Source organism: Haloarcula sp. H-hyl6 (genome assembly GCF_056934455.1).
Genome location: NZ_JBRIIK010000004.1, coordinates 346,030 through 402,215, shown reverse-complemented (window position 1 = coordinate 402,215; position 56,186 = coordinate 346,030). Strand labels below are relative to the sequence as shown.

58 protein-coding genes and 5 pseudogenes (1 of these 63 running past the window's edge) are annotated in these 56,186 nt (G+C 59.5%); 51 read left to right on the top strand and 12 right to left on the bottom strand.

What is annotated here, in order from left to right; genetic code table 11:
• From Hhyl6_RS22435 to Hhyl6_RS22375, 13 genes and pseudogenes are all read left to right on the top strand, one after another.
• A protein-coding gene (locus Hhyl6_RS22435; RefSeq protein WP_483741457.1) for a flippase-like domain-containing protein crosses the window boundary here: on the top strand, positions 1–1,148 show its 3' portion. It extends 667 nt beyond the left edge of the window; 1,148 of the gene's 1,815 nt are visible here — the last part of the coding sequence; the start codon falls outside the window, past its left edge; the stop codon is at positions 1,146–1,148.
• Positions 1,148–1,360, top strand: a pseudogene (locus Hhyl6_RS22430) (FAD-dependent oxidoreductase); the annotation flags it as partial. The gene Hhyl6_RS22435 and the pseudogene Hhyl6_RS22430, both read left to right, overlap by 1 nt.
• Positions 1,361–3,304: 1,944 nt before the next feature.
• The gene (locus Hhyl6_RS22425; RefSeq protein WP_483741456.1) at positions 3,305–3,721 is read left to right on the top strand and encodes a DUF7985 family protein; all 417 of its coding nucleotides are present in this window, start codon (positions 3,305–3,307) and stop codon (positions 3,719–3,721) included.
• 19 nt (positions 3,722–3,740) lie between these two features.
• Positions 3,741–5,465: a DUF8186 domain-containing protein gene (locus Hhyl6_RS22420; RefSeq protein ID WP_483741455.1), complete on the top strand. Its 1,725-nt coding sequence runs from the start codon at positions 3,741–3,743 to the stop codon at positions 5,463–5,465.
• A 5-nt stretch (positions 5,466–5,470) separates the two neighbouring features.
• Positions 5,471–6,307: a hypothetical protein gene (locus Hhyl6_RS22415; RefSeq protein ID WP_483741454.1), complete on the top strand. Its 837-nt coding sequence runs from the start codon at positions 5,471–5,473 to the stop codon at positions 6,305–6,307.
• A gap of 2 nt (positions 6,308–6,309) precedes the next feature.
• The gene (locus Hhyl6_RS22410; RefSeq protein ID WP_483741453.1) at positions 6,310–7,413 is read left to right on the top strand and encodes a TrbL/VirB6 family protein; all 1,104 of its coding nucleotides are present in this window, start codon (positions 6,310–6,312) and stop codon (positions 7,411–7,413) included.
• Between the two features lie 2 nt (positions 7,414–7,415).
• On the top strand, positions 7,416–8,537 hold the full coding sequence (locus Hhyl6_RS22405) for a TraC-like domain-containing protein (RefSeq protein WP_483741452.1): 1,122 nt from the start codon (positions 7,416–7,418) through the stop codon (positions 8,535–8,537).
• Positions 8,530–10,755 carry a VirB4 family type IV secretion system protein gene (locus tag Hhyl6_RS22400; protein WP_483741451.1) on the top strand — a complete coding sequence of 742 codons (2,226 nt, stop codon included), beginning with the start codon at positions 8,530–8,532 and terminating at the stop codon, positions 10,753–10,755. The genes Hhyl6_RS22405 and Hhyl6_RS22400 overlap by 8 nt, the downstream gene beginning before the upstream one ends.
• Positions 10,748–14,569, top strand: coding sequence for an ATP-binding protein (locus Hhyl6_RS22395; RefSeq protein WP_483741450.1), 3,822 nt, complete (start codon positions 10,748–10,750; stop codon positions 14,567–14,569). Before Hhyl6_RS22400 ends, Hhyl6_RS22395 begins: the two co-directional genes overlap by 8 nt.
• Before the next feature lie 189 nt (positions 14,570–14,758).
• Entirely contained in the window at positions 14,759–16,021 is a 1,263-nt protein-coding gene (locus tag Hhyl6_RS22390; RefSeq protein ID WP_483741449.1) for an RNA-guided endonuclease InsQ/TnpB family protein, read from the top strand.
• A 31-nt stretch (positions 16,022–16,052) separates the two neighbouring features.
• On the top strand, positions 16,053–16,988 hold the full coding sequence (locus Hhyl6_RS22385; RefSeq protein ID WP_483741448.1) for a bifunctional DNA primase/polymerase: 936 nt from the start codon (positions 16,053–16,055) through the stop codon (positions 16,986–16,988).
• Positions 16,985–18,508, top strand: a complete 1,524-nt coding sequence (locus Hhyl6_RS22380; RefSeq protein WP_483741447.1) for a primase-associated protein — start codon at positions 16,985–16,987, stop codon at positions 18,506–18,508. Before Hhyl6_RS22385 ends, Hhyl6_RS22380 begins: the two co-directional genes overlap by 4 nt.
• A gap of 98 nt (positions 18,509–18,606) precedes the next feature.
• On the top strand, positions 18,607–19,608 hold the full coding sequence (locus Hhyl6_RS22375) for a sensor histidine kinase (protein ID WP_483741446.1): 1,002 nt from the start codon (positions 18,607–18,609) through the stop codon (positions 19,606–19,608).
• Positions 19,609–19,611: 3 nt separating this feature from the next.
• On the opposite strand, the gene Hhyl6_RS22370 is transcribed toward Hhyl6_RS22375, so the two are convergent.
• Positions 19,612–21,108 (bottom strand): PAS domain-containing protein, encoded by a 1,497-nt coding sequence (locus tag Hhyl6_RS22370; RefSeq protein ID WP_483741445.1) that lies wholly within the window; start codon positions 21,106–21,108, stop codon positions 19,612–19,614.
• Positions 21,109–21,719: 611 nt separating this feature from the next.
• Here Hhyl6_RS22370 and Hhyl6_RS22365 point away from each other — a divergent pair.
• The 11 genes and pseudogenes from Hhyl6_RS22365 (at position 21,720) to Hhyl6_RS22315 (ending at position 26,519) form a co-directional block, all read left to right on the top strand.
• Positions 21,720–22,160 (top strand): DUF8030 family protein, encoded by a 441-nt coding sequence (locus tag Hhyl6_RS22365; RefSeq protein ID WP_483741444.1) that lies wholly within the window; start codon positions 21,720–21,722, stop codon positions 22,158–22,160.
• Positions 22,161–22,342: 182 nt separating this feature from the next.
• Entirely contained in the window at positions 22,343–22,888 is a 546-nt protein-coding gene (locus Hhyl6_RS22360) for a hypothetical protein (RefSeq protein WP_483741443.1), read from the top strand.
• Positions 22,889–22,961: 73 nt separating this feature from the next.
• Positions 22,962–23,252 (top strand): DUF8069 family protein, encoded by a 291-nt coding sequence (locus Hhyl6_RS22355; protein ID WP_483741442.1) that lies wholly within the window; start codon positions 22,962–22,964, stop codon positions 23,250–23,252.
• A complete protein-coding gene (locus Hhyl6_RS22350; protein ID WP_483741441.1) occupies positions 23,252–23,587 on the top strand; it encodes a DUF7558 family protein in 336 nt (111 codons plus the stop codon). Before Hhyl6_RS22355 ends, Hhyl6_RS22350 begins: the two co-directional genes overlap by 1 nt.
• Positions 23,588–23,676: 89 nt before the next feature.
• Positions 23,677–24,036, top strand: a complete 360-nt coding sequence (locus Hhyl6_RS22345) for a MarR family transcriptional regulator (RefSeq protein WP_483741440.1) — start codon at positions 23,677–23,679, stop codon at positions 24,034–24,036.
• The gene (locus Hhyl6_RS22340) at positions 24,033–24,374 is read left to right on the top strand and encodes a type II toxin-antitoxin system PemK/MazF family toxin (RefSeq protein WP_483741439.1); all 342 of its coding nucleotides are present in this window, start codon (positions 24,033–24,035) and stop codon (positions 24,372–24,374) included. Before Hhyl6_RS22345 ends, Hhyl6_RS22340 begins: the two co-directional genes overlap by 4 nt.
• Before the next feature lie 82 nt (positions 24,375–24,456).
• Complete coding sequence (locus Hhyl6_RS22335) at positions 24,457–24,759, top strand: hypothetical protein (RefSeq protein WP_483741438.1); 303 nt, start codon at positions 24,457–24,459, stop codon at positions 24,757–24,759.
• Positions 24,760–25,272 carry a PIN domain-containing protein gene (locus Hhyl6_RS22330; RefSeq protein WP_483741437.1) on the top strand — a complete coding sequence of 171 codons (513 nt, stop codon included), beginning with the start codon at positions 24,760–24,762 and terminating at the stop codon, positions 25,270–25,272. It begins immediately after the preceding gene.
• Between the two features lie 31 nt (positions 25,273–25,303).
• A pseudogene (locus Hhyl6_RS22325) lies at positions 25,304–25,643 on the top strand (DUF8158 family protein).
• Between the two features lie 142 nt (positions 25,644–25,785).
• Positions 25,786–26,094 carry an AbrB/MazE/SpoVT family DNA-binding domain-containing protein gene (locus Hhyl6_RS22320; RefSeq protein ID WP_483741436.1) on the top strand — a complete coding sequence of 103 codons (309 nt, stop codon included), beginning with the start codon at positions 25,786–25,788 and terminating at the stop codon, positions 26,092–26,094.
• Positions 26,091–26,519 carry a PIN domain-containing protein gene (locus tag Hhyl6_RS22315; protein ID WP_483741435.1) on the top strand — a complete coding sequence of 143 codons (429 nt, stop codon included), beginning with the start codon at positions 26,091–26,093 and terminating at the stop codon, positions 26,517–26,519. The genes Hhyl6_RS22320 and Hhyl6_RS22315 overlap by 4 nt, the downstream gene beginning before the upstream one ends.
• Positions 26,520–26,628: 109 nt before the next feature.
• Here Hhyl6_RS22315 and Hhyl6_RS22310 read toward each other — a convergent pair whose 3' ends face one another.
• Entirely contained in the window at positions 26,629–26,772 is a 144-nt protein-coding gene (locus Hhyl6_RS22310; protein ID WP_483741434.1) for a DUF8161 domain-containing protein, read from the bottom strand.
• A gap of 592 nt (positions 26,773–27,364) precedes the next feature.
• Here Hhyl6_RS22310 and Hhyl6_RS22305 point away from each other — a divergent pair.
• From Hhyl6_RS22305 to Hhyl6_RS22265, 9 genes and pseudogenes are all read left to right on the top strand, one after another.
• Entirely contained in the window at positions 27,365–27,892 is a 528-nt protein-coding gene (locus tag Hhyl6_RS22305) for a DUF7342 family protein (protein WP_483741433.1), read from the top strand.
• On the top strand, positions 27,893–28,336 hold the full coding sequence (locus tag Hhyl6_RS22300) for a toxin-antitoxin system TumE family protein (RefSeq protein ID WP_483741432.1): 444 nt from the start codon (positions 27,893–27,895) through the stop codon (positions 28,334–28,336).
• Between the two features lie 18 nt (positions 28,337–28,354).
• Positions 28,355–28,501, top strand: a pseudogene (locus tag Hhyl6_RS22295) (DUF8069 family protein); the annotation flags it as partial.
• Positions 28,501–28,836: a DUF7558 family protein gene (locus Hhyl6_RS22290; RefSeq protein WP_483741431.1), complete on the top strand. Its 336-nt coding sequence runs from the start codon at positions 28,501–28,503 to the stop codon at positions 28,834–28,836. The pseudogene Hhyl6_RS22295 and the gene Hhyl6_RS22290, both read left to right, overlap by 1 nt.
• A gap of 49 nt (positions 28,837–28,885) precedes the next feature.
• Positions 28,886–29,482: a DUF7437 domain-containing protein gene (locus tag Hhyl6_RS22285; protein ID WP_483741430.1), complete on the top strand. Its 597-nt coding sequence runs from the start codon at positions 28,886–28,888 to the stop codon at positions 29,480–29,482.
• Positions 29,479–29,988: a PIN domain-containing protein gene (locus Hhyl6_RS22280; protein ID WP_483741429.1), complete on the top strand. Its 510-nt coding sequence runs from the start codon at positions 29,479–29,481 to the stop codon at positions 29,986–29,988. Before Hhyl6_RS22285 ends, Hhyl6_RS22280 begins: the two co-directional genes overlap by 4 nt.
• 730 nt (positions 29,989–30,718) lie before the next feature.
• Positions 30,719–31,618: an OB-fold nucleic acid binding domain-containing protein gene (locus Hhyl6_RS22275; protein ID WP_483741428.1), complete on the top strand. Its 900-nt coding sequence runs from the start codon at positions 30,719–30,721 to the stop codon at positions 31,616–31,618.
• A 213-nt stretch (positions 31,619–31,831) separates the two neighbouring features.
• Positions 31,832–32,965: a homing endonuclease associated repeat-containing protein gene (locus Hhyl6_RS22270; RefSeq protein ID WP_483741427.1), complete on the top strand. Its 1,134-nt coding sequence runs from the start codon at positions 31,832–31,834 to the stop codon at positions 32,963–32,965.
• Positions 32,966–33,030: 65 nt separating this feature from the next.
• Complete coding sequence (locus tag Hhyl6_RS22265; protein ID WP_483741426.1) at positions 33,031–33,249, top strand: hypothetical protein; 219 nt, start codon at positions 33,031–33,033, stop codon at positions 33,247–33,249.
• A gap of 79 nt (positions 33,250–33,328) precedes the next feature.
• On the opposite strand, the gene Hhyl6_RS22260 is transcribed toward Hhyl6_RS22265, so the two are convergent.
• Positions 33,329–33,967: an ArsR/SmtB family transcription factor gene (locus Hhyl6_RS22260; protein ID WP_483741425.1), complete on the bottom strand. Its 639-nt coding sequence runs from the start codon at positions 33,965–33,967 to the stop codon at positions 33,329–33,331.
• Positions 33,968–34,199: 232 nt separating this feature from the next.
• On the opposite strand from Hhyl6_RS22260, the gene Hhyl6_RS22255 reads away from it, so the two are divergent.
• From Hhyl6_RS22255 to Hhyl6_RS22235, 5 genes are all read left to right on the top strand, one after another.
• Positions 34,200–34,667, top strand: coding sequence for a hypothetical protein (locus tag Hhyl6_RS22255; RefSeq protein ID WP_483741424.1), 468 nt, complete (start codon positions 34,200–34,202; stop codon positions 34,665–34,667).
• 302 nt (positions 34,668–34,969) lie between these two features.
• Positions 34,970–35,896, top strand: a complete 927-nt coding sequence (locus Hhyl6_RS22250) for a transcription initiation factor IIB (protein ID WP_483741423.1) — start codon at positions 34,970–34,972, stop codon at positions 35,894–35,896.
• A 79-nt stretch (positions 35,897–35,975) separates the two neighbouring features.
• Positions 35,976–36,488, top strand: a complete 513-nt coding sequence (locus Hhyl6_RS22245) for a winged helix-turn-helix domain-containing protein (RefSeq protein ID WP_483741422.1) — start codon at positions 35,976–35,978, stop codon at positions 36,486–36,488.
• Positions 36,485–36,937 (top strand): toxin-antitoxin system TumE family protein, encoded by a 453-nt coding sequence (locus Hhyl6_RS22240; protein ID WP_483741421.1) that lies wholly within the window; start codon positions 36,485–36,487, stop codon positions 36,935–36,937. Before Hhyl6_RS22245 ends, Hhyl6_RS22240 begins: the two co-directional genes overlap by 4 nt.
• A 2-nt stretch (positions 36,938–36,939) precedes the next feature.
• On the top strand, positions 36,940–37,761 hold the full coding sequence (locus Hhyl6_RS22235; protein ID WP_483741420.1) for an SWIM zinc finger family protein: 822 nt from the start codon (positions 36,940–36,942) through the stop codon (positions 37,759–37,761).
• Positions 37,762–37,806: 45 nt separating this feature from the next.
• On the opposite strand, the gene Hhyl6_RS22230 is transcribed toward Hhyl6_RS22235, so the two are convergent.
• From Hhyl6_RS22230 to Hhyl6_RS22220, 3 genes are read right to left on the bottom strand one after another with little or no spacing between them, the layout of a single operon-like run.
• Complete coding sequence (locus Hhyl6_RS22230; RefSeq protein WP_483741419.1) at positions 37,807–38,358, bottom strand: DUF7342 family protein; 552 nt, start codon at positions 38,356–38,358, stop codon at positions 37,807–37,809.
• An 11-nt stretch (positions 38,359–38,369) separates the two neighbouring features.
• A complete protein-coding gene (locus tag Hhyl6_RS22225; protein ID WP_483741418.1) occupies positions 38,370–38,867 on the bottom strand; it encodes a type II toxin-antitoxin system VapC family toxin in 498 nt (165 codons plus the stop codon).
• 6 nt (positions 38,868–38,873) lie between these two features.
• Complete coding sequence (locus Hhyl6_RS22220) at positions 38,874–39,185, bottom strand: hypothetical protein (RefSeq protein ID WP_483741417.1); 312 nt, start codon at positions 39,183–39,185, stop codon at positions 38,874–38,876.
• 151 nt (positions 39,186–39,336) lie between these two features.
• Here Hhyl6_RS22220 and Hhyl6_RS22215 point away from each other — a divergent pair, with 151 nt between their 5' ends.
• The 3 genes from Hhyl6_RS22215 to Hhyl6_RS22205 all read left to right on the top strand — a co-directional run bounded on the left by Hhyl6_RS22215 (position 39,337) and on the right by Hhyl6_RS22205 (position 41,952).
• Positions 39,337–40,233 (top strand): biosurfactant protein 1, encoded by an 897-nt coding sequence (locus Hhyl6_RS22215; protein WP_483741416.1) that lies wholly within the window; start codon positions 39,337–39,339, stop codon positions 40,231–40,233.
• A gap of 112 nt (positions 40,234–40,345) precedes the next feature.
• Positions 40,346–40,534, top strand: a complete 189-nt coding sequence (locus tag Hhyl6_RS22210; protein WP_483741415.1) for a DUF8012 family protein — start codon at positions 40,346–40,348, stop codon at positions 40,532–40,534.
• 179 nt (positions 40,535–40,713) lie between these two features.
• Positions 40,714–41,952 carry an RNA-guided endonuclease InsQ/TnpB family protein gene (locus Hhyl6_RS22205; RefSeq protein WP_483741414.1) on the top strand — a complete coding sequence of 413 codons (1,239 nt, stop codon included), beginning with the start codon at positions 40,714–40,716 and terminating at the stop codon, positions 41,950–41,952.
• 176 nt (positions 41,953–42,128) lie between these two features.
• Here the strand turns inward: Hhyl6_RS22205 and Hhyl6_RS22200 are convergent, their stop codons facing one another.
• Complete coding sequence (locus Hhyl6_RS22200; RefSeq protein ID WP_483738666.1) at positions 42,129–43,013, bottom strand: IS1595 family transposase; 885 nt, start codon at positions 43,011–43,013, stop codon at positions 42,129–42,131.
• Between the two features lie 452 nt (positions 43,014–43,465).
• On the opposite strand from Hhyl6_RS22200, the gene Hhyl6_RS22195 reads away from it, so the two are divergent.
• Positions 43,466–43,768, top strand: a complete 303-nt coding sequence (locus tag Hhyl6_RS22195; RefSeq protein ID WP_483741413.1) for a DUF8011 family protein — start codon at positions 43,466–43,468, stop codon at positions 43,766–43,768.
• Positions 43,769–43,957: 189 nt separating this feature from the next.
• Positions 43,958–44,461, top strand: coding sequence for a hypothetical protein (locus Hhyl6_RS22190; RefSeq protein WP_483741412.1), 504 nt, complete (start codon positions 43,958–43,960; stop codon positions 44,459–44,461).
• Positions 44,462–44,516: 55 nt separating this feature from the next.
• Here Hhyl6_RS22190 and Hhyl6_RS22185 read toward each other — a convergent pair whose 3' ends face one another.
• Genes Hhyl6_RS22185 through Hhyl6_RS22170 form a run of 4 tightly spaced genes read right to left on the bottom strand, consistent with a single transcriptional unit; the run spans position 44,517 to position 47,782 of the window.
• Positions 44,517–45,173: a hypothetical protein gene (locus tag Hhyl6_RS22185; protein ID WP_483741411.1), complete on the bottom strand. Its 657-nt coding sequence runs from the start codon at positions 45,171–45,173 to the stop codon at positions 44,517–44,519.
• A 50-nt stretch (positions 45,174–45,223) separates the two neighbouring features.
• Positions 45,224–45,973 (bottom strand): hypothetical protein, encoded by a 750-nt coding sequence (locus Hhyl6_RS22180; RefSeq protein WP_483741410.1) that lies wholly within the window; start codon positions 45,971–45,973, stop codon positions 45,224–45,226.
• Between the two features lie 9 nt (positions 45,974–45,982).
• Positions 45,983–46,780 (bottom strand): DUF7847 domain-containing protein, encoded by a 798-nt coding sequence (locus tag Hhyl6_RS22175; protein WP_483741409.1) that lies wholly within the window; start codon positions 46,778–46,780, stop codon positions 45,983–45,985.
• Positions 46,781–46,837: 57 nt separating this feature from the next.
• Entirely contained in the window at positions 46,838–47,782 is a 945-nt protein-coding gene (locus Hhyl6_RS22170; protein WP_483741408.1) for a hypothetical protein, read from the bottom strand.
• Positions 47,783–48,065: 283 nt separating this feature from the next.
• Between Hhyl6_RS22170 and Hhyl6_RS22165 the strand changes: the two genes are divergently transcribed.
• The 5 genes and pseudogenes from Hhyl6_RS22165 to Hhyl6_RS22145 form a co-directional block, all read left to right on the top strand.
• Positions 48,066–48,488: a DUF8025 family protein gene (locus tag Hhyl6_RS22165; protein WP_483741407.1), complete on the top strand. Its 423-nt coding sequence runs from the start codon at positions 48,066–48,068 to the stop codon at positions 48,486–48,488.
• Positions 48,489–48,593: 105 nt separating this feature from the next.
• Positions 48,594–48,989, top strand: a complete 396-nt coding sequence (locus Hhyl6_RS22160) for a DUF7995 family protein (protein ID WP_483741406.1) — start codon at positions 48,594–48,596, stop codon at positions 48,987–48,989.
• Positions 48,986–49,744 (top strand): annotated as a pseudogene (locus Hhyl6_RS22155) (transposase); the annotation flags it as partial. The gene Hhyl6_RS22160 and the pseudogene Hhyl6_RS22155, both read left to right, overlap by 4 nt.
• 31 nt (positions 49,745–49,775) lie before the next feature.
• Positions 49,776–50,660 (top strand): IS1595 family transposase, encoded by an 885-nt coding sequence (locus Hhyl6_RS22150; protein ID WP_483738666.1) that lies wholly within the window; start codon positions 49,776–49,778, stop codon positions 50,658–50,660.
• A 19-nt stretch (positions 50,661–50,679) separates the two neighbouring features.
• Positions 50,680–51,180 (top strand): annotated as a pseudogene (locus tag Hhyl6_RS22145) (zinc ribbon domain-containing protein); the annotation flags it as partial.
• A 238-nt stretch (positions 51,181–51,418) separates the two neighbouring features.
• Here the strand turns inward: Hhyl6_RS22145 and Hhyl6_RS22140 are convergent.
• A complete protein-coding gene (locus tag Hhyl6_RS22140; protein ID WP_483741405.1) occupies positions 51,419–52,381 on the bottom strand; it encodes a hypothetical protein in 963 nt (320 codons plus the stop codon).
• Between the two features lie 271 nt (positions 52,382–52,652).
• On the opposite strand from Hhyl6_RS22140, the gene Hhyl6_RS22135 reads away from it, so the two are divergent.
• The 3 genes from Hhyl6_RS22135 to Hhyl6_RS22125 all read left to right on the top strand — a co-directional run bounded on the left by Hhyl6_RS22135 (position 52,653) and on the right by Hhyl6_RS22125 (position 55,798).
• Entirely contained in the window at positions 52,653–53,939 is a 1,287-nt protein-coding gene (locus Hhyl6_RS22135; RefSeq protein WP_483741404.1) for a hypothetical protein, read from the top strand.
• Between the two features lie 270 nt (positions 53,940–54,209).
• Positions 54,210–54,539: a DUF7995 family protein gene (locus tag Hhyl6_RS22130; RefSeq protein ID WP_483741403.1), complete on the top strand. Its 330-nt coding sequence runs from the start codon at positions 54,210–54,212 to the stop codon at positions 54,537–54,539.
• Positions 54,536–55,798, top strand: coding sequence for an RNA-guided endonuclease InsQ/TnpB family protein (locus Hhyl6_RS22125; protein WP_483741402.1), 1,263 nt, complete (start codon positions 54,536–54,538; stop codon positions 55,796–55,798). Before Hhyl6_RS22130 ends, Hhyl6_RS22125 begins: the two co-directional genes overlap by 4 nt.
• The last annotated feature ends 388 nt before the right edge of the window (positions 55,799–56,186 follow it).

Here is a 56,186-nt window from a genome sequence, read left to right as displayed (position 1 = left end):
TGTTCGGGATGGGGAGCCAGATACTCCGGACGTTCTGGGAGCTGTCGGTTAGTCCGCGTATCACCCGGCGAGTGTCGTTGGGAGCTGGCACGATGTTGGTAGTCCTTGCGCTCCTGCTGATGACGCAGTACCTGAACCCACAGACGGTACTTAACGAGATGGCTGGCGCAACACCGGAGATTGTTGTTCTAAGCGCCGCCATCTACGCGGTTTCGTGGCCGATTCGTGGCCTGCGCTACCGCGACATCCTCGACTCGATGGGCTTTCACGAACGGTGGGAGTTCTTGACAGGTGCGGTTTTTATCAGTCAAACCGGGAACCTCGTTTTCCCGGCTCGACTCGGTGACGGGGTACGTGCCTATGTCGTGAAGGCCCGTCGCTCAATCCCGTATCCCTCTGGCTTTGCGTCGCTGGCTGTCGAGCGAGTTTTTGACTTGCTGACGATCACTATGCTCGCCGGCGGCGTGATGGTGGGGTTGGCTGTCACCGGCTCGGTCGGTGAGTTACTAGCCGCGCTGACCGGGGACGTGGTCGGCGGCGACACCGCTCAGAGCGGCCAGACCGCCGTTTATGTCGCCACGGCTGTCGGGCTCGCTGCAATCGGTGCCGTCGTTGCAATCATCGTCAGCGCCCGCACCGAGGCGAACTTCGTCCGAGCTGCTATCGGCCGGCTGAGCAATGACTCCTACGCCAATTACGTAGCTGGCATCGTTGAGGGGTTCGTCGCCGATATCCAAACCGTCACTGCCGATGGGTCAGCCTTCGCCCGCGTCGGGATCGGTAGCCTAGCTATCTGGTCGCTCGATGTCCTGACCGCGCTGGCCGTCTTCGCAGCCTTTGGCCACTCGTTGACACCGTCGCTTGTCGCGGTTGGCTTCTTCGCCGTCAGCGTCGGGAACCTCGCAAAAGTACTCCCACTAACCCCCGGCGGAGTCGGCCTCTACGAAGGCGCTTTCACCATCATTGTTGTACCGTTGACGCCGGTCGGCGTGACTACAGCGCTCAGCATCGCTATCGTTGACCACGCCGTCAAAAACTCCGTCACCATCCTCGGCGGCATCATTTCGATGGCGTGGCTCAACGTCTCACTGACGACCGCAGTAGAGCAGGCACAGACAGTAGACAAAACGACTGAGAAAGCAGACTAATAGATATAGCTGGCCTCGCAGCGGCGTATCGGTTCCAACAGCACGGACATAACGTGTGTGTGTCTTCGAGGCAAACGACGATCTCGGGGGACTAGCCGCGGTATTACGAGACTGCCGGCGACCCGATTGAGAAATTTTACCACCACCTCTCTAAGTCCGAAGAAACTATCATTGAACTCATTGAGGAACTCGGGCTCGGTGAGGACGTCGACGACGGGTCGGCTTGTTCATTCGGCTGCGTGACTACGATGCACGAGGATTCCTCGACAACGTGCGCCGTTCGAACACCCTGCCACAGTACGACCACAAGTTCCCGATCCCCGTCCCGGTGAGCAGTGAGGAGTAAGGGCCCGAACCTGCTCCGCCGGCCGGCGTGCAGCAGCGTCGACTGGAGCCCAGAGCCCAGCGAGATGGCGCTCGTGAGCTGACACCCACCCCCCCCCCTATTCGCACGTCGCTTGGGCCACCGCTGGCAAGCGACGACACAAGATGGTCCCCGATACGTCGACGGCGGCCCTGCCGGCACGATCGCTGACGGACGCGCCGAGGGTAGCTGGAAGCCATCGGCATGGGCGACGATAGCCGGCACGCGATTCGCAGAACTGCCCAGCCCAGGCCGACGCGTGGGACCCAGGCGCCGCTGTCCGACGGCGACCTGCCGGCGGTGGTCCCAGCCGCCTAGTGGTGGCTACCCTCGATGCTACCGGGAGGGACTGGCTGGAGTCGTTTCGCATCAGGGCGTCGCAGCCGTCTAATGGTGGCTGCCACCGAAGCTCCATACTGATACAGTACTAGGGCCGTATCAGGCTCGGACAACCCAGCAATCAACGGAGGCCATAGTGGATTCGGTGGACGACCAGCCGTGGCTGTGACCTGATACCCGGTCGACACGCAAATCTACAGATCGAGTATGGATATCTCAGAGAGTATTTGTACTGACTGCGTCTAAATAGGCAATTCTGTCAATAGCTATGACGAATTAGGTGAAAAAATCCATAGATAGGTGGAGATATGGGCTTCGATCGTACATTTGCACCGCACCGGCCCCGACAGCGTGCGTGAATGCGTCTCGAGTATCAAATTCGCTGTCACCCAGACCGAGCTGCAAGGTGCCACCTGCTCGTTGGCGTGCCCGCACAGAGCGCCACCAGCGCATGCGGACCCCGTGGTCGTCTCGGCGATAACTACTCTGTGTCCACATCGCCGACGGCTGCGAGACGCAAGCCGCGAGGTCGGCCGCCGGTAGTGGACACGACCCAGCAAGACGTGGCGGCGACGCCAGGCGGACCCGCGTCGTCCCAGCGATTCCGACTGCGACGCGGCACCACGCCTGACTCGAGTGGCCACGAACAGGATGACCGACGGCCCGACGACCCACCATGGAGCACGGCGACGGAGAGAGTGGACACAGCCAGCCGATCCAGCCCCCGCCGCCCGCCGAGACGACGGCGCCACCCAGCCCCACTCGGTGGAACCGACGGCGACGCGATGACGGGACACTCCACAAGGCAGCCAACGCGTGGCGACACGGCTTCGATGTCGGCCGTGGAACCTCTGTACGAGCGACGCCGGCACTGTCGCGCATACCTTAACCAACACGATCGACCTATACACCCGATTGTTGGTTACCTCACTCTGGCTGGCAAATCCACCGATTCAGCCATTGACTGTCTCGTTATCGGGGCGTTCCACAGTTCTACAGGCGGAGCAGGCCGAGTGCCTCGGGGTCAAGCCCCGAGGCGGTTCACATAAGCGCGACACACGACGCCGTGGATACCACCCAGATACGTACCATGTAATCACCAATTTTATGTCAGCTACCGGCCAGAAAGAATATGTCAATAGAACGTCTATATGGGCATACTGTCCCGGCCCGCGACCGGCACAGCCCCACCCGCACGTATGCCCAGACGCCCAGTCACCCCCGACGCGCCGTCCCTGCCCTGGCATGACCCGAGTACCGCCACCCACTATCGCCAGGCTCGAAACGCGACCGCCGCCCGGACGGTCGACGCCGGCAATCGCCAGACCCGCCGTGACCATCCCCGTGAACGGGGCGAGACACTCGGCAGGCACCCCGCTTGCTGTGTCCAGTACCAGCCACGAGTCACCGTCCAGCACCAGCCACCGACGACTGAGGTCGCCCGTACATAGCGATGGCACAGGACACTCCACCCGCCGACGCCGCGTGTCGCACCGACCGCGACCCGACGACCAGCCCTCGCTGGGCACGGGCCGCCCTCACGATTGGCATCCTGAGCCTGGTCGCGGTTGAACCCGCCGCCGCCCAGACCAACGCCATCTGTAGCGCCGACAATCTCCCCAGTATGATCGAGGGGTTCTTCCAGTTGACGACGGCGCTGGGGATCGTCGGCCTCGCGATCGTCTGGCAGGCCGATTCCCTCATCGGCATGTTCACGATCGAGCCGGAGCAGAAGAAGGGCCTCAAGCGCCACAAGCGCTCCGCGATGAAGTCCGCGATCGTCCTCGTGGTGCTGGGCCCACTGTATACGGTTGCCGGGTCGATGATGGGGCTCCCGCTGGCACAGTGTGTTGATCTCGTCCCCTGGTAACGCCCGCACTTTGCACCCGATGGCACACCGCCAACTCGCCGTCGCCATGGCCGCGCTGTGCGTGACGAGCGCCGTCACGGGGCTGGGAACGGCTGCGCCGCCACGGCCGGGCACAGCTGAGAACGGCCTCACAGTGAACGAGTCGGCGACGCTGTGGTCCCGCGATGCCGACGACTATCTCGGCCAGCAGGCCTACCGACAGCGATACGGCGAGTCGCGCACCGCAGTCCAGCAGCTCGCGAACGGGACGGACATTACGTTCACGCGGCCGCCAGCGACCGCCGCGACGTGGACGCGACACGATTTCGCGGATCTCGATCCCGGCGGGGCGGACACGGCCGTCCATCCACCCCACGCCAGCCTCGAGGACGGCGTCTATATCGCGGACGCCCATGCGACGATCTTTGCCGTCCACCCATCGACGCGCGGCCACATCGAGCCCGGGACGACCCCACGCTATGTCGCGCCGAACGGCACGCTGCGTGGCCTTGTGGATTACCGGGTGCGTGTCCCGAACGGGAGTTCGGCCGGCAATCGGACGGTCGCATGGTCGCTGACGAGTCACGAGGTCGAGGCGGTCCGCGTGCTGCAAAACGGGACCACTATCGCTACACAGGCCGGGACACAGACACCGGCGCTAGCCTACCGGCTCCGGGACGCCTACCACACGACGCTCACGCTTGAAGCCGAGATTCAGGTCCGACTGCAGCGGACCACGCGGATCGATCGGGGGAACGCGACGGCCGTCAACGTCACGTCTCACACCGAATCGCTCACTGTCAGGGATACGATCGCCGTCACGCGGTACGATCTCCCGGCGTCGGCCTACTACGCCAGGTATCCGGACGGCGAGACAGGGGTGGCGATCTTCCAGGCTCGGCCCTGGCAGGGGTACACGCTCACCGAGAGTGGGGGTGCGCGAGTGCGTGGTGTCTGGCGGTTCTACACGGCGCGAGACACGCGCTGGGACACGCTCGTGCGCGCAACCCGGACGGGCAGCACGACCGTCGCCACCGACGCCATCCCGGTGTACGTTCATGCGTATCCCTCGCGGATCGGGCCGCGTGCCGAGCCCGTCCGGGATGGCCCCACCATCATCGACACCTGGGGCGATACCCGGCCATCGCCGGCCGACACCCTCGGCGAGCAGATCCACATCGAGATCGTCAATCGGTCATACACGACGACGACGGGGATTGCGGTTCGGGCCGCGGATGTCGACCGCGAAACCCTCCGGGTTATGGGCATCGTCCGCGGGGTCAACGCGTCGATCGACACGCCTGCTGCGGTGTCGGAACGGCAGGTCCGACGCAGTAACCTCACGGTCGACGTCATCGACCAAACCCACTCGCAGGCGACGCTCCGGCTCGAACTCCGTGACAACCGGACGGGTGCGCCGATCGCACTTGGCCACAGTGGCCGGCCGTCGCCGGGCAGTGACACTACCAGAACCGGGTATATCACGATCGCGGCGCAGCGTGTGCGGACGAACGACTCCGGTGTAGCGATCGTCACGGTCGACCAGCCGGGGCTCTACACGGCCCGCTATCACCCTGTGTCGTGGCTCAGCCGCGACCCTGCCTATCTGAGCGACACCGCGACGGCGCGGTGGCATCCGCTGGGCACGATCGAGGGGTGGTTCGCCCTCCTCGTCGAGAGTGGCTGGCAGCTGCTCCCGTTCGTTGTGATGTTCTACGCAGGCCGTCGGCTCCTCCGCATGCTTGGTCCAGACGACGTCCACTGAAACCAATGACTCGAAAGCACTCACACATCAGTCGACGAACCGCCCTCCGATCAGTTGCCGGGTCTGCACTCGCGAGCGTGACTGGCTGTCTAACCAGCGATGGCGGCGTCGGCTCATCCGGAGATGGGTCACCCGCCGCAGAGAGTAACGGCCCGCTCACGCGTGTCGCCGTCGACGGCACAACGCTGGTCGTCGACCTCACAGCCGACGCCGCCGTCGACCGGGTGAACCTCATCCAGCCGAACGGCGAGCTGTTCGGCCAACGGGATGTGGCTACAGGTGCCCAACAGGTCTCCTTCGAGCTCGGGGCTGCCTATGCGCCCGGTGAGTACCGTGTGATCGCACTGCAGGGTGAGGAGACTGCCGCAGAGAGTTCCACGACGATTCGACCAGAGCTACAGATTGAAGATGTCGGACTCTACCGAAATAATCCCGATAAGCCCTGGGATGAGGTCTATGGCGACACTGAGACAGACCGATTGAAAAATGGTGAAGCATTCGTCACTGTAACAAATACCGGGACTGGTCCCGAGGCGATTGTTGAACTGGTGTTTTCTGGAGATGTCCCCAATCCGATTGAGAACCCAAGAGGTAGTGGCATACACGAAACTGAACAAGTGATTGTTGTCCCTGATGAGACAGTAGATCTCTTCAGCAACTCGTTCCCCTTTGGCTCAGAGTCTGAGACAGGAATGGGTTGTTCACCTGACGGTAACAGTGGACAATTCACAGTTTTTGTCAAGACAAGGGTTGGTGGAGACGAGGTCGCGAAAGCGTTCGAGGTCGAGTACTCTGGATCTAATGAGATGAGTGATTGTGAGGTTACGATCACGGTGGCCTGACGATGGTTGATCTAATAGATGTAGTCCTAGAAGGCGTCAAGGATGTCGTTGCATGGGTTATTGGTCTGTTCATGGACGGACTTCGGTCAGGGTATCAGACTCTGACCGAGGAAATGTTTGGAACACCAATACCCCAGACAGATGGAATATTCATCTTCGGTGAACCAAGCAATGCACCATGGCCGACGATTCAAAATGGCCTCGTTGGTGGCGAGATTATGCTTATTTCTCTCCTGCTCCTCGTAATGAGCGTACAGGGACGCCATGCTATTCGAATATTCAACGTAGGTAGCGCCTACGAAGCTCGAAAGACCAAGAAAACTGCATGGGCCGGTGCTTTTCTGATCATCATATGGTACTGGATTGGAGTTCTAACCCTATTCCTCGTGGACGGGTTCACAATTGCCCTGATGCCTGATCTCTCCTCGGTATTTTCGGCAATGCTACGGTTCTTAGGTGCGTCTATCATCAACCCTGGATTGGGACTATTATTCGCTTTCGTTGGTGGTATCTCGATGTGGGCTTTGGAAGCTCTATTCTACATTCGCCGTATTTTACTCTACGCTTACATATATGCGATGCCAATCGTATTCGCCCTTGCCTATGGCAATATCCCCGTCGTATCAGACATCGCATTGGGCTTTGCCAAGCGATTTGTGCCCTTAGCCGTCCTCCCACTCCCAGCGGCAATCGTGTTCAAAGGCTACGACTTAATCTACGGCAGTGGGACATTCACACCACGAACAGCCTTCCTCAAATATCTCGTTGCTGCGTCCCTCCCGCTGGTCGCACTGTATGTCACGTGGAAGACGTTCACGTATGCGACCCCGTTGACGGCCAAAGTCGTCGGCGGCGCGGCCAAGGGCACAGCCCTCATCGGTGGCGTCGCGGCTGGAGCGTACCTCGGCGGCGCCGGCGTCGCAACGACCGCCGCCCGCTGGGGGCCAAAAGCCGCTGCCGGCCACGCCGTCGCCCACAAAGCGGCCGCCCGCGGTGGCCAAGGCGGCGCGGACGGTGAGCCGCCGTCGTACCGCCGAACAGAGAACGACCCGACTGGCGCGACGGGCGACGACCGCGGAATGGATTTCGATCGAGGAAGCCACTAACCATGTCGACAGACCAAGACGCAGCCGCACGGCGCATCATGGACCAGTTTGGTGAGGCAAGTCGTATCCCCTACCTCAACATCGAGGAGGGCGACGTCGGCGTCCTCATTGCCTTCCCGATCGTCGGCCTGTTCATCGCCGGCCTCACCGGCATCGAATCACTCGCCCTGCCGTTCGTTGCCGGTGGCTTCGGGTTCGGCGTCGCGATCATCTACGTCTCTCCCAACCACCTGAACGCGTGGACGTGGACCAAGGACGTCTATCGATACGTCAAACGGCCGCAGGTCACGTTTAGCGCCCCGGCAGACGCCGACGGGAGCACCAACGAGACGGAGCGAAATGAAGGCGGGCTCGCGAACTACACACCGTTCACGCCAGACGAGCGAACGCAGGACCTCACGAACATCGAGCGGGCGTGGCCGGGGGCTGGGGCGATTCAGCGGGCCGACGGGGCTATGGAGGCGTTCATCGAGATCGACCCCGACAATATGGACTTCGCGATGTCCGCCGACTGGGCCCAGCTCCAGGACGCCGGCGAACAGTTCGCCAATACGGAACTGGACTCGAAACTCAAACTCCACGCGACAACCCGTTCATTTCCGGTGGAACAGCTCACGGACACCATCGAAGACCGGCTGAACGACGAGGACGTCACGGAGAACCCGATCTTCCGGGAGCTCCTCGAGGAGTACCGGGAGACCAGGCCGAAGGAGATGCGAGAGCGCGGCATCCAGCAGGTGCGATACTACATCGGCGTCGAGGTTACGCCGTTGGAGGTCTACGACCGCTTCCGGGATGAGGGGACGCCGGCCGAGAAGCTGACCCAGTTCCCCGTCATCGGGTTCCTCTTCAACCCGTTCGTCACCCGTCGCGAGGACCTCACCGACGTCGAGCGACGCGCCCGGATGGTCGAAAAGCTCGACAGCCGGGTCACCGATGTCCGTGCCGAGTTCATCCAGCAAGCCTCGGGCTGGTCCGCTCGGCGGCTGAGCACGGTCGAACTATTCATCCTGAATATGGACTTCTGGAACGGCCGCGAGCACGATCACGACGACGCCGAACGCGTCGTTCGCGACCAATCGATCATCGGCCACTCGCGCCGCGAGGATCCACACGATGCATAACGTGCTCCTCCAGACAGGTGGTGGCGCGCTTGCCCCCATCGCCGAGTGGCTCCGGCATCTGCCACCAGCGGAGGGTGCAGGACTTGCCCTCGTGGTGGGTCTCGTTCTCGGTATCGGCAGCAAACAGCTCTGGGACCGCTTCACTGCGGATGATGAACCAGATCTGGACTTCGCGGACGTCCTCGATGAGGAGACACTCAAAGAAGGCGAGGCCGAACGCCAACTCCTCGACGACATCGCCGAGTCGCACAAGACCGTCACCGCACCCGGAGCTGTGGAGTGGGACACGCGGGCTGCACGGGTCGGGGAGCAGTGGACGACGACCCTGTACATCGCCGACTACCCGGATTATCCCACCGACGGCTATCTCTCTGAGCTCTTCGAACTGACCGACGTGCAGTTCGATCTCACCGCCCACATCACGCCGAAGAACCAGGACCGGGCACGGAGCGAACTGCAGGAGATCGCTGACGACCTCCAGGTCGACGCCGATCTCGAACAGAGCGTTCGGAGTGCCTATTTGCAGGAGCGGGCCAACGAAGCCGCGGCGACGTACACGGCCGTCGAGAACGGTGCGAGTGTCTTCGACCAGGGGATGTTCATCACGGTGCGGGCCGACGAGAAAGACGACCTCAGAGACGCCGCCCAGACGGTCACGAGTGCACTCCGTGATGACCCGGCGAACCTCACGCCGAAGACGGCGATCTGCCGGCAGGACCTCGCCCTGCAGTCCGCCGCGCCTATCGGCGACAACGAATTCGGTCGGACGTCGATCGCCCTCGGCGGTGCCGTCGGCGCGTTGCTCGCCTCCCCGCACAACGCGACGATTCTCGAGGAGGGTGGCGTCGAGTTCGGGATCCACAAGGACACCCAGAGCCCGGTGGTCATCGACCCCTTCGCCCGGGACAACGGCTATGCGATGTTCACCGTCGGCGACACGGGCTCGGGGAAGTCGTTCAGTTCCAAGCAGAACTTCATCCGGTCGATCGAGCAGCGCACGGACCGGATCGGCATCATCCTCGAACCGCTGAACAACTGGGCCGGCGTCGCCGAAGCCCTCGATGCCAAGCGGATTACCGTCGGCGGGACGCTCGGGCTTAATCCCTTGGAGATTCGCGAGACGCCCGAGCACGTCCAGCGGGCGATGGGTGAGGATGCCAGCCCGTTCAACGAGAAGCTCGACGACGCGATGAGCTTCCTCACGAACTTCTTTGCGCTCCGCGGGATCTCGCTAGGCGACCGCCGGACGACGTTGGAGCTCGGGCTCAAGCGCGCCTACCAGCGCCAGGGTATCACCGACGACATCGCAACCCACAGCAATGCCAGTCCGACCATCCGGGATATGATGGACGTCTTCGAGGATATGGTCGACGAGCCCGAGGAGTTCGTCGTGCGGTCCGCGGAGGAGGCTGGGAAGATCGAGGAGGACGCAACGTGGTTGCTTGATCAGCTCCGCCCCTTCGAGGACGACGGTCGCCACGCGAATCTCGGCCAGGCGTCCGACTTCGACATCCGTGACGAGAAAGTCATCTATCTCGATCTCGCCCAGCAGGAGGGGAGCGTGGACAGCAGCACGGCGCTGACGATGCAGTTGCTCATCTCGCTGGTGTACGAACGGGCGAAAGTCTCGGACAAGGAAGTCGTGTTCTACATCGACGAGGCCCGCTACATCATGCAAGACGCCGCGAGCCTGGCGTTCCTCGAAACGGTGTTCCGGCATCACCGCCATCACGACCTCTCGATCCGGCTGGTCACCCAGACCGTCGACGAGTTCTTCGAGCATGCCGAGTCCGAAGCCATCCTCGATCAGTGTGCGGTCAAGCAGTTCCACCGCCTCGACGGGATGGACGAGGCGTGGGCTGGCGAGTTCGGGCTGAACTACGCGCAGATGCGATTCGTCCAGGACGCCGTCCCCGGCAACGAGGATGCGGGCTTCTCCGAGGCCTTGGTGGGCGTCGACGGCGAGTGGCGCGGCATCCAGGTCAAAGCGATGCCCAAGGAGAAGCAGGTCATCGACTTCGATCCGACTGCTCAGGTCCGGTCTTCGCTCCCCGGCGCCGGCGACAGCGCCGGCGATAGCGAGATGCAGGAGTTCCAGGCGGAGCTAGAGGAGCGAGTAAGGGACGGAACGAGCGACACGAACGAACCCGAGGATGAATCCGACGCCGTCGCTGCCGAACCAGACGGCGGATCAACGGAGGGGAGCGACGATGACTGACTACCTGCGCATCACCCCGACCTCCGAACAGCTCGATCCCGAGCGCATCCCCCGTGTCCTCGACAGCCTCCACAAACTGTCCACGCCTGGGTCGTCGGGTTTGAGCGCTAAGTTGAATCCGCTCAACAGTGAGACACCGCCTCGGTTCGAGTTCCTCGCGATGAGTGATGGGCCGGATGAGCCGGTGGAGTTCTTCTACGGCGCCGATGCCCACCTCGATACAGTGGAAAAGCGGCTCCGCTCGATCTACCCGTCCACGTTCGACATCGAACGCGTGAACACCGACGTCGCCGCCCGCCTCATTCAGCCGGTTGAGTTCGCCCCGGAGGAATTCATCGAGCACTACGAAGCTGGCCGGCTGCAGTACGAGTTCGACCCGAGGGAGCAGTACGACCACGTCGACGAAGAGTCAACCGACTCCGAGGTAGCCGACACGGACCCGGTCGTCGACGGCGGCACAGTATCCGCCGGAATTCCCGACCATCACGTTGTCGTCGGCGATACTGTCATGGAACTCGCCCCGCCCGAGACACTCCCGGAGGACGAGGGGCGAGCATCGATCGAGAAGCCGACGATGACGCCGAGGGGGACGATCCTGGCGCGGCCAGCCGAGGACGCCGTCTCCCCGCTCGGCGTCCAGTGGTGTGGCTCCACATCTCGAAAGCAAGACTGGATGACGTCGCTGACACCGTTCACTGCAGAGGAAACGAGCGGCGACGTCTCGTCCGTCGACCACCCCGGCGCCGCGATCGCGTCGCTGATCGACCACTTGATGGAGGCGACAGCGCCGACCGCGTTCCAAGTCGTCTTCCAACGGCGTGCCAGCTGGCAGTCCGACGCGGAGGTGCGGAAAGAGGACCTCGTCGACGGCCGAGACACGTTCTTCCAGGAGGTCGTCGGGTCGTTGCTCGAAGTCGAGGACCAGCGAAGCGACCAGGACGAACACCAGCTCAGCGAGGCTGTCGAGAAGCGGATCGAGTCCATCGACGCGAAGAACGCCAAACGGTCGTTCACGGCCAATATCCAGGCTATCGGCGTCCCCACCGACGACACCCGCGACGATCTCGATGCCCGGATGGATTCGCTCCTCCCCGTATTCGATCCGCTTGATGGGCCGTTCTACGAGGTGGAGGGACAACGGCTCCGGGAGAGTGGTTTTCGTGAGAAAACGAAGGAGAAGAACGCACGGGCCGCGCTCCAGCGTCTTCTCAATCGAGAGCTGACGACGGGACGGGGGAAGACCCGTCCAGAACTGGTCCTCAGTGGGACGGAGCTCGCGAACTTCGTCCTTGTCCCTTCCTCCGAACAGTTGACCGTTGAGGGAACACGGGGGACTCGGGCCGAACAGCAGAGCCGCAATCCGCTCCCGTGGCCGAATCCCGACCTGATCCAGCAGTTCCAGGACGGGATGGAGATCGGGTACGCCCTCGACGACAACGGGGAGCCGCGACCGAATCCGATCCAAATCCCGTCGGACCTGTTGCCGACGCACTACGGGCGGTTCGCGTCGACTGGTGGCGGGAAATCGAAGGCCATCATCAACGACGCGCTCTCCCTGCGCGAGTCGACTGGTGGCCCTGTCGTCCTCGTCGATCCGAAGGGTGACGGGATGTGCGAGAACTACCTGCGCTGCCACTACGAGCGGTTCGGTGGCCTGGACGACGTCTACCACTTCCGCGTCCCGGAGACGATCCCCGCGTTCTCGTTCTTCGACATCCGCCCCGCACTCGAGGCCGGTCGCAACCGGGAGGACGCGATTCAGGACAAGGTCGACCACTTCCACGACATCCTCCGGATGATCATGGGCCGCGAGCAGTACGGCCAGGCGTTCGTCGCGAACGAGATCCTCAGCTACCTCATCAAGGCGCTGTTCGACGAGGAGTACGGCAACGACGTGTTCGGGCTGGACGATCTCTTCGCCGCCTCCCTCCGGATGCAACGCGAGCAGACGATCCCTCCGGTCTCGGCGGACAACCAGAACATCGAGGAGTCGCTGACGCGCCACTTTGCGAAGGACAACCACCAGTTCCAGGTGTCAATGGACGCCGTCGGGAACCGCCTCGACAAGCTCAAAGAGGACGCGCATCTCCGGCGGATCTTCAGCCACGTCCCTGAGCAGAACGACGCCGGCGAGTACGTCGACAACCGCTTCGACTTCCGCGAATTCCTCGCTGAAGACGCGACCATCATCTTCGACCTCGGGGACCTCCGTCCGGAGGCCCAGCGTGCGATTACACTCCTCTTGCTGAGCAATCTCTGGGACGCCGTCCAGGTGCGCCGACGCGACGGCCAGACCGACTACGAGAAGCTCACCAACCTCATCATCGAGGAGGCGGCGCCGGTCGTGTCGACGAAGCTCGTCTCCGAACAGTTGCTGCCGCAGGGCCGGTCGTTCGGGCTGAGTATGGGCCTCGTGATGCAGTTCCCCGAGCAGGTGCGGAATCGGAACGAGCGCGCCTATGACGAGGTGTTGAACAACATCAAGACGAAGCTCATCGGCAACATCTCGATTGAACGCGATCTCGCGGAGTCGCTCGCCCACGAGGACCTCAGTCCGACCGAACTTCGCAACCGAATCAACACGCTCCCGAGCGGTGAGTGGATCGCCCAGCTCCCGAGCCCCTCGTTCGGGGAAACTGGCCCACCGCCGTTCTCGCTGAAGCCGCTCCCCATCGCGCCGGGGCATCCAGAAAGCGACCAGCCGCTCACAGAGCCGCAGGAAGACCATTTCGAGTCCGTGTCCCGGCCACGGATGGTCGAGCGGACACAGGCCCAGTACGGGCTGACAGCGACGACTGAAACGAGCCCTGCCCCAGAGGAGGCGGGCTGGGGAAGTTCAGGAGCCGACACGACGGGCTCATCGGTTGATGGAGAGACGGGGAGCGATCCGACCCAGTCCGCGTTCATCAGCCAAGCGACGACCGAGGACGGGTCGATGTCGACGACTCAACCCGAGACGGACAGCGAGTCAGGTGGAGACCACGGGGAGATCAGTTCGTTGTTCGGGGAACCCGCTGCTAGCGATGGTGACCCAGCTCCCGACCAAGCAGCGCAACCGGCGAACGGATCAACGCCCGTTCAGGACAGCGGTGTGCCCGTTCCCGATGACGAGCTTCGAGAACGCGGGATTAGTCGCGATGACGTACGATTCCTGAGCCGAGTCCTCGACGTGATGAACAGAGAGGACGACGAGTACACGCTCTTGAAGAGTATGCGCCAGCTGCGAGACGACTACGAGGATCTCCATCTGGAGCGGCTCACGGAACAGGAGCTATTGGACGAGGGATCCGCCGCTGGGCGCAAGTACTACACCGTGCTTCCGGCCGGGCGTGACCTCCTGGGCAGGGAACTGAACGCCGGTCCCGGCGAGGGTGACCTCGGCGAGAAAACCCCGCACAAGGTTGGCGTCCGACTCCTCGAATTGTGGCTCCAGCAGCAGGACGACGTCGTTCGCGTCGAACCGTACTACGAATACGACGATGGAACGGTGCTGGATGTAGCCGGGTTCGACGATGAGGGCAATCTGGTCTGGGCTGGTGAAGCGGAGCTCGCGAGTAACAACAGGCACGCTCCGGTCGAGGATTACGACAAGCTCAGCGCCGTGGACGGCGACGCAGTTTGGGCGTTCAACACTCGGGAGACAGCCATCGGCGTGCTCGACGCGTTGGCCGACGCCGACAGGATCGACGAGCCTGTCAGTGGGCGGTCGGCGCGGTCGTTCGCGAACATTAGAGACGCTGTCGACGAATTCGATGCTGACGGCCTGACCACCGTTCGAGGCTTCAAAAATCTCAAAGAGGAACTCAACGAATGACCCGTAACGAGCGGAAGCTACCTAGTTTGACGAATGGTCTGGGTGTCAATTGTTCCATAGTGATTCCCGACAGTATTCACTCTGGAGTCTGTTCCCGGATTCGGAACTCTCTTTCAAGAAACAGGCACTTCCGAGGGAGTCCATACCGGTGTTTCAGATTTATATGCCATTCCGGCCAAAGAATGCCTGATGGAGCGGACCAACACGCTCGTCGTACGCCCGCGTTCCGAGCAGGACCGGGAATTACTACACGAGCTGTTGGACGCTTCTGCGAGCCTCTGGAACGAACTCACCTACGAACGCCGCCAGAACTACTTCGACGGCGAATCTGTTTGGGACACCGCCGACTACCGAAAACGGTACGTCGACGTACTTGGGTCTGCAACCTCCCAACAAATCATTCGGAAGAACAACGAGGCGTGGCGGTCGTTCTTCGCCGCCCGAGAAGGTGGCGAAGAAACCGCGCCACCCGGCTACTGGGGCAACGAGGAGGATGGTCGAGAGTGGCGAACCTATATTCGAAACGACCAGTACACCCTCCAAACCGGCGACCGATCACGGTTAGAAATCCCCGTCGGAAAAGCTCTCAAAGACGAATACGGACTCGACTATCACGACCGGCTACGTCTCGTAGTAAGCGGTGTTCCGAAGTGGGAAGGCGAACAGGGCCGGTTAGAACTGTACTACGACGAGGTCAACGACACATTCAGAGCCATTCAACCTGTTACCGTCCCCGATTCTCAACAGGATTCACCACTGGCCGACGAAACGGCCGCTCTGGATATTGGTGCCAACAACCTCGTCGCCTGTACGACTACGACCGGCCAACAGTATCTCTACGAGGGGCGTGGGCTGTTCGAGCGATTTCGCAAAACCACGCGAGAAATCGCTCGTCTTCAGTCCAAACTCAACGATGGACGGTACTCCTCGCAGCGGATACGGTCACTGTACAGACGTCGGACACGCAGACGCAACCACGCCCAGAACGCGCTGGCCCGCGATCTCATCGAACGGTTGCACACCGAAGGCGTCTCCACGGTGTATGTTGGGGCGCTCACCGACATTCTCGAGACCCACTGGTCGGTAGAGGCAAACACCAAGACACACAACTTCTGGGCATTTCGGAAGTTCATCGACAGACTCGCGTGTACGGCGGAAGAGTACGGCATCTCGATAGAAGCCCGACCGGAGGCGTGGACATCTCAAGAGTGTCCACAATGCGGTTCGACCGATCGGACAACACGCCACCGCGACAAACTCACCTGTCAATGTGGGTTCGAAGGACACGCAGATCTTACGGCGTCCGCGACGTTCCTGAGGCGGCAGACAGACGTATCAAGGCCGATGGCGCGGCCCGTGCGATTCGAGTGGGACGACCACGAATGGTCGGAGTTACCACGCTCTCGCGAAAGTCCCAAAGAACAGCGCACAAACCAGAGTATCCACGGTTAGGAGAATCTCGCTCACGTCGGGGGTGGCGCTAATGGCGGACCCCGAACGCGAGGAACCGCACGGCGTTGGCCGTGAGGAGGATGTCAAGTGGCGACAGGCAACTCGTGAGGAGATCTACGCCTACTACGCCGAGGAGTTTCCACGCTATATCGGTGACTTGCCGGACTTCATCTCGGCGACGGGCCCGAAGCAGTACGCCGTCGCCTTCCGAGAGTCCCATCCGGTGCGCAACGACGAGGTGCCGGACAAGGACTTCATCCGGCGGGATACGTGGCAAACGAATCCATCGGGAGATCGAACGACACCGGAGTTCAGCAACTTCGAGGACGTCGCTGAGTTCATTCGCCACCCCGCACGGAACGACCCACTCGGCCGAAGCGAATTCGCACTCGCTGACCCAGAAGTCTTGGAGCAACCGGATCCACGCCCCGACGCCGTCTACTACGCACTCGATCACTGGGAGCGGCCGTGGGTCCTCCTCGTCGACATCGACGCCAAGGAGATCGCTCGAGAGCGAGCCGCGAATGCCGTCTCGGACGACGTCGACGATCGAGATGACGAGGCGCTTCTTGACGCCGCCGGCATCCTCGACGCCGAGCCAACCGGGTATCCGTACGCCTTCGAAGACGTCGACCAAGCCATCGAGTACGGGTTCGAGGTACGGGACATCTTCGAGGACGATTTTGATGCCGAGGAGACGATGGTCGTCTACAGCGGGCAGGGTACCCACGTCTACCTCCTCGATACCGACCCGGCGCACCGGTACGACGAGCAGAGTCGCGAGGTGTTGAACGACCTCCTTCTGGAGACGTACGACATCCCCATCGACCCCGTCGTGACAGCTGACCGTCGGCGTGTCGCGCGCCTCCCCTACTCGCTCCACGCCGACGTCTGCAGCATCGTCCAACCCATCGAAAGCCCGGCGTTCGACGTGCGGTCGGCGACACCCGAGGTGATCGACGAATGAGCCCCAGTACGCCAACCGACGACGAGGACGCAGCGTATCGGGTTGCGGCACTCCCGCTGGAGTACGGTGACACCCGCATCAACCAGCTGTTTACGCGTGGCTACAACCGATACGTCGTCGACGGCGAGGACCAGCCCGAGGACCTCGTGAACGATCTTGAGCGGTTCGGGACGGCGGCGTTCAAAGAGCCGGTCCGTGCCGACGCCGCCGAGGAGCCGTTCGTCGACGAGCCGGGGACGCTTGCCGTGCTTGCAACGCTGAGTGCGACCTGTGTGAAAGAGCACCCGAAGTTCGAGCACGCATCGCCCCGGAACATCCAGGTGCTCTACGACATCCGGGAGCTGTACGTCAACAATCTCGCCTCCCTCATCCGCGCCCACGGTGATGGATCGCTCCAGCAGGACATCGCCGACGTGCTGTACAGCAAGGAGCCCGGCGAGGATGGCCCACACCCTGGTCGAGTCTGTACGGGCATCACAGAGATGCCGGAGTTCGGGGATGGCCTGTACCTCGAAATCCCGATGGCGGCGGCGTCACGCAAATGTCTGGTTCGGGAGGACGAGACGGCGACGGGGAGTGACGATGGCGGGGAAATACTGACGCGAGTGAAAGACAACCACCTGTACGTCCCGGTCGGCGATTTCGACAGCAAGTATCACGACTACGCCGAGCGGGCGTTCAAGAAGCTCTTGCGAGTTCAGGAGGACGGTCTTTCGGACGACCAGCTGACGTGGCTGACCACGAACGAGTCGGCGATTACGGAGCGGATTGACCGCTTCCTCGAGACCGGGCATCACGAGCGCATCTGGCGGAACTGGGACCGTGGCGAACGGACGATCCGCGTCCTCCGGCGGGCCCTGAGTGACGTCCCCGATGACGTCGCCCAGAAAGGGGAGTTCCTTACAGCGAAAGAGCTCTATCGAGCGGTCGAGGCGTACGACGCTGAAGATGACTGGGAATCCTCTGTAACGGACTGGATCTCAAGTCCGAGCAGTCTCGCGAAGACGCTAGCCGACCACGAGTCCCACTCGGCGGTCACGATCGACCGCGACGGGCGCGTCAACACCTATCGAATCGGGCGAGCCGGGACTGGCGCCGAACAGATCGAGGTGCGGGAAATCGAGGATCTCTTCGAACTCCCCTGTATGGCGAATATGGAAGAACGGCTACACGAGAAGAAGCCCGTCCGGAAGGACCTCTACAACTTCGCACGGATGGTGATGTGGCTCCCACAGTACCGGGACAGTAGCCTCGACGAGATCGTCGCGGACCTCAAGGACGTCTTCTCTCGGTGGCCGTGGTACGACGAGCAAGAGACCGAATACCAAGTCCGCTACGAGTTCTCGAACACGATCGACGGCGACACGCCGTTGCCGATGAACTGCGATAACGATGATCTGCAGCGCTACTGCATCGGCCAGGACCAGTGTCCCTACTCGGTCTGGGGGAGTCTCCCGTTCCCGGATGAAATGTATGAGCAAGTCGACGAGGAGTCCGCCGGCCCCACTGAGCAGTTCTAAAAAGGATTTTGACGAATGCTCAATGCCCCGAGATAGCCTATCACAAGCCACTCACGGAAGGTTATTCAGATCGGCACGCGAAGTATCCAACTATCCAAATGCGTGACTCCACATCACAAACATCCCCCAGTCAGAGTGCCATAGAAGCGCTTGTACAGAACTTCCCGAATGGCGTTCTTGTTCTCTTCGATGATGACCTCCGATATCGGGCTGTGGGTCCCGATGTATTGCCATTCTCTAATACGAACGCTACCGAGCTTATTGGACGCTCAATTCACGAGCTATTCCCCGAACAGACAGCCCGTCGTCTCGAACCAGAATTACGTGCGACGCTTCAGGGAAGCGCACGCTCCTTCGATATCGAGTATGACGACCGCATCCATCACATCGAGACCAAACCCACGAAGGTCGATGGCGAGGCATATGGTGTCCTCGCTACACAGGACGTGACGCAGGAGCGCGAGATTGCCGATTCACTACAGGAGCAGAACGAGCGTCTGGATCAGTTTGCGAGCATGGTCTCACACGATCTTCAGAACCCACTTTCAATCGCCACCGGCCATTTGCAGTTGTATCAAGAAACCGGTGATCCCGACCACCTTACGAAAGTCGAAGAGACACTCACCCGCCTTGACGAACTCACTCAGGATCTCCTGACACTTGTTCAGTCAAACGAGATGACTGACACCATTGAGAACATCTCGCTGAATGCGGTCGCCCACGACGCGTGGGAGATGATCGGGACCCGCAGCGCAACCCTGACTGTCTCTGATCACTCGATAAAAGCAGACCACGGTCAGTTGCAGGCACTCTTCGAGAATCTATTCCGAAACGCAATCGGGCACGGTGGGAACGAGGTGACGGTGCGGGTTGGGCCGCTCGAGGACGGCTTCTACATCGAAGACACGGGAACGGGAATCCCCGAAGAGAAGCGCGAAACCGTCTTCGAACACGGCTTTTCAACGGGGTACGGGGGGAACGGCGTTGGACTGACCATCGTCAGTCGAATCGCCAATCACCACAGTTGGTCGGTCGAACTGACCGAGGAAGAATCCGGGGGGGCACGCTTCGAATTCACCGGTGTCGACCTCGCTGATTGATTGCTACGCAGGCAGCGAACCCGCTTCCGCTGGAGTGAGCATTACTCCAAAGCCCCGGATCGTCCCTTCTGAAGTGTAACTGGCAATGATCGTCGCGGGCGCTGTGAACGTACTCCCGTCGCGCTGGCGCCATTCTACATCTGCCGTTACGTCGCCATCAATCCGAGCAGATTCGATTATATCATCGGCTCGCCGTCTATCAGGCCCGTCCGACGAGAGCAGTGTTCCGAGATGTATCCCGAGGCCGTCCCCGATCGAATAGCCCAGGACATCCCTAGCGTCGTCGTTCCACCGGGTCACGTAGCCCTCGTGGTCGAGTGTGAAGAAGGCCTTCTCGTCTGCGTTCTCGAAAAGGTGATAGAACTCTCCGGGGTGGGTCGACGTTGACCGCTCTCCGCTGAGGTCTCGAGCCGTACAGACAATACTCCCATTTTCCGTTTTCGCCAATCGATGGTCCGTAACGAGCCGGTCCCCCTGCTTCGTGAGACGGACGGTCTCACCGCTCCAGTATCCAAGCTTCGACACCTCTGGGAGGATGCTGTGTTCGAGTCGGTCCGCTTCCTCGTTGTGATAGAGGATTTTCCACGACCGTCCGACGAGTTCGGACCGTTCATAGCCGAAGAGCGTAGCAAATGCAGGGTTCACGTACGAGAACGCTCCATCTGGTTCGACCAGACTGATCCCCTCAGTCGCCGTTTCGATGACGCGAAGTCCGTGGTCCTCCTTGTACGCCGTGATATCTTGGACATAGCCCACGATTCTGACGACGGATCCCTCGTCGTCGAAGATCGGTTTGCTCTGTCCGCGCACCCACCGGACGCCCTGTTCGGGATGCACTACGCGATACTCGATCTCATCAGGCGTTCCGTTCGATAGCTTCTCCATCGACGAGAGTGCTTTCTCACGATCTTGCTCGTGTACGTGGGTGAGAAATGCATCCGGCGTGTCCTCAAGTGTCTCAACAGGGATACCCCAGATCTCCTCGAATGCAGAATTGATGAAAAGCAATTCGTCCCAATCCGCAGTAACGCTAAACAGGATGTCGTCTGAGTTCTCCGCAAGTTCCGAGAATCGCTGTTCGGTCTCCCGGATGGCTTCCTGTGCGTGGTAGCTAGCGACGGCGTTCTTGATCCGATTCGCGAGAAGTGTGTACTGGCTGGACCCCGTTTCCTTTTGGAGGTACTCAGTAACACCCGCAGAGATCGCATCACTTGCGACGTCTTCGCTACCCTTCCCTGTGTATAGAATGAAGGGTATTCGGGGATGGGTTTCTCGAACCGCTGTGAGAAAGTCGAGACCAGTCTGCCCGGGCATCTCAAAATCCGAGACGATGCAATGAAACTCCCCAGCTGAAAAGGCTTCCAACCCGTCACTCACATTCGTTTCAGATTCGACAACAAAGCGATCATCCTCTCGGCTGAGAAACATCGCAGTAAGCTCAGCGAGATCCGGCTCGTCGTCGACATGGAGAACCCGGATATTGGGTGGAAGTGTGTTCATTACCTAACTACAAGTAAATGAGTCTCCATAGTTTAGTGGGATTTGTAGACAGCTACCCAATGAATGACTGTCAGAGATGTCTATCTATCAAAGGTTTCACTTAATTTGTAGAGCGTGCCAAAAGGACCTCCTATTTGGCCGTCGAGCAATTTTAGCACTTAATACGGACAGAATCCCTTGTTTTGAGGGGTTTCGCGACTCAGGGTACTAAGATGGAGTTCCTCGAAGGAACAGAATAGATGGAGCAGTAATTCAGAAAAATTCAGATACCACCGAAATCACGTTCATAGCCCCCTCGTCGAGCAAATTCTGTACTTCAAGAACTATTCTTGAATCCGTCGAGGTGTTTTCTACGGCCTCAAATCTGCCCGACGGACTTCTTCTTTAATTTGAGGCCGTCATAGCGTCTTGCATATCGCGGTTTTCGTCCAAAGAAAGAGGCGATATGCAGTGTGCGAAGGCCGCCGGCTCTCTCAGGCCGAGGGGCCGATACCCAGCGATTGGATTCTGGAACTTATCAGATATAGCGCATAGGTTGGACGGCTGTATATCGGTGGTGTCTGTCGCCCCCGCGAGGGGTGGCGGGGCGCATCACGTGCCCCCGATAGACGATGGCTTCGGAACGACGCAGCGAAACACGAGCAGCGCACCAAGCGGCAAGTACCCCGGACGGCCCGGCACCGTGGGCAGACCTCGAGGTGCCGGTCCCGACCGACCGTGATCACGCGTCGGTCGTCGCCCTCGTGGAGTGTGCTCTCGTCGAACTCACGCACGAGGCCGTGGGCGCCGTCTTCGTCTCACGGCAGGTCGGGCAGTCGACGCGGACGCAGTACGTCGCAGCCGACGACGTCGGCGAGCGGTTCCAGAAGCGGCACTTCGATGACTGGCTGGACTGGCACGAGACCACCGTCCCTCGAGGAACCGTTCGCGACGAGCTCATTACCCAGCTCACACGGTCGCCCTCGACGACGGCGGAACGATCAGGTGGGGGAGCAGCCAGCGAGCCAGATACCTTCGTCGTGAAGCCAGTTCGAGATCTCCGAACCCCGTAGCGGCTAGACTTAACCAACATTCCCGACCGATGCCGGCACGATGTTGGTTAATAGTGGGACTGGAACTACTCCCCCGCCCCCGTCCGCCGCCCTACTCCTCAAGTGAGTGAAACCTGACAGCCGGTCGACTCGAATGGCCGCCGCGACGGGTTTTATCGGGCCGCTGTTCGTCGAGAGCGAGTATGGTCGTCGTCGAGGAGGTTACCAAGCTAAGCGAGCGCCGCACCCAAACCTCGTCCGAGGCGTTTCCGGATGAGTCGCTGGCGTCGATTCAGGCGGCCGTCGAAGCCGTCCCAGCAAGCATCTTCGACGGCTCGACGAAGCACACGGAGGTCGGGGCGTTCGATGCCGCAATCGCTGACGGGCTCTCGCAGTACGAGTACGAAGGGGACGCCGCCGGCGGCTACAACCCGAACTGCAAGCTCTGGTCGCATCAGGGGTTTAACTACAGCGTCGACCTCTACGACGCCGACGCTCGCATCGCCATCGAGGTCGAGAAGAGTGAACGGAAGAACGTCAGCGACGATCTCCTTAAGTTCCAGAAAGGGTACCGCACCCAGAAGGACGGCCGATCGAAGATCGAGTTCGGCTGTCTGGTGGTGCCGGTGAACTATCTCGGCCGGCATAACCTCTACCAGCACAGCCTGACCAAGCTCGACTTCATGAAGGGCGTCCTGTTCATCGACGACGTCGCCGTCATCGGCTATCGCGACCCCCGACCGGACTGACGCTGTCACTCCTGATTGTGTATCTGCGCCAAGAGGCGTGCAGCGCGCGACAGCGTGTGCAGCGTGATTCACCATGCCTGATCCCGATCCGCACGACGACACGAGTGCCGACTACGAACAGTTCGAGAAGGAACAGCTCGCCCAGGACCGAGACGCCGACGGCGTCGACACGGCGGACGTCGACGACACGATGGCCCGCAGCTTGGTCGACGACCTAATCGACGCGGACGTCGTCACACCCGTACCCGAGGATCGCGTCCTCGTTCACCAACCGAGTGGCACTACCTTCGACTCGGCGACGCAGTTGGCCGTCTTCCATCGTGGCTGGACGGCCGGTCGTGACGCCGACGGGGAGGGCGAGTGATGCAGCAGATGCTCACAGGGTGTGCGTTCTGCGACGCACCGCCCGGCACCGAGACTGGCGAGGCCCACACCTGGGGCGAAGACGAGCGGGTCACGCACCCGATCTGCGTCGACTGTGCGATTCAGACGGAGCCAGATTCCGAGGAACGCGATCACGTCGCCTGTGACGGCTGTGGGCTGGTCGTCGATACGCTCGCTGCGCTCACACGCTTCCGCGTCGAACTCGGGCACCTCGAAGGCCCGTTGCAACTGTGTGAGGGCTGTAGCCCTGGTGGGCCCGCCACGTACTGGACGCGCGACCTCAAGGAGCATCTCGTCTCGACGCCAGCGGGGTGACTCCCTCCCGAATTTATAGGCACGAAAACACACAACCACGGTGGCAAACACACCAAACAGCTATGTTCAAACAGCCCCAACACTAGGTTATGTCGAGCGGTACCATCGATATCGACGAATTCGAAAACGCTGACGCCGACGAATTCGAGGAACGGAATGATACCGAACGAATCGTGCTGTTCCTCGACAAGAATGACGATAGGGCGTGGAAGGCGGCAACGATCGCCGAGCAACTCGGGCTGGATACAGACGCCGTCAGTGCGATTCTTTCGCGATTGAAGGAACGCGGCCTCGTCCGGCACAAGCGTCCGTACTGGGCGATCACGGACGACGAGGAACGACTCGAATCTGCCTACCGGCTCCACCGACACCACGAAACTGCAGACGAACAGTACGGTGAGGAGCGTCTTGAGAACCTCCAAACCGACGAGATGGAAGACGTACAGTGACTGCGTTCGAAGAACTGGAACGCGGTGACATCGTGTGGGCGAGTGACCCGCTCTCGGAGAAAGGTCGCCCGATGCTCATTCTGGGAGCGCCGCACCTCCCGAACCATGGTCCCCAACTCATCACGGTCCTGCTCTCCACGAAGCCCTACCACGAGCAAGCACTTACACTCCGGGACGACGACTACGAGGGCGACCCACTCGGAGAACGAAGTCACGTGCTTCCGTGGTCGCTCGTGACCCTCAACAGTGCTGCAGACGTCGAACACTACCTGACCTCTCTCGTCGACGAACGAACTGAAGATGTAGCGAGCCAGTTGATTGGCTACATCTCCGACTGATACCTGCCTAGCCCCAGCCCGAGTGAGGCTCACATCGTACACACGAAAACGGCTAAGTGCGTTGGCTCACAATGTACACATCATGAGTACCGATAAGAAGCGCGTGCAGTTTCGGGCCCCCGATCGGCTCATCGACCGGGCCGACGCACTGGCCGCCGTCCTCGGGGAAGACCGAACAGACGTCCTCGTGACCGCGCTTCGGGAGTACCTCCAAGACGCCGCTCACGACGACGCACTCACCCAAGAGATCGCCGCCGCCTATTACGACGACGAGATCAGCTTCGAGCAGCTCAAAGCGCTCGTCGGCGCCGAGGAGGCGGCAAACCTCCGCGTGTTGAAACAGCAGTTGGACGAGGACTTCATCGACGAGGTCGCCGACGCATAGATGTCGCGGTGTATCGCAGACGCCTCCGCCCTCGTGAGTCTCGGGATCGTTACTGACGACGACCCCGATCCGCTCGCACTCTGTCTCTCCCGGCACGAGGTCGTCGTCCCAACGGCGGTCATCGATGAACTCCAGGAAATTGCCTCGTACGATGACGTCCATGGACACGCCGCGTCCGCCGTCCTCGACCGAACAGAGTCATTCACGACACAGTCAGTCGACCTCGATGCCGAGTTTCCGCTCGATGACGGTGAAAACGCGGCGGTCACACTCGCAAACGATCTCGAGGCTGCGCTCTTCCTCTGTGACGAGTTCAACCAACTTGGCTTGATCCACGCCTCACTCGCGGATACCCGGCTCGTCACGACCCCGACGCTGCTCTCGGTTCTCGTTCGAACTGAACAACTATCTGCTGCTGATGCGCGGCTGCTCCTCGATGCGATCAGCGACGCCCGTAGCTGGGGAGCAAACAGCTACGTGCAACGAGCCCGCTCGTTGCTCGAGGAGCCCTGACACCGAGGAGGATACTTCGGAGTGATTAGGAATGCCCGATACCGACGCGCTCTACGACGTTCGTGAACGAACGAAGAATCCCGAGCACGCATCAGTTGCCGACGTGGTCGAACTCGTCCTTGAACGCGCACAGCATCCCCGGACGGAGCACCGGGACGCGCATCTCGACGAGATGATGGCTACTGGTCGATAGGTACGGGACCGACCCTGTCCGAACCGTCATCCACCGCATCCTCGTCGACGGGATCCCCTTTCGGACTGCCACGCACGACCTCGAGGTGCGCAACGTCGACGGTGTTCGTATCGGGACAGCAGCCGGCCAGTTCCTTACAGAAGTGAACGATTCTGATGGGCGCAGGCTGGGCATGTGAACGGTTGTATGACTCCCTCGGACTTGTTGGTTAAGGCGGTACTCCGTCTGGTGGTGACTGCAATAACTGATATGATTCGCTACCTACCCAAACCAGGGCTAGTCTTTTGTATGACTAAACCAAAGTAATGATAGAGAATAGTATGAGCAAGACAGAGTCTGAAAAAGTAGTGTCTGTATCGTCGCGCGGGCAAGCCACCATCCCGAAGGAGTTCCGCGAGGAGTTGGGTATCGACACGCCCGGCCGTGTGAAGTTCATTCGGACCAACGAGGGTGAAATCGTTGTTCGACCCATCCACTCGGTTACAGATCTGCGTGGGGTTCTGGCAGGGAAAACCGACGAGCAGGGCCGCTCGGCAACCGAGCGCCTCCAGGAGGACCGTGCAGCGGACAAAGCCAGCGAAGAGGAGTTGCGGCAGCGCTATGCCGGTGACGACGAGGCTGACGCATGACGGACGGGGCTGAGATTCCCGAAACGATCGTCTTCGACACCGAACCACTCATCGCCTATTTCTGCAACGAACCAGGGAGTGACACCGTCGAAACGTACGTCGACGCCGTTGAAGGCGCGGCAGACGGCTACATTTCGGCGATCAATCTCGCCGAGGTCCACTATCTCGTCCGTGCAATTGATGACGAGGAACGCGCTGATGCTGTCGTCGACGTCCTCGAGGAAAGTGGCATCCGTCGCGTCGACACCGAACTGACCTGGGCGTCAGCAGCCGACTTCAAATTCCGTTACTCTCCGGCGCTTGGTGATGCCTTCGCGCTCGGGACCGCAGCACACGTCGGCGGGATGCTCCTCGTCGGGGCCGATGATGATTACGAGGACGTCACTGACGTCCCGATCACTCGGTTCCGGACCGAACCAGCGTAGTAGCGCTTCAGCGAGTTCTGGAGACCCATGTCTCCGACCTGAACCCTATCCTCACGCCACTGAAAATGAGTTCGTCGATGTCGTATACCCCTGTTCCAGCCGGTTCACACTACACGTGGTCGGTGAACCACTCGGGGGCGCCGTAGGCGTCGGCCCAGCAGCGCCGGAGGCAGGGTTCACCTTGGCCGGTCGGAATCGCACGTTCGAGATCGACCATCTCGCCACAGAGGTCACACTCTGTGCGGTGTCCCATTAACCAGCACTCTTCCCAATTATCCCTGCTACTGTTGGTTAAGAGTGCTGTGGAAGGGGACACGACCAGCTGATACAGTAGCCGGAGCGACGTCGACGCCATAATCCCAGATGATCGGTATCCAGACGGGCTGAGCGCCTCCGACCGTCGGTTACGATCTCACTCTCCGAATGCCACCCGGAGACGCCCCGCCTCCCCACCCTCCGCTCCCGGCCTCCCGCCGGTCGGCCGGCAGCCACAACCTCGGGGACAGTTTTCTGGCGCCGCAATAGGTGCCGGCGCAAGCAGACCGGCGAGTGACACAGAAATGTGCGAATGCGATTACTGTGATACAGACCGGTAGCGCATACCTCGGTCTTCAGGCGCGGGAGGAGGTCAACTAACCCGGCCTGAGGAATTTGCTAACAAGGTCGTGGAAGAAGCTCAGGTGTGGGACGAAAAATTGACCAATCCTAAGCCACGGGTTTCTTTGTACTCAGTACACCTTCCCAGTCGCCTCTGACGGTTTCAGCCCAGTACCCCAACACAGCACTCATTTGCACATATTTGAACAATCCGAAGATATATTGAGAGTGGCCACCTACAGAGAGGTATGACTGAATTCGATCCGGCTCCCACGTCCGACGATACGCAGCGCCGGTGGCAGACGGGGACAGACACGTTTGGTCGTGTCTACGACGTCGTCCTCGGCGTTACATCTCCGACTGCCTACACCGAGATCGCTGAGCTTGCGGACTGCTCTCCGAATGCCGCGAAAAAGCACCTCGATCGCCTGGCAGAGATGGGCATCGCTCGAGCCGATAGCGACAGCCGCCCGGCGACATACGAACGTAACGAGGGGTATCTCGAATGGCAGGACGCCAGTCGAATCGCAACCGAGCTCTCAATCGACGCGATCATCGATCGCGTGGAGGCGCTTGAAGCCCAGCGAACGGAATACGAAGCACAGTTCGAGACGACAGACCCAATGGCTGTCAACGTGTTTGCTCACGATAGTCACGAAACCATCCACGAGCGGATGACCGCCGTCAGCGAGTGGCAGGGCGTGATTCGAGATATCCGGCTGTACGAACTTGCTCGCCAGCTCTCCCAGAATGACGGGCATCTGATTCCGGCGTAAATGAGCCAGCCACCGGAGGATCCAGACCCACACTCGACAGGGCCAGCGGACAGACAGACGCTGCGCCTGCTGGAGCGACACCTGTCGTCGGATTCACTCATCGCCGAGACTGCATTCGACCCGGATTCATACGAACCTCGACTGCTTCGTGGACTGCTTGACGCTGGACAATATCCTGACACAGTAACAGCGGCCCGTCTTGACATCCGATGGTTCACGACTGGCGATTTCTCGGTCCACTACGTCGAAGAGCACGAGGACGGGGAACGCTGGGAGTGTCGCTGGGACCGGCACCCGAACGCGCACAACACCCGGTTGCACTTCCACAAGCCACCGTCTGCCACCGAAATCACCGACCTCGAACTCCCGTCGTTCCATCCACTCGAAGTATACTCCACCGTCCTCACGGCCATAGAGCAACGTATAGAGACACTGTGGTCGTGAGCGGACAGGCCAGAGAGAGTCGACACAGATGTTTCCACACCCGTTCCCGAGGACCGCGTCCGCGTTCACGAACCGAGCGGTACCGCATTCGACTCGACGACGCAGTTGGCCGTCTTCCACCGTGGTTGGGCGGCCGGCCGCGACGCCGACGCGGAGGGCGAGTGATGCAGCAAACGCTCACTGGCTGTGCGTTCTGCGACGCACCGCCCGGCACCGAGACTGGCGAGGCCCACACCGGGGGACCGGACGAACGGGTCACCCACCCGATTTGCGTCGGCTGTGCGATTCAGACGGAGTCAGATCCCGACGAGCGCGATCACGTCACCTGTGGCGGCTGTGGGCTGGTCGTCGACACGCTTGCGGCGCTCACCCGGTTCCGGGTGGAACTCGGGCACCTCGAAGGCCCGGTGCAGTTGTGCGCCCGCTGTAGTCCGGGCGGGCTCGCGACGTACTGGACGCGCGACCTCGAAGAACACCTCGTCGCGACGCCGGCGGAGTGACCCAAACACTCTTTACTGTTTCGCTGTAAACTGTAATCAAGAACGGATCGTGTCACGTACTTCAAACCGCGCCGACGGCGACATCGTCCAAGACTTCCTGTCGGTCGCTGACCTTCTCGAGGAGCCACAGCTCGCCCAGCTGTACGCGTACCTCGCTCGGGAGGGGGAGGCAACCGTCCATGACGTGATGGAGGACCTCGAGCTCGCACAGGGAACGGCCTACAGCTACGTCAACCGCCTCGTCGACGCCGGCGTCGTCGACGTCACCGACGACGAGCAGCCACGCCTGTACGCAGCCCAGGAGATCGACCTGACTGTAACGACCGCCGGTGACCGCGAGTACACGATCACGCCGGCGCTCATCGACGCCGTCGGCCGCCGGGAGACGAATGCGGACATCGATACCTACATCGACCGCCACGGCGTCGCCGGGCTCGCGACGGCGCTCACCTACGCGGTTGCTCGTGAGCGCGGCGAGGTGACCCACCGGCTGATGGCCGAGGACCTCGATATTTCGCCGCTGGCCGCGGAGATGATTCTGCAGGCGCTCAGGCCCGTCGTCCACGAGCACTACGACATCGAGGAGGCAGGGGCATCTCTGGATGAGGTGAACGTCGGCGACGGCGACACGGTCGATGACGCGTGAGCCGGCTCCACATCGCCGACACCGGCCTGTTCGTCGCGATGGGGCAACCGTCGAACAGTCGCTATCAGGCCGTTCGGCGGTTCGCTCGCCGGAACGGCGTCACCTTCGTCCTTCCCGAACGGGTGTACGAGGAGCTAACCATCGACGACCCCGATGTCGAGGAAGTGCCGATTGACACCGCGATCGACGAGGGGTGGGCGACGGTTGCGGCGCCGCTGGAGTTCTCCGAGCCGAGCGTCTCGTGGGTGATGGACGGCGTCCAGCGATACATCGCGAACGCCGACGACCGGCCGGCAGACGAGGTTGAACGTGCCGACGCCGCCCTCGCCGCCCTGGCTGCCCAGCACCTCAGTGCAGGGACGGCAACCGAGGTCTACATCTACACGACCGATATTGCGGCCGGCGAAGGGGCCGAAACTGTGCTCGCGAGCGAGGGCTACGGGGATTCAGTGACGTTCGTCAACGGCTTCCGGTTCATCGAAGACCTGGTCGCCGGCGACAGCTGACGGGATTCAGGCCTGATTCGCAGGGAGAAGACACTCTTGAAAGCCCTCGGCCGCTCGACGTCCCGCGACCGCCGCTGCGCGCCTCGTGCCTGCGGTGCTTGCGGGGTCGGGGGACGACCGAGGCGGCCTCGCCCTTTCTGAGTCCGCCAGGACGGTAGCTGGGTCGCCGAGTGTCGCGGCCGGCTGGACAGGTGTGTACGTACCGGCCCGCCCCGCTCGCCGCTGCCGCCTTCCGGTGAGCAAAGCTCACCGACGTCCCGCTCACTCCGTTCGCGGGACCTCCGCGTCGCTCGCGACCGACCATTCCGGGCGGTCTGCCTGCAGTAGCGGGCGGACTGCCGGGCTAAAGTGAATCTGGTCTCGACGCCAGCATTAAGCGCGTTTTCGGTTGCGCCCCTCGCGGGCTTTCGCGTTCCAGCGCTTTGGGCCGTTCCGCGCGGCGAGCCACCCCGCGGCTCGCCGTGCTCACGACCGTCGCCCTGGACACGAACCCGCAGTCCGGGCCGGACGCGAGAAACGGCTTAAAGCTGGCCGCTCGCTCCGGGCGGGTCGGCGCGCGGTGCTGGATGATCGTCCGCCTCGGGCGCGCTCTCGCTCGCGCCCCAAGGGGCGCTCGCGAAGGCGCGAGCGAGAGCGCGCAGATGGGTCTGTCGGTCGGTGTCGTCGGAAAACCGCGATGTTGAGGCATCGCGGTGTCGGGCGCGTGAGCGCCTTCAGGAGCTGAACTCCAATGTCGAGTAAGAACGTCTTTGGTAATGAGGTTTCGGTCGATGAACAGGCATTCGAGAAACACGAGGACGGAGCGGTCGACGAAGACGGCTTCGAGGTCGTCGATGAGACGCCGGCGTTCCAGGCGACGGTGCAGATGGAGGTGCAGGCAAAGGTCGATGCGAACCACCCGGACGGGATGGTCGACACCAGTGACGAGCGGATCTACGGTGCGACCCTCGAACAGGAAGAGCGCATTCGGGCGCGGGAGGCTGAGCTGGAACGCATCAGTGCCCAGGCCGAGCTGGGGACGCAAGACGGTCGGGAGAAGCGGACGCGAGACATCGCGGCGAAGCGGAGCGCTGCGCGGCGTGCTGAGTTCCAGAAGCGGGCAGCGAGCGTGAACCCAATGGCTGACCCGGAACGAGGCGATCCCCGGGCAGAACTCGCGCAAGAGCAGTTGGCGGCGGTGAATAAGCAGTCGATGCGGCTGGCGAAGAAACTGGATGGCTGGTCGCGAGCGGCGATTGGTCGGCGGCTGGGTGAAGCCGTCGTCGGTGGGAAAGACCTGATGAGCGCGGTCGTCGGGGTGTTCGAGGAGTTGCAGACGGCACCCGGGACGGTAGTTCCCATCGGGAAGCTTGAGGATGTCAATCGCAAAGAAGTGAGCATCGAGGGTCGTGTGACGCAGCTGTGGGATAGTGACTCATCAGCCATTCAGCAAGTTGGCCTCATCGAGGACGAGAGCGGGCGAACGAAGGTGACTGTCTGGGAGAAATCGAATCAACCCTGGATCGAGGAGGGCGAGCGCGTGCGAGTTCACGGAGCGGCGAAGAACTGGTACAATGGGCGCGTCTCCGTGGCTCTGACCGGGTGGAGCACCGTGATGTTCCCAGAGCGCGGTCGGTGGTGGGAAGCGTAGGCGGTCGTCGCGGCTCTCTTTTTTGCTACGTGCCGGACCGACCCTGACCCCGCCTCCCCACCCTCCGCTCCGTGCTCGCTACGCTGCGCGCGCAGCCACAACCTCGGGTGTCGGTCTGACATTTATAACAGAAAACGGGAGAAGATGGGCGCAGCCGGGCCTGTTTGTCCGACCCCACGAGGGGTGCGGGCGCACCAGCACTCAGAGTTACGCATGAAAATCGAAGGAAACTACACGTGCGACATCTGTGGCGAATCGTTCGAAACGAACGTCGAGATTGCGAGCCATATGGCAGCCCACAAGCAGTCAATCTCACCAGACTACATCATCGAGGAACTCAGACGCGTTGCCGATGAAAAAGGCCGAACCCCGATGCAACCCGAAGTTGAGGAGGAGACGGAGTTCACAGCTGGTGCCGTACAATCAACGTTCGGGAGTTGGAGAGAGGGACTGCGCGAAGCGGGACTTGAACCACTCGATCGTTCGTACTCAGGAGGGGAGCTAATCGACGAGTTGCGGCGCGTGGCCAAGATGCTCGGTCACTCTCCGTCAGTAACGGAAATGAAGAAATATGGAGAGATATCTCCAGCGGCGGTAACATGGCAATTCGGATCGTGGAATACCGGACTCAACGAGGCGGGACTTTCGACGACGAAATCGACCAAAGTCACACCGCAAGGAGTGATCACAGCAATTCAGGCCCTCGCTGACGACCTGGGGCGGCCACCGACCGCCTATGAAATGGATGAACAAGGGGAGTATGCAACGAAAGTCGCACAGTGGCGCTTCGGTAGTTGGAACGCTGCACTGCAGGAAGCGGGTTTTAACCCACATACGCGGCGGAATATCTCAGAAGAGAAGTTACTGCGGGAGCTGACTCAGCTCCGCGATGAATTGGGTCATGTGCCCTCATCTGTTGAAATGCGAAAACACGGAGGGATCACGACCTACCCCTACATCCGTCGGTATGGGTCGTGGAAACAGGCCGTGGAGGCAGCCGGGTTTGAGTACCGTGGACAACCGAGCGGACCAGATCATCCGCACTGGAAGGGCGGCTACGGAGACATTTCGTACGGACCGAACTGGTACAAGCAGCGCAAACGCGCCTTGGAACGGGACGGCTTCGAGTGCCAGATGCCGGGCTGTACAATTGACCGAGAGGCACACCACGAACGCTGGGACCGCGACCTGAACGTCCACCACATTACGCCACTTGGTACATTCATCGATGCCGACGGCGTCCTCGACTACGAACGCTCGAACCGGCTTGAGAACCTGGTCACACTCTGTCAGCGCCACCACATGATGTGGGAACAGTTCGCCCCGCTCCAGCCCGATATTCGCTAATCGCTTTCGGTGGTGTCTCTCGCCCCCGGCGATGGGCGGCGGGGACACCAGCTCCCCATCCTACAATGACCGAAGATACAACCCTCACGGCCCGTGAACGGCTTCGCATCCACCTCCGCGAAGCCCGCCGGACGACCGAATCGCCAATCGTGGAAGCACAGCTAGCCGCCGCGCTGGATGCCTGGGAGGACTTACCGCCGACGCCCCTGCAAGAGTGTCCCGTCTGTGGGAAAGTTGGGCTTCCAGAACGGATTCGGCAACACCGGTGTGACGAGTACAGATAGCGGTCTATGGTGTGTGAGATACTGGATTGAGTATCTCAGAGTCGATATTTGCAGGTGACGACACCTGAGGAATCAGAAATTACTGTCGCCAATACCACCAGAGAATGCCAGCTGCGAGTGCGAATAGGCCGCCAAAAAAAAACACCATTCCTGGGGAGATAATCATATCCATGAACTCAAACCCAATAGGATTCGTCGGTGGAGAGCTACCACCCGGGCCGTCGGCTGTTGGTGGTGACCCAGACCCAACAATGAATCGAACGAGATAATCAACGGCAAGACTGGCGAACCCGAGCAGCGCGACAGCCCCAAGCACTTGCGATAGACCGTCACGCATGGATGTGTTGTCGAGGTTCTTCCCGGTGTAGAGAACGAGCCCGTTGTCTGAGGGGCCATAGACTTTCATTTCTGTCCCCCGCGAGGAATACCACTGATCAACGACTTCAACGAGTTCCGCGTCCTCGAATTTCTGCAGATGGTATTTGACGTTCTGGACGGACGTATCGACTGATTCCGCGAGATCAGACGCGGTTTGCGGTTCGGTGTGGAGGCGACTCAGTAGCTCCCGAGCGGTCTCTGAAGTCAGCGTGTCAAACACCGCTGTCGCCCCGTCAGCGCTAATTTCAATGAGACGGGTATCTCGATCCGTTCGAACGGAGATTGGCCAGCGAAGTGGGAATGCGCTCTTTGTTTCCTCCTGTTGAGTGTTCTCAGACATCGTGTGGTCCTTTCTCCACTAGTTGTAACCCGTAGTTTTGGCCCTTCCCCTCGCTAAAGTGGCCACTTGAGTCTGGCCAGTGGTCATTTAACAGGGGGTCCAACGGGTAGATATGAATCGTCGCAAGTTCCTCGTCGGTGTCGGTGGTACTGGCATCGGTGCCCTGAGTGGCTGCATTAACGCCCTCACCGGCGCGAGTGGCCCTAATACGAATGGCTCAGGAGAGTCACCAATGCGTCTTTCACTAACCAGTGTAGATGACGCTCCCGAACCGTTGTCCTTCGAGGTCACCGTATCGAACGATCAGCTGAGTACGACAGACGTGCCGACCGTAGAAATTTCCGTCAAAAACACCAGTGATGAGACTGTGAGTTGGTCCTACGGGGGAGGCGTCAGTAATCTACCCTTCCCCCAGGGTGTTCACGATTCAGAGACCGGCGGACTCGTAATCGGAATAGAAGAGGAAGTGCGAGCGCAATTAATAGATGCCTCTAGTGGGTGTGCGCGGGTTGATCAGTTCACTCAAGCGGATGCCATCAAGAATACGACTCTCGAACCAGATAAACAGGTCAAGAACTCATACGCCATCGCTGGTGTCGGTGGGGAGCTAAGCGGTAACTGTCCACCCCCCGGCGACTATCGGATGGAGGAAGAGATAGGCGAGTATGGAACGTTGGGATTCAATTTCACATTAGAGTGAATGTCTGTCAATTGAACACCAACTAAGCCGCCTTCTCCTTCCAAAGATTAACGAATTTCCCTGAGCGCGGCCGCTGGTGGGAATAGCCGGAGCAACGCACCCATTTTTTTGCTGGTGTGAAGCGGTCACCGCCACCTCCCACCACCTCCACGGTCCGGGCTGCTCACGGCGCTGGGAGCGCCGTTGCGCTGCCGGGCTTTCGCCACAGAGTGAACCCCTTGCTTGCGGTCCTACTGGAGGTTTGTTTGCCCCAGAGTGGCTGAGGGGCGTCCCGAAGAACGCATCGTCCCCTCGTGAACATCATGGCTACCAGAGAGATCTACGTAACTAGCTTCGACGAAGACGTCCAGACAGAGTCAAGCGCCAACCAGTGTCCCGAGTGTGACGGCTGGGTCACTACAAACTCGGTCGAAACGGTCTGTGAGGACTGTGGACTCGTGATCGATGAGAATCGAATCGACCACGGTCCGGAGTGGCGATCCTTCGACGAGGACGAACGAGAACGGACGGGCGCGCCGCTCACCGCAGCACGGCACGACCAAGGATTGTCAACGGAGATAGGTCGGAGTACCGATGCGAACGGCAACGAGCTCTCCGGCCAGAAGCGACGTCGAGTGGCTCGAATGCGCCGCGAGCAATCTCGCGGGCGATTCCAGTCGAAGGCCGAGCGAAACCTTGCACACGGCCTGGGTGAAGTTCGGCGAATCGCGAGCGTTCTCGGGTTCGCAGAATCGGTTCGTGACCAGGCGTGTCAGCTGTTCCGGAGCGCTCAGAACGAAGACCTTCTTCGGGGGCGATCAATCGAATCGATCGCGGCAGCAAGCGTCTACGGGGCCTGTCGCTGTAACGGCCACTCGCGGTTACTCGTCGACGTCGTCGACGCGGCACGCGTTGAACAATCGAGAGTCGCGAATGCGTACAAGACGTTGAATACAGAACTCGGACTACCGGCCCAGCCTGTTCGACCGAGCGATTTCATTCCCCGCCTCGCGTCAGAGCTCGATGTTCCAGCGGACATCCGACAGCGAGCCCGGAGATTGGCTGAACAGTCGGAATCGACGGGAGCAGCGTCGGGCGTCAAACCGTCGGCGTTCGCAGCCGCCTGTCTGTACAAGGCGGGTCGCGAAGAGGGACGATGGTTGACGCAGGCGGACGTCGCGGAGGTGGCGAGCGTCACTGCAACGACCATCCGGTCGCATCGAGATACCTTAGAGGAGCAAGTAGCCTGACAACGTTCCTGTACAAGCACTGTGGGATTGAATAGTTTTCTCAGGAAATTATTTGTTCTTGGAGGGCGTAGCACCCAGTATGCCCGAGACGTGGGATGACATCAACGAGCAGGTCAAAGCCGACTGGAAAGACGAGACCACGCCGTTCGAACGAGTGTACGAAATCGTCGAACAAACCCACGACGGCCAGTCGGCCGCCGAAATCGCCGACCGCGCTCTCGTGAGCGAGCCGACGGCGCGTCGGCACTGCAAGACCCTCGTGAACACCGGGTTCGCCGAGACGGACCAGGACGGCCAAACGACGCTGTACAAGCGCAACAGCGACCGGGTGTTGATGTCCCGGATCCGTGAGTTGCGTGAGGAAGTCGATCGGCCGGAGTTGCTCGACAGCATCCAAGACATGAAGGCCGAAATCCGGCGCTACGAGGATCGCTACGACGTGGTGTCACCGGAGGAACTCGCCCAGCAACTCGACGCCGACGAGACAGAGGGCTGGGACGACCTCTCAGCGTGGCGAACGACGCGGCAGAATCTCGCCGTCGCCCAAGCTGCTCTCGCGTACGACGAGGCCAGTCACCAGCTCGCTGTATGAGCGATACCGATCGAGCCGGTGAATTCGGGCCGATCTATCTCCCGGCGCTTCAGCGGATTCGTGACCTCTGGCTCGAACTCGAACCGCTCGTCGACGCAACGTCGTACGATGACGTCGTCGCTCCTACAGAACTACAGATCAGTCTCAGCGATGGGCTCGGCGACGCCGAGAGCGCTCGGCTCGATATCCAGTGGAGCGAACTGGGGATGTATTCGTTTCATTACGTCGATAGCGACGACGTCAACTGGCGATTCGATCGTCACCCGAATACACACTCTCCCGAGATCCACTTTCATCCCCCGCCCGACGCCGCCACGACGGACGCCGAGCCGTCCTGTATCGACGTGACCGAAGTCTCACTCGTGACGCGTGCAGTCCACGCGATGTGGCGGGCAGCGTACGACGACAATGACGTCGACCAACTGAATAGCGCATCAAATCCACCGTAAGCATGGATGTGACCAAGGACACGGTTCGAGGCGTCTGTACGGACGCGGTCTTCGAACGTGGCGAACGATATCTCGCTGAGGGTCGTATCTGCGAGATCCACCGTGTCGACACCACCGTCACCGCCGTCGTGAGCGGTAGCCGTCAGTACGATGTCCGTGTTGACCTCGCCGCCGACGGGGTTGCCCCGTGGTGCGACTGCCCGTACGACGGGCCGGGTACGTGCAAGCACGTCGTCGCCGTGTTGCTTCGGTGTGTCGACGACCCTCCCCCAGACGAAGGTGATCGGCTCGATGTCGCACTCAACGGTGCCGAAGCCGACGAGCTCCGCGCGTTCCTGCGAGAAGAACTCGCGACCAACGCTGACCTCCGCGACCAGTTTCTCGCCCGAGTCGGTGAGTCGACGACGCGGTCGGTCGACGAGCTTCGCACCACGATCGACCGGCGGTTCGAGGAGACGAACCCTGAGTACTACGTCATCTTCGAGCCGATCGACTTCACTCGGTGGTTCGATCTCGCGACCGAGTACCGCGAGCAGGGGCGGTACGCGTCGGCGGCGACCGTCTACCGGGCGCTTGTTGAGTCGCTCGACGAGAACATGGAGCGCGCTGACGGCGCGTACGACCACTTCTCGCGTGCATTTAGTCGGGCACTCGACGGATATGTTGACTGTGTCTCAGCTACGGAACGCGACGCTGATGTGGTCACTGACGCCGTCGAATTCCTCACCGAGCGGGCGACATCGGGAACGCCGTTCCTCGTGGAACACTTCGAGAAGGCTGTGGTCGAACTTCAGGAAAAGGCGGATGATCAGTCTTGCAAGTAGCTGTGTCGCCCTCGGTGACGCCCGCAAGTTCGAAGATCACAAGAATTAGTTTGTGGCGCGGTCAGCCACGTTGATCCGCTGTTCGCGAGCGGCTTCGACGTCCGAGTAGAGCGCCAACGCGTGCTTGATGAGGCGACGGTCTTCCAGATTCTCCTCCCACCGCGTGATCACGTCACGACGTTCGCGAAGCTCGGCACTTGATAGATCACCATCAGCAAGCGACTGTTCGAGGTCCTCCCACGTCTCGACGTCGTAGGTCGCCTGCCATTCCTCGATCTCTCCTGTGATCGCCGCCAATTCGTTCCGCAACTCCTCGCGCGTGTTCTCCTCGATGAGGGTGCGGATCTCCTCGAAGAGCAGTCGCGTGTAGTCCGGCTGGTAGCGCGTCGTCTGGCCGGCCTCGACGCGGCGCAGCTGGCCCTGGTCGACGAGATCTTGGAGCTCCTCGTTGGTCGTGCTCCAGGCGGCGTCGGCCTGCTCGCTGATCCAGTTAACCGACCGGAGTTCACGAAGCGTCTCAGCGACGGCTCGAATACGGTCGCGGGCACTCATCGACTCGGTCCACGACTGCACGCCATTCCGTGGGGATTCGGACATGCTGGGCACCTCTAGATCTGACTGCGATACGGGAGCGTCGTCACATCGAACGCATCGTAATGCCGGTCGTAGGTGAGGATGTGATCGACCTCCAATTCGTCCATGTGTGCGGCGACGACGAAGTCGGTGAATGAGGCATCCAGGTCGGTCCACTCGACGAACATCGTTTTGGCGGCCTCGAAGACGTCTGCGGAGACGCCTTCGAACTGATAGAGCGTGCTCTCGTCGAGCGTCGTCAGGAACGACGCTGCGTTCCGCATCGAGGCCTGCTTTTTCAGCCGCGTGGCCGCCTCGTCGACGATGTGATCGTTGACGATGACTCGACGATAGGGGAGGTCGCCGTCGCGAACGAACGCCAAGAAGGCTCGTGAAACCGCATGCATCTGATCGCGAGGATTGAACAGTGCGTAGAGGAACTTCGGGCCGACGACGACCTGATGTCGAACGTGGCCCGGACGGAAATGCTCGGCCGTGACCGTCCCGATCGGTGTTTCAACTGGCTCTGCCATCCGTGGTCAGGATTGCGCGGACGGATCGTCGGCGAGAGTGAACGACTCGTCGCTGCCGTGCCACTCGTCGACGAGATCGGGTTCCTCGCGAGCGTCCGTCTCCGCCGACGCTGGAAGCGACTCATCTTCGAGGTCGTCAAGGACAGTAAACGCGGGGTCATTTGGATCCGCCCGCTGCTGTCGTTCGACCCACTCGAGGAGCGCCTCGTGTCCGGCTTCCTTGAGCGACAGCCCGTGTTCCCTCGCAAACTCGCGGAACCGTTCGTATTCGTCCTCGCTTAGCTCGGTTTGGACGTGCTTGGTGTCGTTGCTGCTCATGCGAATCTTCTCTTGCTACGCTCTACGGTCTCATGAAGTATAAGATGTTCCCATAGCTGAGTTCATGAGATCTCCTATAGACGGAAGACGGCAGGGACCACGATCCACCTGAAGTTGAAATACGAAGCCGGGACAATCTATGAGTCAATCGATGAGTGATCTGTATCTGGATTTTGAAGAACTGCGGCCGACCGGCGAGCCGTCCCACATTCCGGACACGAGGCTGGACGACGGGTATGAGGGTGCCCCCCGACGGCAACGCCTCGCGACGAGCGCTGGTGGCTACCCCGATGCGCCGACGGTAACCGACGGCGAGTGCCAGTCGTGTGGGGCATCAGTCCCCGACGGCCAGACGAAATGCCGGTTCTGTCTCACCAACCATCTCGGAAGTGACGCCACTAGCACGAACGAGGCAGCGTCGACGACGTTCCTCGGCATCATCCACCTGGTCGTCGAGTCGACCACGTTCTACGGCGCCGTGGCGAAGGGCGGCGCCGCGGCGAAGATCCTCACTGCCAATGACGCGGAGTCGGCCGTCGACGACTACACGCTTATCTACGATCTCGACGAGGCGCCGGCGCGCCAGCTAGCCGAGCAATGGCCCTCACTCCCCGACGCGGTACAGGTGGCCTCAGAGGAGGGAGAGCGGCTTCTCAGTGCCGCTCGTGACCGGCCTGGGTGGCACGGGCAGGGAGCGTCGGAGCGTCAGAAGCAGGCCCCGACGCGGCTCTACGACCAGCGGGGGGACGGCATCCGCGACGCGTCGCGTCTCGACGCGGCCCTCGACGACGCCGACGACGCGGTGTGGCTGGTTCCAGCGATGGCGCTGACCGAATCCGCCGGCGAAGCTGGGGCTTATCGGCAGGAGTCGTCGGTACCGACGACGCAGGAACTCGACTGTCAGAGCTGTGGACGGGCAACCGACCATCGGTTCAAGACCCACGAGTCGGTCCCGGATGCGGCGTGGACGGGGCAACCGATCTGGGAGTGCCGGGTGTGTGGCTCGGCTCGCTACGGCCCCAGCAAAGCGGGTCAGGACTCGACTTAACCAACATAGCGACACAGAAACATGCCTATGTTGGTTAATCGGCAGGCTCAGCCCGACAGCTACCCGCAGCCGGAGAGGTTTCTCTGCGCCGTGAATCGGCGAGGCGCTTCAAATGGACCCACGCAACACACCCGGATACCGACTGCATCGTTCACTCACCAATCTCAAGCGCATCGAGACGGCCGGACTCGACGACGCAGATCAAGAGCGAATCGAGGCAGCGAGGACACTTCTCCAGAACGTGAGCCTGCTCACCCAACCGCAACACAGCGGAGACGCCGAGACACAGATCGAGTCCTGAGCGGCGTCACAACGAGGAATTTGGCTGGGTCGCTTCGGAGAGCGTTTATTGCCCCCGAGAAGGGTGCGGGGCGAACCAGTCGTGGACGGCCAGCCGTGGGACAAACCAGAGCGGGCGAGCTCGACAGCGCGCTCGTGGCCCCTCCAAGACGACCAGTCAGTATCAGAGGATGATGAATCGTGACTGAACTCACAAAAACGCTAGAACTGAAACTGGTAGACCCGAACGCACACAAGCGGGAGAAGCTCCGTGAGACGCGGGCAGCCTACCAGCAAGCGCTCCAAGAGGCCTTCGACGCCAACTGTACCACTCTGGGGGAAGCGAACGAGATCGTGGGTGACTACGAGCTGAGCGGTTACGCGAAGAATGCCCTGAAGCGGTATGTCCCGCAGCTAACGACGACCTATGGGGCAAATGAACTCAGCGACGATCACCCTGTCCGCTTCACGAACGAAGGGGTGAAGATCGACCACAAGCCCGAAAACACGATCGGGTGGTACGTCAAAATCCCACACCACGAGGACTACAACCTCTGGGTACCAGCACAGCCGAACCCTGAGCAACGGGACTGGCTTGAAGCAGTGATTGCTGGCGACGCAGACGTGGGGGAAGGTCGCTTGCTCAAGCGGGAGGGAACGTGGTATTTCCATCTCATTGCGACCCGTGATATCCCGCTCAACTCCGAGGATCCTCCCGAAGAACGTACCCCAATTGGCGTCGATATCGGGGAAGCAAGTCTCGTCACGGTGTGTCACCGCGACGAGCATGGGTCCCCGACAAACCCTGAGCTCTGGACAGATGAGGGGAAGACTGTTCGTCGACTCCGCAAGCGCTACTTCACTACGATGCGGCGACTCCAGCGTCGCAAGAGCGAACGGATTGCAGACGCCTTTGGCGACGAGTTGTGGGCGCAAATCGACGATATCCTCCACACCGTCACCAGGGAAGTGGTGGAGTACGCTGAGTCAGTCGAGACGCCGGTTCTCGTGCTCGAGGATCTCACCTACATCCAGGAGTCGATGGACTACGGGGACTACATGAATCGCCGGCTTCACGGCTGGGGATTCGCCAAACTCCACGCACAGATCACGTATAAAGCCGTAGAAAGGGGGATCCCCGTTGCAACAGTCGATCCGCGGAATACCTCCCAAGAGTGCCATGCGTGCGGTGAGGGAGGAACCCGACCCCAACAGGCGACGTTCAAATGCTCCAACGACGCCTGTTGGATCGAAGAGTACCAGGCAGACATCAACGCCGCACTCAACATCGCAGATCGCTACCTCAGCGGAGAGAGTCGTTCCAGAGAACACGAGAACGACGATGACTCGGCTGAGGATGGGGCCTCGTTGACCGGGCCACAAGACAGCCAAGCCGATGCTGAAACCCAGCAGGCGACGCTTGGAACGTATGCGTCTTGAAACCGTAGAGCTGAGCAACCGCTCAGCGTGAAATCCCGTGGCGGGCTTTCCACATCAAACTGATGTGGGCGGAGGTCAAGGGACATTGCGCACTCTCTCCGAACGATATACCGATCAGTGCTTTCCAGTGGACGTCGAAGTTTCGTGAAACGCTCTTGTGAAGCACGTTGTTGATTTCAGAGAACGGCGTCGAGAGCATGTTTGAGTGCTTCGTCACCTGGTTTTCTGTAGAGTTCGCGACGGAGCTGAAGCGTTCTGAGATACGGCGTTAGCTTGTCTTTTGAGACTCCTCGGTGGGGCGAGAGCCACCGTCGCGTCAGCGACGCGTGGCTCTCGCAGGTGTTGACGTGGATATCGCCGTCAGCGTATTCTCCGTCGCCGTGGACGACGTATTTGCGGTTGAACCCGTCGTCGTCCTCTAACGGATCATAGGCCCGAAATCCATCGGTATAGACGGTCAGCGACTCCTGCTCGTGGTCGGCGAGCAGGAGTCGGATGGTCGATTCGTCGGCGGATTTCGCTGGCACGACGTACCGATCGTCCGAGCCACGGTCGACCAGCGTGAACACCGGCGGTTTGTCACCGTCGTACGATCCTCGTCCACGCGTGGACAGGCCACGCGAGCGCGACTCCTGGTCGCGCTCGCGGCCTTTGAGGCCAGCAGAGACGTACACCTCGTCGATTTCGACCGGTCCAGACAGCGTGATCGAAGGCGCGTCGAGCGCTCTGGCGAAGCGCTCGACGCGCCGTCTCACCGTTCTGTACGAACGATTGAGTTCCGCCTCAATCTGTCGAATGCTCGTGTTAAACCGTAAGAACACGTAGATCGTGAAGTACCACTCTTTGAGCTTCATCTTCGAGTGAGCGAAGATCGTGTCGGTTTTGTCGTTGAACGTCCGACCGCAATTCTTACACAAATACCGCTGATACACCCGATAGCTGCCGTTTCTGACCGTCAGGTCAGAACGGCAGCGGGGGCATTCGACGCCATCACGCCAGCGAACCTGTTCCAGCAGGTCCGCTGCAGCCGATTCCGACACGAATCGGCTCATTGGGAACATATCGGGCACCGCTGGCGCGGTGCCCTTGCCCTCTTCGACTTTTAGCCGCAGCTCTCGCTATCAACAATCTACTTCCCAAGAGCGTTCGTGAAATACTACACCGGTGAAACAGCTGCTCGAGACTTTGTGCTTATCTCTCAGATTCATATCTCTTGAGAACCTTGACAAGAGTCAGACCGCTAAGTAAACTACCGAATAGAAGAACGAACCAGAGTAGTGAAAATGGTTTTTGCAGGTCAGCGGCTCTAAATGCACCTCCTGCTAGTAGAGCGAGTACAATTAGTTTCGTTTTCTCAGAGACCATACGCTGAGTCAAACGAGATCCTGAGGGGCTAAATAGAACCACCTATACCTCCCAGTTCCTGCAGTGGAATCGCGTAGCACGAGAGAAGACGTTCCAATGGAACCATATTAAGTCATCATTTTGTATGTTTAGCAGGAATACATCGACTATGGTCCCCTATATTAGCGACGTTCTGTTCAACGAGCCACAAGGCCGCCCCAACTCACTCATCCAGTTTGGCGCGTCGCTTTCTTTCTTGTGTATATTCGTGTATGATTGGAGTGTCGGCGAGGCTGGAGCAGTAGTCCCGTGGGTACTGTTCTTTATCGTCGGAACTGCGCTGTCCGGAATTGCTGAATCTCTTCCGAAAAACCGACGGCGGGCAGCTGGTCTACTGCGTCTCACAGCCATCCTCGTATTGGTCTGTTTTCTCGCCATTATGTTCCTCGCTCCGGAGTACATCATTGGGTGATTGAAAGTCGGTCTTTGACTTCACAGTAGTAAGACTGATTATTAGATGACTACTGATGCTGTGAGCCACGCGGGGTTATCCTACTGAATTCACCCTCTATATTCATCAGACGACCCGTGTCAACTCCTAAGAACTCATTCAATCCAATATATCACAACACACACCACGGTTCGGCATCGATAGTCTCTCGTGCCCTCCATCGAGTCGTTCAGAACGAAGCGCGGAGTCGCACGTCTCACAGACGATGCCGTCCACTTCGATGAGTCTGCCGTCGGGTATGCCCGCTCGCTCTATCGGGGGTACTGGCAGAGCGAGGAGCGATGGCGCAAGGCGATTTTCCTCGGGTACGTATCTGGACTGCTGTTTGCCATCAGTTGGCTCGTGAGCGCGATTCGCGCTGGAGACAGACTGCTTCTCGCAGGACTGCTCGGCATTCTCACTATCCTCGTTGGAGTGAACTACGCTCGAGGATTCCGGTCTCCTGATCGCATTCCGCTCGACGATATCGAGGATGTCTCGACGACACGCGGTGAGAAGGGACTGACACGACCACGACTCGTTATCACGTACCTGGACGATGGGTCGACCTACAAGCGCCGGGTGAATCTGCCGTCACTCTATACGGCCGACGGGGAGGCGGCGTACGAACGTGCACTTGACGCCTTCGGCGAGCGGGGATTCGACACGGGGTGACAGGAACTCTCGATGTCGGGGCACCACGACCAACCGCCGATCGATCTTCAACACGTCAGAACAGGAGTGAGGTCTCACGTTCGGCAACCGTATAGCCCTGTGCAGCGAGTGCGTCAGCCCGGTATCGTTCGGCGACGAACTGCTGTGGGAGCCGTCGAAGGCCGAACCGACGATCCGAGGTCCAGTCGACGTCGACGACTGTGTGGTCGTCGTCCTGTCTGATCGAGGCCGTGTACGTCCCCCACGGCCGACCGCCGGCGGTCACGAGCAGTTCGATATCACCATCTGGATCCCCATCGGGAGCGTTCGAGCGCGTCTCGACAGTCATCTCGGTAGAACGTAGGCCGAGTAGGTACGAGAACTCGTAGGTCGCGCCGTCATCGGTCGTGTGTACAGCGTCGGCGATCCCCCACTGAAAAGCGAGTGGGGGCGGGGTTGCCCCCGCAAAGTCGGCCCGGACTGTTTCGGGGTCGGCGTCTGTAATCAGTCGAGCGGTGCCGCTGGTCCGAAACACCGGAATACGGACCAGCGCGCCGAGAGCCAGCCCGACGAGAACTGCCTGTAGCAGTGAGAACAGGAGGAATGCAGTGCCGACGACGAGCCCCACAAGAAGCGCAACCACATAGCTGAGCGGCCGTTCGAGTCGCTGGTATCGCTGAGCGACATCGACCGCCTCTGAAGGTCGATCGACAGGATTCGTGGTGGAGGGCATCGATAGCATGTGGACGAACCGTCGGTGTAGATGTTCTGTTATCGAGTCGTTCAGAGTAAAACGAGCACGCGGCCGAGTGCGACGACGAACACACCGAGACAGACCCCGACGAGTGACGTCTTGGCCATCCGGACGAGCGTCTGGCTGGGCGGACGATCGGAGACGACGAGTGGGTCAATGCCGTCGCCAGTCTCGGTGACACGGCCAACGACAGTGACCTCATCGCCGGGCATCGCACGCTGTTCGCTGTAGCGGCGAGTCCCGAGCGAGAGACGCCTCGTGAGCGGTCGGACGAGCGATGGAGGGGATCGCCAGTACGTCGTCACTGGGACGGCGTCAGTGGTCCGCTCGAACCGTGCGATGCGCTCGGGGGGATCGTCGCTCGGCGGGACGGTCGCGACGATTTCGCGTTCGAGTGTCACGGTGCGTGCCGGCTCGACGATATCGACATCGGCTTCGGCTGTGCGCACACGGAACGCATCCGAACTCGCCAACTCGTGGATCGTCACGAACCAGGGGAGCAAGAACGGACTCAAGCGGCGTTCTTCGACGGCGTATCGGAGGGCAAGACAGTCGTTCCCGCTGAAGGGCGCGCTCAGGAGGTCGGCGTCGCCCTGCTGGGCCGTCCCGGAGACACGAACGAGCGCCCCAGGAGTCGTCTCACCGAGCATCGAGACGACCTCAGCCCGGTAGATGCTGGTAGCACGCCAGACGTACCGCCCACTGAACGCGAGGACGATCGTCCCGACGACGGCGAGGCCGACGCCGAACAGTTGACTTCCGGAGAGTCCGAAGACCATGCTGACTGATTACGTTGTGAGCTCTCGATAGAACGACACGGAGTACACTCCGAAGAAGCCACCGAACAGCGTCCCGACCACGAGGACGAGGAGGCCGACGACGGCCACGAGCGGGAGTGACAGCTCCGGGAGATGAAGCGCCGCTGCCGATTGCGGTGACAGCAACAGCGAGAGCACGCCGAACACACCACCGAACACCCCACCGAGGACTCCGACGAGGATCGAGTAGCCGAGCGTACTCACCAGGTGCTCACGAACGACCGACACGCTGCGTTTGAGCCCGTCGACCGCGCCCATATCTTCGAGCACGATCGCCTGGCCGTAGAATTGGACGAAAAAGAGCGCTAGGAGATACAGAAGGACGACGATGGCGACAACGATTCCGACGACGGCGAGAACAGCGATGCTGGCTGATTCGAGACCACCGCTTCCGATGACGAAGATGCCGCCGAATAGCGCGACGAAGAACGCGACCATCCCGAGCGCAAAGTTGACCGCCACCAGGGCGAGATACGCGACGAGGATGGAGACGTAGTTGGCTTTCCCGTCGTCGACGAATGTCTGCAGTGCTGTTCGTCCATCGAGGGCTTCGTCGGCCATCGCGATCAATCCACCTTGGAAGAATGGCATCACGACGAGGAATACGAGCGACACTCCGAGCGAGACGACGCTGCTGAGCAGTGGGTTGACAGCCTGCAAGGCTAACTGTGGGATTTGGAACAGCGATATCACGAGTATCGGGACGAGCACGACCGGATTTCGGCGGAGAGCACTCGGCGTCCGGCGGAGGGCATTCAGGACAGCCATATCGAAATTTCCATCGGGCGACGTGAAAAGCTGTTCCCTATCAGACAGCTCGCCACGCTACGACGTGGGGGGATTGACGTACAGCGCGTAGCGATAGAACTTCTCGTCGTACCAGAGTAGCTTCCCGTTCACCGCCGTGTCGACGGCACCGAGACCGAGGGCTTCGAGCACCGTATCGAACGATTCCGAGAGCGGGGCCGTCTCCGTGTACGTCTCCCGTGCGATTGCCTGGTCGAGCATTTCCTGTGCCCCTGTCGGAAGCGTCGCTGGCGTGAGTTCGGTGTGGATCCGCGAGCCGAAAACGACCTCGCGGAACTGGGCACGCGAGTCAGCGACCTCGATGGCCAGTGCGGTGTACGCCGTCTCGACGATCTGCTCACGGCTCACATGGACGCGGTACGCCCACGTCCCGCTCTCGGTCATCGTCACGACTCGGTCGTCGAGGTCACCGGTTGCGAGTCGACTCTCAAGCTCTGCGAGACGGCGCAGGACGTAAGCATCACCACGGAGCAACTCAGCACTACCCGTCTGCCCGTCTGTCTGATTGTAGCTGTGGAGGATTTTGAGCGGCCGCGCACTCGGCTGTTCGAGCGTGTCGATCAACACAGCGTCGTCGGGCACTTGCTCTTTGGGGACTGGGTCGATACGGACCAGCTGGCGTTCCATCTGTGTGCGTCCGGTGACGACGTGTTTCGTCTGGTAGTACGAGTCCTCGTGTGTCACGTAGGCGTCGCTCGGGAGCGGTTTGTACCCATACGTCGTGTGTCGTCCATCCGGGAGAATGCTGTCGAGTGCAGTCCGTGCGGGCGTCCCGAACAGCGCCTCGTCATCGGGCTTGTAGAGGGCGTGTTCAACTGGAGAGACGTCGATTGAATCGACGTGTAGACTGTACTCGGAGGGCGTCTCATTCGAACCGAGGAGATTGCCCGTTGTGCAGCCGGAGAGCGCTGTCAGCGTCGCTGCCCCGCCAATTTGGAGGATACGTCGGCGAGTAGGGACCATGCCGGTTGGTGAATCCGCACTCATTTGGAGGTGTTGACTGGTGTCCCTTCAACGGTGGTCTCCGCTGTCGGCCGCATGGGATCGAGCCCTTGCAATCAGCATCGCCGTCGACATTCATCTGGTACGGCGCTGTCATCGTGTTTGGCGTCGTCCTCTGGTAGTTCAAACACCGGCGAAAGAGTCCAGAATACCAGTAAGTGAGAGGTGGATTACGTTCCGAACTGCAGTAGCTGTTTTTCGGGGGCAGAAAGGACTGCGCCCCCTCGCGGGGCGTCGTGAAACCATGACCGAGCAACCTACTGACAACCCATTCGACGATTGTGAACGAGGTCCCGAGGCGATCCTCGGAACACACACCTTCGAAAACGCCCTGTTCACCAACGAAACCGAAACCCCGGTGAACGTGCTCACCGGCAAGACACCGGCACATTCGCAAGCAACCGTCGAGGAAGCGAAGGAGTTCGCTGCGAGTATCGACACGGGGACGCCTCAGATCGCCCTTCCGGCTTCTGTCGAGTCGCAGGTCGAAACACAGAGCAAGCCCTACACGGCAGCCGCATTCTTCCACTTCAAGGCGACAGGCTCGCTCGAACGGCACCGCGCCTACCACGCAGCCCACAACTCGGACGCGTTCGCCGTCGATTTCGAGGCCGACTACGAATCGGGCGACCTGACCCTCACTGTCGAACGAGCGGACGACGCCTGAGAATCCGCCGTCACGAGGAGCGTTTTTTCGAGCGCCGGCGATGGGTGCCGGCGCAGCTGGAGCGAGCAACGATTCCCGGTGCGTCGGCGTTTCGAGGTGTTCGAGATGCATATGGTGATTTACGCACTGGTAGAGGCATCGACGCACGACGACGCGCTGGCCACCGGAAAGGCGGTGTTCGACCGCCTGGTCGGCGCGGACCCACACGCCGGCGCCGTCTTCGATCGAAGTCACCGTAACTCTCAGAGCCGGACGGCGTCGCCAACATCAAATACGAAACCGGGGATACCCGGGAGCGCATCGATGGGCGATAACGATCTCAAAGCCGCCGAGGACGCCCGTGAGGGACTTCAGAGTCTGCTGGTCGAACAAGCACAGGCAGGCGTTCCAGAGCAAGTCCTCGTCGGGCTTCTCCGTGAACAGGCCGCCGAGATCGAACGGTTCGGCTACATCCCGCGCCGGTGGGAGCAACCCGACCAGCAGGAAGTAAGCAAGCGATGAAACGGACCAATACTTTCGAGGTACGTCCCCTCTCCGAGTCGGATGAGGCCCTGTTACAGGAGGTTATGGACGCGACGGCGAGCTTCTGGAACGAGCTGACCTATGCCCGCCGCCAGCGGTTCTTCGATGACGAGAACATCTGGGAGACCGATGAGTTTCGCGGACAGTACAAAGGCCAACTCGGCGCTGCCGGTGTCCAGACGGTGACACGAAAGAACAACGCCGCCTGGAAGTCGTTTTTCGCGCTGTTGGAAAACGGTGAAGACGCGTCCCCACCGGGCTACTGGGGGAATCAAGAGGACGGGCGAGATCTCCGGCTGTTCGTTCGGAACGATTCATACGAGATCGAGTGGGGCGACTACTCCCGGGTCGAAATTCCGGTCGGCCAGGATCTTAAAGAGAAGTATGGACTGGGGTACTACGAACGGCTCCGGCTGGAGGTTCGTGGCGATCCGAAGTGGTCCGGCGAACAGGGCCGACTGGAAATTCAATACGACGAGGTTGAAGACACCTATCGGGCATATCAACCAGTCTCAGTCGACGACTCAGAACTGGATTCACCACTGGCTTCGGAAGAAGCCGCCCTCGATCTGGGTGCCAACAACCTCGTTGCCTGTATGACCACGACAGGGGAACAGTACCTCTACGACGGTGAGGAGCTGTTCGAACAGTTCCGATCAACAACCGAAGAGATTGCACGTTCGCTCTTGGGAAGTAGATTGTTGATAGCGAGAGCTGCGGCTAAAAGTCGAAGAGGGCAAGGGCACCGCGCCAGCGGTGCCCGATATGTTCCCAATGAGCCGATTCGTGTCGGAATCGGCTGCAGCGGACCTGCTGGAACAGGTTCGCTGGCGTGATGGCGTCGAATGCCCCCGCTGCCGTTCTGACCTGACGGTCAGAAACGGCAGCTATCGGGTGTATCAGCGGTATTTGTGTAAGAATTGCGGTCGGACGTTCAACGACAAAACCGACACGATCTTCGCTCACTCGAAGATGAAGCTCAAAGAGTGGTACTTCACGATCTACGTGTTCTTACGGTTTAACACGAGCATTCGACAGATTGAGGCGGAACTCAATCGTTCGTACAGAACGGTGAGACGGCGCGTCGAGCGCTTCGCCAGAGCGCTCGACGCGCCTTCGATCACGCTGTCTGGACCGGTCGAAATCGACGAGGTGTACGTCTCTGCTGGCCTCAAAGGCCGCGAGCGCGACCAGGAGTCGCGCTCGCGTGGCCTGTCCACGCGTGGACGAGGATCGTACGACGGTGACAAACCGCCGGTGTTCACGCTGGTCGACCGTGGCTCGGACGATCGGTACGTCGTGCCAGCGAAATCCGCCGACGAATCGACCATCCGACTCCTGCTCGCCGACCACGAGCAGGAGTCGCTGACCGTCTATACCGATGGATTTCGGGCCTATGATCCGTTAGAGGACGACGACGGGTTCAACCGCAAATACGTCGTCCACGGCGACGGAGAATACGCTGACGGCGATATCCACGTCAACACCTGCGAGAGCCACGCGTCGCTGACGCGACGGTGGCTCTCGCCCCACCGAGGAGTCTCAAAAGACAAGCTAACGCCGTATCTCAGAACGCTTCAGCTCCGTCGCGAACTCTACAGAAAACCAGGTGACGAAGCACTCAAACATGCTCTCGACGCCGTTCTCTGAAATCAACAACGTGCTTCACAAGAGCGTTGCACGTTTATCGTCCAAGCTGCCACCAGAGCGAGACACGAGCCAGCGAATCCGCCGGCTCTACCGCAAACGCTCCCGCCGGCGGACCCATGCCCAGAAGGCCCTCATCCGTGACCTCGTTGAACGATTGCACGACGAGGGGATCGCAACGGTGTACATCGGCGACCTCACCGGGGTCATCGAAATCCAACCGTCCGCTGAAATCAACGAGAAGCTGGAGAACTTTTGGGCGTTCAAGCAGTTCGTTGATCAGCTGCGGTCCGTCTGTGAGGAGTATGGCATCGAGGTAGCGGAGAAGAGCGAGGCATGGACGAGCCAGACGTGTCCGGAGTGTGGGGAGCAAGCCGAGACAGTTCAGCATCGAGAGACCCTGACCTGCCCCTGCGGGTTCGAGGGACACGCCGATCTCACAGCCGCAGAGACGTTCCTCCGGCGGAACACTGAGCAGCAAGTCAGGCCGATGGCGCGGCCCGTGCGGTTCCAGTGGGACGATCAATAAGTGATGTTCGACCACCGACGCCCCCGTGTTCGGGCCAAATCCCAACGAACAGCGCACAAACTCGTGAGTCACTCCCGTGGACCATCGTCCGGCGTGGAGGAGCCTCGCCCCGAGGTGGACGTCGATACGCTGTTTCGGTGAGATTATGATTAAGAATATACTTAACAAGTATCGATACTACTATCCAATTCTATCAGTCAGAACATTATTCAGATTTTAGATTCTAAATTAACTATATTGGGGAATTAAATTCTTGTTCGTCTAAGGACAAGTCAGTAAAGTATGTTTGACCATTATATTGGACAAGGTACAACCCTTCAGCACCAGAGGGGGGATCACCGCCGGTAGGATCAAACCCTTTGTCCTTGTGTTGTCGAAAGCGTCTAACAAGACGCCTCAAAGAAGCTGTTGGAGTCGCTGCAGGTTCCTCTTCTGGTGGTGCAACGCGATAACCCTTATAAGGACCATCACTAGAGATTGCTTGCTGAATTATTTGTTTTTCAGCACTGGTTAGTCCACTAAGTTCAAATTGATGGTTCTGACGGAATTTCTTTCCAAACATTTCAACATTACTGACTCGATTTGTTTTGTAATGGTACTCTGATTGAGTCGTGACGGCTTCACTCTCACGGACCGTAAATCGAGCCTGCTGACCGGAATCCCACATAATAACTGGATTCCGTGGGGTAGGAACCAATTCCGATTGATTTTTTTCTTTTGGGGAGTACGTAAGATAAGTTCCAGTCCCAATCATTTCTTGATCAACTTTGGCTCGGTCAACGGTCGGTAATTCTCTGAATGGGACCACCTCGGGATCAGCGACAACATCCTCAGGGGAATTTAATGTCACATGATATCGAATCGCTGATTGCCGTTCTGTACTCCTGATGGATATATTATAGACTGTACTATTGGAGAGTAAACGATCAATATCCTCAAATGGAGGTTCTGACGCTCGGACAGTTACCGAGCCGTTTCTAACGAGACGTCTAGCAAGACGCTGTCTATTTGACTGGACATCATCGAGATCAGGAACAATTTTTTTAGCGATTTCGGTATCAGTACAAGAATCCATCGTCAGAATTGCTGTTGCAGTTTTGCCACCCGCAGCTCCGTCTCCACCCTGTTGCCGTGTACATCCTGTCACTCCTACCAGACCCGTTACGACACTTATTAAATAATGACGACGGTTCATTATTTACCGCTGATATTGCTTGGCGGTAAGTAAGTAATCTTGGTATGCTCAAAGAACTCTCTTTGTGTCAGTTATATACTCCAATATATCCAAACTGACTTTTCATCGTTAATAAATTAAATGGAATTAATCAATAACGTATGAATTATTCAAATTTATTGTATTAATGCCCAATATGTATTTGAGAAACAGTATTTTCCCAAAATCATCCTAATGAATGTAGTTAAATATTGTCAATTTTGCCAGCTATTCTATTCGCCATTAAATATAAGTGATTATCAATATCAATAGCGAATGTGGTAAAATGACAAATAGAATGAATCAAGACGGTTATCAAAACGAACTAAGTAAGAAAGTTAACGAGTGCGGAGGATGTATGGAGACACTCAGAACAACCCAAAATATTCGCTCCAAAAATCGGGATGACAATTACAAAAGTGAAAAATCAGACAGTCGTCGTTCAATCCTACAAAAACTGGGAACTGGAATTACAGGGTTAGGATTAGTTAATTTTACCGGACTTGCGAGGGGTCAAGGTACAACTAAAATTGCCTATGCTAAACGCGGTAACAAAGTTATTGAATGGAAAGAAGTGCCGACAGAATGGTATAATCACAATCAAAGAGCGAATCGGATTAAAGATCAACTGAGCGATCGATTTATGACGCAACGGGGAGTCAAAACTATAGGCAAAGTGACTTCTGATGAATCATATGGAGGGAAGCAAGGATTCCAAATACGCATAGAGGTGCATCCTGAACAGTTTAATGGTGTTTTGCCGAACGCGGTGGAAGGAATTCCAGTAACTGTTAAAGAAACGAAAGAGCCCCCAAAGAAGGGAAGTTGTGGCCATAAGACAAGTAATAACCCAGATAATATCGCATCAGGAACAACCGTAGAAATTGATAATAATTGTGGAACCTCATACGGGACCCTAGGAGCACCAGTGGAGTACAATAATGTGACGGGGATGATAACAGCTGCTCATTTATGGGGTGATTGCCCAGACGGGATTGGAGGTGAGCCAGCTTATCATAATTCGGATTATATGGGTGAAATACACCAGTGGAATAAGGATGAAGACTGGGTTATAATAGAAGAAAATTCAGTTGGAAATACTATAAGTGGAGATATTTGGGAAGGGAATCGAAGAATACCTATTAATGGATATGTGACAAGTGATGGTATTGACGATCTCAATTCTTCAAACGCTACCATTTATAAATCAGGGGTGACTAGTGGTAAAGAAAATGGATTCGTAAGCGGTAATCGAATTAGTAGCGGTTGGGATTGTGTTGATTTTAATGGCTGGGGAGTTGAATGTGAGATTCCTTTCGCCGATGGTGATTCGGGCGGCCCCGTCTACGAGGTACGGTATTTTGATAACGATCCGTATGCCTATATGATTACAATATCACAGCATCAACCTCCAATCTATACAGGCTCTATAAACTGTCATCCAACTTGCGACAATGGTGAACGAAGTGTATATGATACTCTGAGAGGGACAGGTTTCTACCACATTACGAATGTTCACCCGGTTGACCTAAATATCTGACAGTTACTAGATTCAAATGCTATTTTCTTAATATATCGTGTATTCAGCAATTAAAATTGCAAGCACAGAATAGTATCTCAATAAAGGATAATTTCCAGACCACTATCTACTTTCATAATTATCTATGTGCGCAACGAGGAAGTAGCCTGTCCCGGAGCTAGTTGTTAAATATGATGAAAATCGGCGTTTTGAGCTGTTCGAAATGAATATCGTCATCTCCGTTCTCACAGAGGCATCAATAGAAACAAAGCATTAGCCACCGGAAAGACAGTGTTCGACCGCCTGGTCGGCGCGGACCCCCACGCCGGCGCCGTCTTCGACTACTACGTCACCGTAACTCTCAGAGCCGGACGGCGTCGCCAACATTCAAATACGAAACCGAGGATACTCGGGAGCGCATCGATGGACGATAGCGATCCAGTGGAGATCGGGGACGCCCGTGATGCGCTCCGGAGGCTGTTGGCCGAACAGGCTCAGGTAGGTGTCCCGGAGCAAGTCCTCGTCGGGCTCCTCCGTGAACAGGCCGCCGAGATCGAGCGGTACGGCTACATTCCACGTCGGTGGGCACAGCTTGACCAGCAGGAGGTGAGCCAACGATGAAGCGGACCAACACCTTCGAAGTGCGGCCCCGCTCGGAAGCGGATGAGGCCCTGTTACAGGAGGTTATGGACGCGACGGCGAGCTTCTGGAACGAGCTGACCTATGCCCGCCGCCAGCGGTTCTTCGACGACGAAAGCATCTGGGAGACAGATGAGTTTCGTGGCCAATACAAAGGCCAGCTCGGCGCGGCCGGCGTCCAGACGGTGACACGGAAGAACAACGCCGCCTGGAAGTCGTTTTTCGCGCTGTTGGAAAGCGGTGAGGACGCGTCCCCGCCCGGCTACTGGGGAAACGCAGACGACGGGCGTGACCTCCGGCTGTTCGTTCGAAACGACTCATACGAAATCCAGTGGGGCGATTACTCGCGAGTCGAAGTCCCCGTCGGCCAGGATCTCAAAGACGAGTACGACATGGGGTATTTCGAGCGGCTTCGATTGGAGGTCCGTGGCGATCCGAAGTGGTACGGGAAACAGGGGGAATTGGAGATCCAGTATGACGAGGTCGAAGACACCTATCGGGCATATCAACCAGTCTCAGTCGACGACTCAGAACTGGATTCACCACTGGCTTCGGAAGAAGCCGCCCTCGATCTGGGTGCCAACAACCTCGTTGCCTGTACGACCACTACTGGTGAGCAATACCTCTACGACGGTAAGGAGCTGTTCGAACAGTTCCGATCGACGACCGAAGAGATCGCGCGCCTTTCAGCCAAGCTGCCGCCAGAGCGGGACACGAGCCAGCGAATCCGCCGGCTCTACCGCAAACGCTCCCGACGACGGACCCACGCCCAGAAGGCCCTCATCCGTGACCTCGTCGAACGGTTGCACGACGAAGGGGTCGCAACGGTGTACATCGGCGACCTCACCGGCGTCATCAAAATCCAACCGTCCCCTGAAATCAACGAGAAGCTGAACCAATTCTGGGCGTTCAAGCAGTTCATCGATCAGCTTCGGTCCGTCTGTGAGGAGTATGGGATCGAGGTAGTGGAGAAGAGTGAGGCATGGACGAGTCAGACGTGTCCGGAGTGCGGAGAGCAGGACGAGACGGTTCGACATCGAGAGACCCTGACCTGCCCCTGCGGGTTCGAGGGACACGCTGATCTCACAGCCGCAGAGACGTTCCTCCGGCGGAACACCGAGCAGCAAGTCAGGCCGATGGCGCGGCCCGTGCGGTTCCAGTGGGACAATCATGAATGGCGTTCAACCACAGACGCCCCTGAGTTCGAGACAAATCCCAACGAACAGCGCACAAACCTGTAAGTCACTCCCGTGGACCAGCGTCCAACGTGGAGGAGCCTCACACCGAGGTGGACGTCAATACGTTTCGTTTGACGAGGACCGGATTCTGATGTCCTTGATTTTCTATTGAATTAGGATAGCCAATAGGATTATTTTTAACATATTTCATAAATTATACGTACATTATATAGGCTATTGACCACTCCCATTCAACCACATTTTGGGACCACTATCACACCACCATATCGGCCACGCATCAGAGTTTATTCACCCGCTACTACCGTCTGTTACGGTAGTTTCATATGCGCCACCCTATAGCAGGACCCAATGTACGCGGGCCACGATCGGTCGCTGCGCCTGAAAATTTACAGCGTTTGTTTACCGATCCTCGCCACCGGCGATTCCTCGG

Bases quoted from the DNA above. Each gene is read 5' to 3' on its own strand.
- Hhyl6_RS22425 (WP_483741456.1), top strand. From the start codon at position 3,305: ATGGCACAGGACACTCCACCCGCCGACGCCGCGTGTCGCACCGACCGC.
- Hhyl6_RS22420 (WP_483741455.1), top strand. From the start codon at position 3,741: ATGGCACACCGCCAACTCGCCGTCGCCATGGCCGCGCTGTGCGTGACG.
- Hhyl6_RS22415 (WP_483741454.1), top strand. From the start codon at position 5,471: ATGACTCGAAAGCACTCACACATCAGTCGACGAACCGCCCTCCGATCA.
- Hhyl6_RS22410 (WP_483741453.1), top strand. From the start codon at position 6,310: ATGGTTGATCTAATAGATGTAGTCCTAGAAGGCGTCAAGGATGTCGTT.
- Hhyl6_RS22405 (WP_483741452.1), top strand. From the start codon at position 7,416: ATGTCGACAGACCAAGACGCAGCCGCACGGCGCATCATGGACCAGTTT.
- Hhyl6_RS22400 (WP_483741451.1), top strand. From the start codon at position 8,530: ATGCATAACGTGCTCCTCCAGACAGGTGGTGGCGCGCTTGCCCCCATC.
- Hhyl6_RS22395 (WP_483741450.1), top strand. From the start codon at position 10,748: ATGACTGACTACCTGCGCATCACCCCGACCTCCGAACAGCTCGATCCC.
- Hhyl6_RS22390 (WP_483741449.1), top strand. From the start codon at position 14,759: ATGGAGCGGACCAACACGCTCGTCGTACGCCCGCGTTCCGAGCAGGAC.
- Hhyl6_RS22385 (WP_483741448.1), top strand. From the start codon at position 16,053: ATGGCGGACCCCGAACGCGAGGAACCGCACGGCGTTGGCCGTGAGGAG.
- Hhyl6_RS22380 (WP_483741447.1), top strand. From the start codon at position 16,985: ATGAGCCCCAGTACGCCAACCGACGACGAGGACGCAGCGTATCGGGTT.
- Hhyl6_RS22375 (WP_483741446.1), top strand. From the start codon at position 18,607: ATGCGTGACTCCACATCACAAACATCCCCCAGTCAGAGTGCCATAGAA.
- Hhyl6_RS22370 (WP_483741445.1), bottom strand. From the start codon at position 21,108: ATGAACACACTTCCACCCAATATCCGGGTTCTCCATGTCGACGACGAG.
- Hhyl6_RS22365 (WP_483741444.1), top strand. From the start codon at position 21,720: ATGGCTTCGGAACGACGCAGCGAAACACGAGCAGCGCACCAAGCGGCA.
- Hhyl6_RS22360 (WP_483741443.1), top strand. From the start codon at position 22,343: ATGGTCGTCGTCGAGGAGGTTACCAAGCTAAGCGAGCGCCGCACCCAA.
- Hhyl6_RS22355 (WP_483741442.1), top strand. From the start codon at position 22,962: ATGCCTGATCCCGATCCGCACGACGACACGAGTGCCGACTACGAACAG.
- Hhyl6_RS22350 (WP_483741441.1), top strand. From the start codon at position 23,252: ATGCAGCAGATGCTCACAGGGTGTGCGTTCTGCGACGCACCGCCCGGC.
- Hhyl6_RS22345 (WP_483741440.1), top strand. From the start codon at position 23,677: ATGTCGAGCGGTACCATCGATATCGACGAATTCGAAAACGCTGACGCC.
- Hhyl6_RS22335 (WP_483741438.1), top strand. From the start codon at position 24,457: ATGAGTACCGATAAGAAGCGCGTGCAGTTTCGGGCCCCCGATCGGCTC.
- Hhyl6_RS22330 (WP_483741437.1), top strand. From the start codon at position 24,760: ATGTCGCGGTGTATCGCAGACGCCTCCGCCCTCGTGAGTCTCGGGATC.
- Hhyl6_RS22320 (WP_483741436.1), top strand. From the start codon at position 25,786: ATGAGCAAGACAGAGTCTGAAAAAGTAGTGTCTGTATCGTCGCGCGGG.
- Hhyl6_RS22315 (WP_483741435.1), top strand. From the start codon at position 26,091: ATGACGGACGGGGCTGAGATTCCCGAAACGATCGTCTTCGACACCGAA.
- Hhyl6_RS22310 (WP_483741434.1), bottom strand. From the start codon at position 26,772: ATGGGACACCGCACAGAGTGTGACCTCTGTGGCGAGATGGTCGATCTC.
- Hhyl6_RS22305 (WP_483741433.1), top strand. From the start codon at position 27,365: ATGACTGAATTCGATCCGGCTCCCACGTCCGACGATACGCAGCGCCGG.
- Hhyl6_RS22300 (WP_483741432.1), top strand. From the start codon at position 27,893: ATGAGCCAGCCACCGGAGGATCCAGACCCACACTCGACAGGGCCAGCG.
- Hhyl6_RS22290 (WP_483741431.1), top strand. From the start codon at position 28,501: ATGCAGCAAACGCTCACTGGCTGTGCGTTCTGCGACGCACCGCCCGGC.
- Hhyl6_RS22275 (WP_483741428.1), top strand. From the start codon at position 30,719: ATGTCGAGTAAGAACGTCTTTGGTAATGAGGTTTCGGTCGATGAACAG.
- Hhyl6_RS22270 (WP_483741427.1), top strand. From the start codon at position 31,832: ATGAAAATCGAAGGAAACTACACGTGCGACATCTGTGGCGAATCGTTC.
- Hhyl6_RS22265 (WP_483741426.1), top strand. From the start codon at position 33,031: ATGACCGAAGATACAACCCTCACGGCCCGTGAACGGCTTCGCATCCAC.
- Hhyl6_RS22260 (WP_483741425.1), bottom strand. From the start codon at position 33,967: ATGTCTGAGAACACTCAACAGGAGGAAACAAAGAGCGCATTCCCACTT.
- Hhyl6_RS22255 (WP_483741424.1), top strand. From the start codon at position 34,200: ATGCGTCTTTCACTAACCAGTGTAGATGACGCTCCCGAACCGTTGTCC.
- Hhyl6_RS22250 (WP_483741423.1), top strand. From the start codon at position 34,970: ATGGCTACCAGAGAGATCTACGTAACTAGCTTCGACGAAGACGTCCAG.
- Hhyl6_RS22245 (WP_483741422.1), top strand. From the start codon at position 35,976: ATGCCCGAGACGTGGGATGACATCAACGAGCAGGTCAAAGCCGACTGG.
- Hhyl6_RS22240 (WP_483741421.1), top strand. From the start codon at position 36,485: ATGAGCGATACCGATCGAGCCGGTGAATTCGGGCCGATCTATCTCCCG.
- Hhyl6_RS22235 (WP_483741420.1), top strand. From the start codon at position 36,940: ATGGATGTGACCAAGGACACGGTTCGAGGCGTCTGTACGGACGCGGTC.
- Hhyl6_RS22230 (WP_483741419.1), bottom strand. From the start codon at position 38,358: ATGTCCGAATCCCCACGGAATGGCGTGCAGTCGTGGACCGAGTCGATG.
- Hhyl6_RS22225 (WP_483741418.1), bottom strand. From the start codon at position 38,867: ATGGCAGAGCCAGTTGAAACACCGATCGGGACGGTCACGGCCGAGCAT.
- Hhyl6_RS22220 (WP_483741417.1), bottom strand. From the start codon at position 39,185: ATGAGCAGCAACGACACCAAGCACGTCCAAACCGAGCTAAGCGAGGAC.
- Hhyl6_RS22215 (WP_483741416.1), top strand. From the start codon at position 39,337: ATGAGTGATCTGTATCTGGATTTTGAAGAACTGCGGCCGACCGGCGAG.
- Hhyl6_RS22210 (WP_483741415.1), top strand. From the start codon at position 40,346: ATGGACCCACGCAACACACCCGGATACCGACTGCATCGTTCACTCACC.
- Hhyl6_RS22200 (WP_483738666.1), bottom strand. From the start codon at position 43,013: ATGTTCCCAATGAGCCGATTCGTGTCGGAATCGGCTGCAGCGGACCTG.
- Hhyl6_RS22195 (WP_483741413.1), top strand. From the start codon at position 43,466: ATGGTCCCCTATATTAGCGACGTTCTGTTCAACGAGCCACAAGGCCGC.
- Hhyl6_RS22185 (WP_483741411.1), bottom strand. From the start codon at position 45,173: ATGCCCTCCACCACGAATCCTGTCGATCGACCTTCAGAGGCGGTCGAT.
- Hhyl6_RS22180 (WP_483741410.1), bottom strand. From the start codon at position 45,973: ATGGTCTTCGGACTCTCCGGAAGTCAACTGTTCGGCGTCGGCCTCGCC.
- Hhyl6_RS22175 (WP_483741409.1), bottom strand. From the start codon at position 46,780: ATGGCTGTCCTGAATGCCCTCCGCCGGACGCCGAGTGCTCTCCGCCGA.
- Hhyl6_RS22170 (WP_483741408.1), bottom strand. From the start codon at position 47,782: ATGGTCCCTACTCGCCGACGTATCCTCCAAATTGGCGGGGCAGCGACG.
- Hhyl6_RS22165 (WP_483741407.1), top strand. From the start codon at position 48,066: ATGACCGAGCAACCTACTGACAACCCATTCGACGATTGTGAACGAGGT.
- Hhyl6_RS22160 (WP_483741406.1), top strand. From the start codon at position 48,594: ATGCATATGGTGATTTACGCACTGGTAGAGGCATCGACGCACGACGAC.
- Hhyl6_RS22150 (WP_483738666.1), top strand. From the start codon at position 49,776: ATGTTCCCAATGAGCCGATTCGTGTCGGAATCGGCTGCAGCGGACCTG.
- Hhyl6_RS22140 (WP_483741405.1), bottom strand. From the start codon at position 52,381: ATGAACCGTCGTCATTATTTAATAAGTGTCGTAACGGGTCTGGTAGGA.
- Hhyl6_RS22125 (WP_483741402.1), top strand. From the start codon at position 54,536: ATGAAGCGGACCAACACCTTCGAAGTGCGGCCCCGCTCGGAAGCGGAT.